Annotated in this window: 61 protein-coding genes (2 of these 61 cut by a window edge); 19 read left to right on the forward strand and 42 right to left on the reverse strand. The window is 70.7% G+C overall.

The genetic code is table 11. The annotated features are described in order from the left end of the window. The 6 genes from ACSNN8_RS09940 to ACSNN8_RS09965 all read right to left on the reverse strand — a co-directional run. Nucleotides 1-1,119: the 5' portion of a methyl-accepting chemotaxis protein gene (locus ACSNN8_RS09940; protein ID WP_436648354.1), read on the reverse strand. It extends 387 nt beyond the left edge of the window; the window shows 1,119 of its 1,506 coding nt (coding positions 1-1,119); the start codon lies at nucleotides 1,117-1,119; its stop codon lies off the left edge, out of view. A gap of 184 nt (nucleotides 1,120-1,303) precedes the next feature. Continuing rightward, complete coding sequence (csrA, locus tag ACSNN8_RS09945) at nucleotides 1,304-1,546, reverse strand: carbon storage regulator CsrA (protein ID WP_436648355.1); 243 nt, start codon at nucleotides 1,544-1,546, stop codon at nucleotides 1,304-1,306. A gap of 82 nt (nucleotides 1,547-1,628) precedes the next feature. Next, complete coding sequence (gene fliW, locus ACSNN8_RS09950; RefSeq protein WP_436648356.1) at nucleotides 1,629-2,027, reverse strand: flagellar assembly protein FliW; 399 nt, start codon at nucleotides 2,025-2,027, stop codon at nucleotides 1,629-1,631. Between the two features lie 41 nt (nucleotides 2,028-2,068). Beyond that, on the reverse strand, nucleotides 2,069-2,920 hold the full coding sequence (locus tag ACSNN8_RS09955; protein ID WP_436648357.1) for a flagellin: 852 nt from the start codon (nucleotides 2,918-2,920) through the stop codon (nucleotides 2,069-2,071). Between the two features lie 58 nt (nucleotides 2,921-2,978). After that, nucleotides 2,979-4,388, reverse strand: coding sequence for a flagellar hook-associated protein FlgK (gene flgK, locus ACSNN8_RS09960; protein ID WP_436648358.1), 1,410 nt, complete (start codon nucleotides 4,386-4,388; stop codon nucleotides 2,979-2,981). Then, nucleotides 4,388-4,873: a flagellar protein FlgN gene (locus ACSNN8_RS09965; RefSeq protein WP_436648359.1), complete on the reverse strand. Its 486-nt coding sequence runs from the start codon at nucleotides 4,871-4,873 to the stop codon at nucleotides 4,388-4,390. The genes flgK and ACSNN8_RS09965 overlap by 1 nt, the downstream gene beginning before the upstream one ends. A gap of 270 nt (nucleotides 4,874-5,143) precedes the next feature. On the opposite strand from ACSNN8_RS09965, the gene ACSNN8_RS09970 reads away from it, so the two are divergent. From ACSNN8_RS09970 to ACSNN8_RS10035, 14 genes are all read left to right on the forward strand, one after another. Continuing rightward, nucleotides 5,144-6,421, forward strand: a complete 1,278-nt coding sequence (locus tag ACSNN8_RS09970; RefSeq protein WP_436648360.1) for a flagellin — start codon at nucleotides 5,144-5,146, stop codon at nucleotides 6,419-6,421. A gap of 117 nt (nucleotides 6,422-6,538) precedes the next feature. Further along, on the forward strand, nucleotides 6,539-7,951 hold the full coding sequence (gene fliD / locus ACSNN8_RS09975; RefSeq protein WP_436648361.1) for a flagellar filament capping protein FliD: 1,413 nt from the start codon (nucleotides 6,539-6,541) through the stop codon (nucleotides 7,949-7,951). Between the two features lie 48 nt (nucleotides 7,952-7,999). Then, entirely contained in the window at nucleotides 8,000-8,380 is a 381-nt protein-coding gene (fliS, locus tag ACSNN8_RS09980) for a flagellar export chaperone FliS (RefSeq protein ID WP_436648362.1), read from the forward strand. A gap of 17 nt (nucleotides 8,381-8,397) precedes the next feature. Further along, entirely contained in the window at nucleotides 8,398-8,721 is a 324-nt protein-coding gene (locus tag ACSNN8_RS09985; RefSeq protein WP_436648363.1) for a hypothetical protein, read from the forward strand. A 179-nt stretch (nucleotides 8,722-8,900) separates the two neighbouring features. Next, on the forward strand, nucleotides 8,901-9,248 hold the full coding sequence (locus tag ACSNN8_RS09990; protein WP_436648364.1) for a flagellar basal body rod protein FlgB: 348 nt from the start codon (nucleotides 8,901-8,903) through the stop codon (nucleotides 9,246-9,248). A gap of 2 nt (nucleotides 9,249-9,250) precedes the next feature. Continuing rightward, a complete protein-coding gene (locus ACSNN8_RS09995) occupies nucleotides 9,251-9,643 on the forward strand; it encodes a flagellar basal body rod protein FlgC (RefSeq protein ID WP_436648365.1) in 393 nt (130 codons plus the stop codon). A gap of 8 nt (nucleotides 9,644-9,651) precedes the next feature. Beyond that, a complete protein-coding gene (fliE, locus tag ACSNN8_RS10000) occupies nucleotides 9,652-9,996 on the forward strand; it encodes a flagellar hook-basal body complex protein FliE (RefSeq protein ID WP_436648366.1) in 345 nt (114 codons plus the stop codon). A 1-nt stretch (nucleotide 9,997) separates the two neighbouring features. Continuing rightward, entirely contained in the window at nucleotides 9,998-11,626 is a 1,629-nt protein-coding gene (gene fliF, locus ACSNN8_RS10005) for a flagellar basal-body MS-ring/collar protein FliF (RefSeq protein ID WP_436648367.1), read from the forward strand. Between the two features lie 78 nt (nucleotides 11,627-11,704). Next, entirely contained in the window at nucleotides 11,705-12,730 is a 1,026-nt protein-coding gene (gene fliG / locus ACSNN8_RS10010; RefSeq protein WP_436648368.1) for a flagellar motor switch protein FliG, read from the forward strand. Next, nucleotides 12,714-13,394 (forward strand): FliH/SctL family protein, encoded by a 681-nt coding sequence (locus tag ACSNN8_RS10015; protein ID WP_436648369.1) that lies wholly within the window; start codon nucleotides 12,714-12,716, stop codon nucleotides 13,392-13,394. Before fliG ends, ACSNN8_RS10015 begins: the two co-directional genes overlap by 17 nt. 25 nt (nucleotides 13,395-13,419) lie before the next feature. Continuing rightward, nucleotides 13,420-14,727 (forward strand): FliI/YscN family ATPase, encoded by a 1,308-nt coding sequence (locus tag ACSNN8_RS10020; RefSeq protein ID WP_436648370.1) that lies wholly within the window; start codon nucleotides 13,420-13,422, stop codon nucleotides 14,725-14,727. Nucleotides 14,728-14,823: 96 nt separating this feature from the next. Further along, complete coding sequence (locus tag ACSNN8_RS10025; protein ID WP_436648371.1) at nucleotides 14,824-15,270, forward strand: cell envelope biogenesis protein TolA; 447 nt, start codon at nucleotides 14,824-14,826, stop codon at nucleotides 15,268-15,270. Next, nucleotides 15,267-16,274: a transglycosylase SLT domain-containing protein gene (locus tag ACSNN8_RS10030; protein WP_436648372.1), complete on the forward strand. Its 1,008-nt coding sequence runs from the start codon at nucleotides 15,267-15,269 to the stop codon at nucleotides 16,272-16,274. The genes ACSNN8_RS10025 and ACSNN8_RS10030 overlap by 4 nt, the downstream gene beginning before the upstream one ends. Nucleotides 16,275-16,299: 25 nt before the next feature. After that, a complete protein-coding gene (locus ACSNN8_RS10035; RefSeq protein ID WP_436648373.1) occupies nucleotides 16,300-18,309 on the forward strand; it encodes a flagellar hook-length control protein FliK in 2,010 nt (669 codons plus the stop codon). A 607-nt stretch (nucleotides 18,310-18,916) separates the two neighbouring features. Here the strand turns inward: ACSNN8_RS10035 and ACSNN8_RS10040 are convergent. From ACSNN8_RS10040 to ACSNN8_RS10160, 25 genes are all read right to left on the reverse strand, one after another. After that, a complete protein-coding gene (locus tag ACSNN8_RS10040) occupies nucleotides 18,917-19,156 on the reverse strand; it encodes a hypothetical protein (protein ID WP_436648374.1) in 240 nt (79 codons plus the stop codon). Next, the gene (locus ACSNN8_RS10045) at nucleotides 19,153-21,012 is read right to left on the reverse strand and encodes a hypothetical protein (protein WP_436648375.1); all 1,860 of its coding nucleotides are present in this window, start codon (nucleotides 21,010-21,012) and stop codon (nucleotides 19,153-19,155) included. Before ACSNN8_RS10045 ends, ACSNN8_RS10040 begins: the two co-directional genes overlap by 4 nt. Next, nucleotides 20,990-23,044 (reverse strand): flagellar biosynthesis protein FlhA, encoded by a 2,055-nt coding sequence (flhA, locus tag ACSNN8_RS10050; RefSeq protein WP_436648376.1) that lies wholly within the window; start codon nucleotides 23,042-23,044, stop codon nucleotides 20,990-20,992. Before flhA ends, ACSNN8_RS10045 begins: the two co-directional genes overlap by 23 nt. Before the next feature lie 167 nt (nucleotides 23,045-23,211). Continuing rightward, on the reverse strand, nucleotides 23,212-24,303 hold the full coding sequence (locus ACSNN8_RS10055; protein ID WP_436648377.1) for an EscU/YscU/HrcU family type III secretion system export apparatus switch protein: 1,092 nt from the start codon (nucleotides 24,301-24,303) through the stop codon (nucleotides 23,212-23,214). Between the two features lie 8 nt (nucleotides 24,304-24,311). Beyond that, a complete protein-coding gene (locus ACSNN8_RS10060) occupies nucleotides 24,312-25,076 on the reverse strand; it encodes a flagellar biosynthetic protein FliR (protein WP_436648378.1) in 765 nt (254 codons plus the stop codon). Beyond that, entirely contained in the window at nucleotides 25,073-25,927 is an 855-nt protein-coding gene (gene fliP, locus ACSNN8_RS10065) for a flagellar type III secretion system pore protein FliP (RefSeq protein ID WP_436648379.1), read from the reverse strand. The genes ACSNN8_RS10060 and fliP overlap by 4 nt, the downstream gene beginning before the upstream one ends. Then, nucleotides 25,924-26,364 (reverse strand): flagellar biosynthetic protein FliO, encoded by a 441-nt coding sequence (locus tag ACSNN8_RS10070; protein WP_436648380.1) that lies wholly within the window; start codon nucleotides 26,362-26,364, stop codon nucleotides 25,924-25,926. The genes fliP and ACSNN8_RS10070 overlap by 4 nt, the downstream gene beginning before the upstream one ends. Nucleotides 26,365-26,369: 5 nt before the next feature. After that, nucleotides 26,370-27,128, reverse strand: a complete 759-nt coding sequence (fliN, locus tag ACSNN8_RS10075) for a flagellar motor switch protein FliN (RefSeq protein WP_436648381.1) — start codon at nucleotides 27,126-27,128, stop codon at nucleotides 26,370-26,372. After that, nucleotides 27,125-28,072, reverse strand: coding sequence for a flagellar motor switch protein FliM (locus tag ACSNN8_RS10080; protein WP_436648382.1), 948 nt, complete (start codon nucleotides 28,070-28,072; stop codon nucleotides 27,125-27,127). Before ACSNN8_RS10080 ends, fliN begins: the two co-directional genes overlap by 4 nt. 123 nt (nucleotides 28,073-28,195) lie before the next feature. Further along, a complete protein-coding gene (locus ACSNN8_RS10085) occupies nucleotides 28,196-28,657 on the reverse strand; it encodes a flagellar basal body-associated FliL family protein (RefSeq protein WP_436648383.1) in 462 nt (153 codons plus the stop codon). 12 nt (nucleotides 28,658-28,669) lie between these two features. Continuing rightward, on the reverse strand, nucleotides 28,670-29,698 hold the full coding sequence (locus ACSNN8_RS10090; RefSeq protein ID WP_436648384.1) for a flagellar motor protein MotB: 1,029 nt from the start codon (nucleotides 29,696-29,698) through the stop codon (nucleotides 28,670-28,672). 3 nt (nucleotides 29,699-29,701) lie between these two features. After that, nucleotides 29,702-30,493 carry a flagellar motor protein gene (locus tag ACSNN8_RS10095; RefSeq protein ID WP_436648385.1) on the reverse strand — a complete coding sequence of 264 codons (792 nt, stop codon included), beginning with the start codon at nucleotides 30,491-30,493 and terminating at the stop codon, nucleotides 29,702-29,704. Beyond that, nucleotides 30,493-30,780: a flagellar FlbD family protein gene (locus tag ACSNN8_RS10100; protein ID WP_436648386.1), complete on the reverse strand. Its 288-nt coding sequence runs from the start codon at nucleotides 30,778-30,780 to the stop codon at nucleotides 30,493-30,495. Before ACSNN8_RS10100 ends, ACSNN8_RS10095 begins: the two co-directional genes overlap by 1 nt. Nucleotides 30,781-30,976: 196 nt before the next feature. After that, nucleotides 30,977-32,272 (reverse strand): flagellar hook protein FlgE, encoded by a 1,296-nt coding sequence (locus tag ACSNN8_RS10105; RefSeq protein WP_436648388.1) that lies wholly within the window; start codon nucleotides 32,270-32,272, stop codon nucleotides 30,977-30,979. 26 nt (nucleotides 32,273-32,298) lie between these two features. Continuing rightward, the gene (locus tag ACSNN8_RS10110; protein WP_436648389.1) at nucleotides 32,299-32,748 is read right to left on the reverse strand and encodes a flagellar hook assembly protein FlgD; all 450 of its coding nucleotides are present in this window, start codon (nucleotides 32,746-32,748) and stop codon (nucleotides 32,299-32,301) included. 121 nt (nucleotides 32,749-32,869) lie between these two features. Continuing rightward, on the reverse strand, nucleotides 32,870-33,358 hold the full coding sequence (locus ACSNN8_RS10115; protein WP_436648390.1) for a hypothetical protein: 489 nt from the start codon (nucleotides 33,356-33,358) through the stop codon (nucleotides 32,870-32,872). Nucleotides 33,359-33,365: 7 nt separating this feature from the next. Continuing rightward, nucleotides 33,366-33,728, reverse strand: coding sequence for a response regulator (locus tag ACSNN8_RS10120; protein ID WP_436648391.1), 363 nt, complete (start codon nucleotides 33,726-33,728; stop codon nucleotides 33,366-33,368). Beyond that, complete coding sequence (locus ACSNN8_RS10125) at nucleotides 33,725-34,222, reverse strand: chemotaxis protein CheX (protein ID WP_436648392.1); 498 nt, start codon at nucleotides 34,220-34,222, stop codon at nucleotides 33,725-33,727. The genes ACSNN8_RS10120 and ACSNN8_RS10125 overlap by 4 nt, the downstream gene beginning before the upstream one ends. Then, the gene (locus ACSNN8_RS10130) at nucleotides 34,219-34,605 is read right to left on the reverse strand and encodes a response regulator (RefSeq protein WP_436648393.1); all 387 of its coding nucleotides are present in this window, start codon (nucleotides 34,603-34,605) and stop codon (nucleotides 34,219-34,221) included. The genes ACSNN8_RS10125 and ACSNN8_RS10130 overlap by 4 nt, the downstream gene beginning before the upstream one ends. Before the next feature lie 5 nt (nucleotides 34,606-34,610). Beyond that, nucleotides 34,611-35,456, reverse strand: a complete 846-nt coding sequence (locus ACSNN8_RS10135; RefSeq protein ID WP_436648394.1) for a CheR family methyltransferase — start codon at nucleotides 35,454-35,456, stop codon at nucleotides 34,611-34,613. Continuing rightward, nucleotides 35,453-36,646, reverse strand: coding sequence for a protein-glutamate methylesterase/protein-glutamine glutaminase (locus ACSNN8_RS10140; RefSeq protein WP_436648395.1), 1,194 nt, complete (start codon nucleotides 36,644-36,646; stop codon nucleotides 35,453-35,455). The genes ACSNN8_RS10135 and ACSNN8_RS10140 overlap by 4 nt, the downstream gene beginning before the upstream one ends. 13 nt (nucleotides 36,647-36,659) lie before the next feature. Beyond that, nucleotides 36,660-37,532 carry a hypothetical protein gene (locus ACSNN8_RS10145; RefSeq protein WP_436648396.1) on the reverse strand — a complete coding sequence of 291 codons (873 nt, stop codon included), beginning with the start codon at nucleotides 37,530-37,532 and terminating at the stop codon, nucleotides 36,660-36,662. Continuing rightward, a complete protein-coding gene (locus ACSNN8_RS10150; RefSeq protein WP_436648397.1) occupies nucleotides 37,532-37,969 on the reverse strand; it encodes a chemotaxis protein CheW in 438 nt (145 codons plus the stop codon). The genes ACSNN8_RS10145 and ACSNN8_RS10150 overlap by 1 nt, the downstream gene beginning before the upstream one ends. Beyond that, entirely contained in the window at nucleotides 37,969-40,344 is a 2,376-nt protein-coding gene (locus tag ACSNN8_RS10155) for a chemotaxis protein CheW (protein ID WP_436648398.1), read from the reverse strand. Before ACSNN8_RS10155 ends, ACSNN8_RS10150 begins: the two co-directional genes overlap by 1 nt. An 88-nt stretch (nucleotides 40,345-40,432) precedes the next feature. Continuing rightward, the gene (locus ACSNN8_RS10160) at nucleotides 40,433-41,131 is read right to left on the reverse strand and encodes a response regulator transcription factor (RefSeq protein WP_436648399.1); all 699 of its coding nucleotides are present in this window, start codon (nucleotides 41,129-41,131) and stop codon (nucleotides 40,433-40,435) included. A 385-nt stretch (nucleotides 41,132-41,516) separates the two neighbouring features. Here ACSNN8_RS10160 and ACSNN8_RS10165 point away from each other — a divergent pair, with 385 nt between their 5' ends. Then, nucleotides 41,517-42,032: a CAP domain-containing protein gene (locus tag ACSNN8_RS10165; protein ID WP_436648400.1), complete on the forward strand. Its 516-nt coding sequence runs from the start codon at nucleotides 41,517-41,519 to the stop codon at nucleotides 42,030-42,032. A 3-nt stretch (nucleotides 42,033-42,035) separates the two neighbouring features. On the opposite strand, the gene ACSNN8_RS10170 is transcribed toward ACSNN8_RS10165, so the two are convergent. Continuing rightward, the gene (locus ACSNN8_RS10170; protein ID WP_436648401.1) at nucleotides 42,036-43,079 is read right to left on the reverse strand and encodes a UDP-N-acetylmuramate dehydrogenase; all 1,044 of its coding nucleotides are present in this window, start codon (nucleotides 43,077-43,079) and stop codon (nucleotides 42,036-42,038) included. 68 nt (nucleotides 43,080-43,147) lie between these two features. On the opposite strand from ACSNN8_RS10170, the gene ACSNN8_RS10175 reads away from it, so the two are divergent. From ACSNN8_RS10175 to ACSNN8_RS10185, 3 genes are all read left to right on the forward strand, one after another. Next, nucleotides 43,148-43,906 carry a maleylpyruvate isomerase family mycothiol-dependent enzyme gene (locus tag ACSNN8_RS10175; protein WP_436648402.1) on the forward strand — a complete coding sequence of 253 codons (759 nt, stop codon included), beginning with the start codon at nucleotides 43,148-43,150 and terminating at the stop codon, nucleotides 43,904-43,906. A 111-nt stretch (nucleotides 43,907-44,017) separates the two neighbouring features. Beyond that, entirely contained in the window at nucleotides 44,018-45,442 is a 1,425-nt protein-coding gene (locus ACSNN8_RS10180; protein ID WP_436648403.1) for a GH1 family beta-glucosidase, read from the forward strand. A gap of 5 nt (nucleotides 45,443-45,447) precedes the next feature. Beyond that, nucleotides 45,448-46,458 carry a LacI family DNA-binding transcriptional regulator gene (locus tag ACSNN8_RS10185; RefSeq protein ID WP_436648404.1) on the forward strand — a complete coding sequence of 337 codons (1,011 nt, stop codon included), beginning with the start codon at nucleotides 45,448-45,450 and terminating at the stop codon, nucleotides 46,456-46,458. A 145-nt stretch (nucleotides 46,459-46,603) separates the two neighbouring features. Here ACSNN8_RS10185 and ACSNN8_RS10190 read toward each other — a convergent pair whose 3' ends face one another. The 3 genes from ACSNN8_RS10190 to ACSNN8_RS10200 all read right to left on the reverse strand — a co-directional run bounded on the left by ACSNN8_RS10190 (nucleotide 46,604) and on the right by ACSNN8_RS10200 (nucleotide 48,582). Further along, complete coding sequence (locus tag ACSNN8_RS10190) at nucleotides 46,604-47,398, reverse strand: EI24 domain-containing protein (protein ID WP_436648405.1); 795 nt, start codon at nucleotides 47,396-47,398, stop codon at nucleotides 46,604-46,606. Between the two features lie 10 nt (nucleotides 47,399-47,408). Then, nucleotides 47,409-47,846 carry a hypothetical protein gene (locus ACSNN8_RS10195; RefSeq protein WP_436648406.1) on the reverse strand — a complete coding sequence of 146 codons (438 nt, stop codon included), beginning with the start codon at nucleotides 47,844-47,846 and terminating at the stop codon, nucleotides 47,409-47,411. 214 nt (nucleotides 47,847-48,060) lie between these two features. Beyond that, nucleotides 48,061-48,582 (reverse strand): hypothetical protein, encoded by a 522-nt coding sequence (locus ACSNN8_RS10200; protein WP_436648407.1) that lies wholly within the window; start codon nucleotides 48,580-48,582, stop codon nucleotides 48,061-48,063. A 176-nt stretch (nucleotides 48,583-48,758) separates the two neighbouring features. Here ACSNN8_RS10200 and ACSNN8_RS10205 point away from each other — a divergent pair, with 176 nt between their 5' ends. Beyond that, entirely contained in the window at nucleotides 48,759-49,799 is a 1,041-nt protein-coding gene (locus ACSNN8_RS10205; RefSeq protein ID WP_436648408.1) for a hypothetical protein, read from the forward strand. Nucleotides 49,800-49,817: 18 nt separating this feature from the next. Here ACSNN8_RS10205 and ACSNN8_RS10210 read toward each other — a convergent pair whose 3' ends face one another. From ACSNN8_RS10210 to ygfZ, 7 genes are all read right to left on the reverse strand, one after another. Further along, complete coding sequence (locus ACSNN8_RS10210; protein WP_436648409.1) at nucleotides 49,818-50,708, reverse strand: alpha/beta fold hydrolase; 891 nt, start codon at nucleotides 50,706-50,708, stop codon at nucleotides 49,818-49,820. Beyond that, nucleotides 50,705-51,019: a DUF2516 family protein gene (locus ACSNN8_RS10215; protein ID WP_436648410.1), complete on the reverse strand. Its 315-nt coding sequence runs from the start codon at nucleotides 51,017-51,019 to the stop codon at nucleotides 50,705-50,707. Before ACSNN8_RS10215 ends, ACSNN8_RS10210 begins: the two co-directional genes overlap by 4 nt. 66 nt (nucleotides 51,020-51,085) lie before the next feature. Then, nucleotides 51,086-51,556 carry a hypothetical protein gene (locus tag ACSNN8_RS10220; protein ID WP_436648411.1) on the reverse strand — a complete coding sequence of 157 codons (471 nt, stop codon included), beginning with the start codon at nucleotides 51,554-51,556 and terminating at the stop codon, nucleotides 51,086-51,088. Further along, nucleotides 51,553-51,957 (reverse strand): helix-turn-helix domain-containing protein, encoded by a 405-nt coding sequence (locus ACSNN8_RS10225; protein ID WP_436648412.1) that lies wholly within the window; start codon nucleotides 51,955-51,957, stop codon nucleotides 51,553-51,555. The genes ACSNN8_RS10220 and ACSNN8_RS10225 overlap by 4 nt, the downstream gene beginning before the upstream one ends. A gap of 69 nt (nucleotides 51,958-52,026) precedes the next feature. Beyond that, nucleotides 52,027-52,935: an asparaginase gene (locus ACSNN8_RS10230; protein WP_436648413.1), complete on the reverse strand. Its 909-nt coding sequence runs from the start codon at nucleotides 52,933-52,935 to the stop codon at nucleotides 52,027-52,029. After that, entirely contained in the window at nucleotides 52,932-53,765 is an 834-nt protein-coding gene (locus tag ACSNN8_RS10235; RefSeq protein WP_436648414.1) for a 3-keto-5-aminohexanoate cleavage protein, read from the reverse strand. Before ACSNN8_RS10235 ends, ACSNN8_RS10230 begins: the two co-directional genes overlap by 4 nt. Before the next feature lie 10 nt (nucleotides 53,766-53,775). After that, nucleotides 53,776-54,212: the end of a CAF17-like 4Fe-4S cluster assembly/insertion protein YgfZ gene (ygfZ, locus tag ACSNN8_RS10240; RefSeq protein ID WP_436648415.1), read on the reverse strand. 604 nt of this gene lie beyond the right edge of the window; 437 of the gene's 1,041 nt are visible here — the last part of the coding sequence; its start codon lies beyond the right edge, outside the window; the stop codon is at nucleotides 53,776-53,778.

Genomic DNA, 54,212 nt, shown 5'->3' on the forward strand with positions numbered 1-54,212 from the left:
GAAGCCCTTGCCGGCCTCGCCGGCGCGGGCGGCCTCGATGGTCGCGTTCAGCGCGAGCAGGTTGGTCTGCTCGGCGATCGAGGTGATCAGCTTGATGACGTTGCCGATCTCGGCGGACGAGTCGCCGAGCTGACGGACCGTGTCGGTGGCGCGGGCCGCCTCGGACACGGCGATCGCCGCGATCTGGGCCGACTCGCTGGTGTTGCGGGAGATCTCACGGATTGCGAGGCCCATCTGCTCCGACCCGGCGGCGACCGACTGCACGTTGCGGGAGATCTCGTCGGCCTCGGCGGACGCCGTCGCGGACTGCTGGTCGGTCCGGTGCGCGGCCTCGGAGATCTGCCCGGCGACCGCCGACAGCTCCCCGGCCGCACCCGCCAGCGCGTCCGCGTCGCGGCCGATGGTCTGCAGCGAGCCGCGGATCGACTCGAGGGCGGTGTCCAGGCCGGCCGCCATCCGGCCCAGCTCGTCCCGGCTACGGATGCCGCTGCGCCCGGTCAGGTCGCCGCGTGCGAGGGCGTCGATGACGGCGCCCAGCGTGCGCACCGGCACCAGGATCGAGCGGGCCAGCGGGATCGCGAGCCCGATCAGCAGCGCCAGGCCCAGCAGCGCCACCACGATCGAGAGGGTACGGGTGCGGGTGACCGTGCTCGCCATGTCGGCCTGCTCGGTCGCGATGTCGGCGTTGACCCTGTCCAGGAGAGCGCCCAGCGCGTCGTCGGTGGCGTTGTTGCGTTCCGAGATCTCGTCCAGCCGGCCGCGCACCGACGCCGGGTTGCGGTCGGCGGCCGCCACGAAGCTGGTGATGAACGTTCCGAAGTCGACGAACTTCTGGCGGTCCGCGGCGAAGGCGCGGGCGAGGTCGTCAGGGAGGCCTGCGGCGACGACGGCGTCGGCCGCCTCGGTCGCCGACTGCACGTCGTCGCGTACGTCGCCGGAGACGTCCTGGCCGAGCGCCGACCGGTAGGCGTCCACCTTGAGCTCGCTCTGCCGGGTGTCCAGGTGGTTGAGCGCCGCGAGCCCGCTCTGCAGGTGGGCGACGTTCCAGCCCTGATCGGCCAGCTTGTTCTGCCCGGACAGCGAGATCGCGGCGAGCGTGGCGAGCATGACGGCGCCCACCAGCACGATCATAGCGAGCCGTTTGGCAATGCCCAGTTCTGCCAATCGCGACATCGATCCCCCTTGGCGCGCGTAGAAGCTGCAATGAACATTTTTCAGATCTTCCGGCCACGGGAGGGCGTTTTCGCCTTATCGGCCCAAAAAAGAACGCCCCGTCGCGTACGACGGGGCGTTCTCGAGGCTCTCAGTCCGATGTGGTCGGTGACTGCAGCATCCGGCTGACCGCCCGCACCTCGTCCTGTGTGGGCGAAGCGGCCTCCCGGTTGGATGCCTGCAGCTCCCGGTACACCTCCTCGCGATGCACCTGAACGTCACGCGGAGCCTGGATGCCCAGCCGGATCACGTCGCCGCGCGCCTCGAGCACGGTGATGACGACATCGTTGCCGATCATCACGCTCTCTCCGGAACGCCGGGTCAGTACGAGCATCGTCGGTGCCCTCCTCCATCCGTGGACGGACAGCATCGCGAGACGGGCGCGGTCGCCGGCCGGCGACCGCGCCGACGATCCGTCAGTAGGCCGGGTTCATGACCGCGCGGACGGGCAGGCCCGAACCGCTGAGAACCACCTGCATGGCGCGCATGCTGTCCCGGTCGACCACGATCGGGGCCATCAGGTTCGCCGTGGTCTCGTTGGTGCCGGCCGTGATGACGACCAGCAGCAGCAGACGGTCGGGGTCCTTGGTGTTGAGGGCGGCGAAGACGTCCTGCTCCAGCTCGGGCGCGTAGTCCGGGAAGAACGGCTCCGGCGGCGCCACGAGGAAGCGCAGGTCCGGGTCTTCGGTGGACGTGAACGCGTAGAGGAGGCCGTCTTCGTTGAGTCGCACCAGAACGAACTCCCGGTGTGCCGGGAACCCGGGCATGGGGACCGCCATCGTGATGGTCGGCAGGCCCAGCGACGGGTCGGTCATGGTGGCCTCAATCGGTCGAGACGCGGTGCGAGTAGTCATGGTCACCTCAGGAAATCGATGAGCGAGGGCTGGATCACCTTGGCCGAGGCGGCCAGGGCGGCCTGATAAGACGTCTGCTGAATCTGCAGTTCCATGATCGCCTTGGGCAGGTCGACGTCCTCGATTTCGGACAGCTGCGACGTCACGGACAGCAGGTGATCGTCAGCGGACTGCTTCATCTGCGTAATCCGATTATATCGGGCGCCAACGTCCGAAAGGGTGGACTTTAGTAAATCGTGGGCCGTATCGAGATTGCCCAGCGCCTTGTTCAGCGCATCGTCGTCATTGCCGCGAAGCGCCGTGGAAATGTCGCTCAGCACCTTGAAGAGCTGAGTGTCGCTGTCGTTCTTTCCGTACGCCTCGGCGCCGGTCGCGTCGATCCGGACCTTGGCGTTCGGCCCGACCGTACGGGTGGTCTGACCCTCGTTCCCGACGTACTTGCCGGTCTCGTCGAACGCCACCGCGCCCGGCGTGGTCCCGCCGAAGATCGGCCGGCTCAGGTACGACGTGTTGGCCTCGCCGATCATCGACTGCCGGATGTTGTCGATCTCCACGGCGATCGCCTCGCGGGCCGACGCGTTGTTGGCCGAGCTGAGGCCCTGCACGGTCAGATCCCGTACGCGGATGACCTGACTGGAGGCATCGGCGAGCTTGTCCTGGATGGCGCCCAGCCAGCCCAGCCCGTCGTCGGCGTTGCGCGAGAACTGCTGGGTCGCGCGCATCTCGCCGCGCAGCTGCAGCGAGGTGACCGTGCCGGTCGGGGAGTCCGACGGCCGGCTGAGCTGCTTGCCGCTGGAGATCTGTTCCTGCAGTTTCTGGCCGCGGGCCATGCTGCGGTTCAGGTCGCCCAGCATGCGGTGCCGCATGCTGGAATCGGTGACCCTGCTGGGAATCGTCATGCGTCACCGCTCCTCATCGGCCGACCAGACCGGTGCGGTTGATCAACTGATCGAGCATCGAGTCGATCGTGGTCAGCACGCGGGAGGCGGCCTCGTAACCCCGCTGGAAGGTCAGCAGGTTGGTCATCTCCTCGTCGAGGTTCACCCCGGACTCGGCCTCGCGCGACGTGTCGACCTGGTCGCGTACGGCGTCCTGGATCTCACTGCGCCGGGCCGCCGACTGCGAGGCGACGCCGAGCTGGCCGATCATCTGCTGGTACGTCGCGTCCGGGCCGTTCGCCGAGGTGCCGAGCGCGGCCAGGTCGTCGGCCTTGTCGTTGTCGATGGCAGCGACCGCGGGCGGCACGGCCTTGGGGTTGCCGGCCGAGAAGGCGACCTTGTCGGGATCGTCGATCGCGACCTTGAGGTCGCGCGCGGTCGTGCCCGAGAAGAACTCGGTGCCCCGGTCGCCGTTGATGTCGTAGCCCGAGGTGACCAGGCCGTTGACGCTCGTGGCCAGCGACTCCGCCACTTCGTCGAGCTGGCCCGCGATGCCCGGGATGATGGTGTTCATCGTGTCGAGCATCGAGCCCATCGTGCCGCCGGCGTTGGCCGCCGAGGTGGTGCCCGCCCAGCGCAGCTGCACCGGGGTGCCCTCGGTCCACGAGTCCAGATTGGGCGGTCCGGCGAGCTCCAGCTTGCGCGTGGAGAAGTCGCTGACCAGCGGGGAGCTGCCGACGTAGACGTTGATCGAGCCGTTGGTCTTGGGCTCCGTGGTCGCGCCGACGAGCTCGGACAGCTTCATGATCGCGACGTCGCGCTGGTCCTGGAGCTCGTTCGCCTCGAGGCCCGCGGCCTGCGCGACCACCACCTGGTTGTTCATGTGCGCGATGTTGTCGGCCAGCGTGTTCACCTGGTCCACGTACGCGCTCATCTCGTTGCGGTTCGCGCCGAACTGACTGCTGAGCGAGGCCCGCGTGTCGTTGAGCGTGAGGGCGACCGTACGGCTCTTCTCGAGCAGCGACGAGCGGGTCGACGGGTCCTGCCAGTTGTTGGCGACGTCGTTCCAGCCGTCCCACATGTCGTGCAGGCGCGCCTGCAGCGCGGTGTCGCTCGGCTCGGCCAGCACGCTTTCGATCTGGTTGTACGCCGCGGCCTGAGTGCTGAGGTACGACGAGTTCGCGTGCTCGGTGCGCCCGCGTTCCTCGAGGTACGCGTTGCGGCCGCGCTCGATGCCGGCCACGGTCACGCCGTTGCCGACCTGCGTGGTCGTCGCGTAGACGCCCGGGTTCAGGCTGCCCGTCTGCGACGCCATCCGTACGCGCTGCTTGGTGTACCCCTCGGTGTTCGCGTTCGCGATGTTCTGGCCCGTGATGTCCAGGCCGCGGCGCTGCGCATAGAGCGAGGTGAGCGCCGTGTTGATACCGCTGAAGGAGCTAGCCATCAGATCGCCTCATCCACCAGGCTGGAGCGGCGGATGCCGCCGGAAACGGTCTGGCCCTGCGGTCCGTACGTTTCCACAGTTTCCGCGAACGCGAGCATGGTTTCGCGGGCCGCGCGCTGACCGGCCGTGAGCAGGTCGCGGTTCACGTCCGCGAGCGCGCTGATCTCGGAGGTCAGCATGAGGAACGCCTTACGGTGCTGATGCAGCAGGTCGGACCAGGGCGCCGGCGAGGCGTCCGCGAGCTCGCCCAGCGAGGCCTCGGGGGCGAGGCCCAGCTCGACGGCCACGTCCTGGGCGTAGGCGGCGCGGATGACCTCGGTCTGCCGGATCTGCTCCAGCACCACCTCCACTTCCCGGGTGGCGTGGCTCAGCCAGCGGGAACGACCGGATGCGAGGAGCAGCTGCTCCTCCTCGAGCTTGAACAGCAGCATCTCCAGCAGCTCACGTGACCGCCACAGGACGCTGGCCAGGTCGGTCTGGCTCACCCCTGGTCCTCCGTCTCGCCTGAAGGTCGGGCACGCCCCCTCGACGAACCCGCTCATTCGGACACGTCGGCACGACCGCCCCGCCGCTGAGTATTAAGGCAGATTCGGGCTTCTTGTGAAGAGGACTCGGGTTTCTTCGGGTTCGCCGGAAAAGGGCGCGCAAATCTCGCAGACTGTTTCATGAACCGTCGGCACCGCGCCGATCGGACTGGCGTAACGCCACGGCCTCATGGATGGGCCGGATAGAGACCCCTCAAGGAGGAAGTACTCATGGGTCTTCGCATCAACCAGAACATCGCCGCGCAGAACGCCTACCGGAACCTGTCGGTCACCGACAGCCAGATGTCGAAGTCGCTGGAGAAGCTGTCCAGCGGTTTCCGCATCAACCGGGCAGCCGACGACGCGGCCGGCCTCTCGATCTCCGAGGGCCTGCGCTCGCAGGTCGGCGGCCTGAAGGTGGCCGTGCGCAACACGCAGGACGGCGTCTCCGTCGCGCAGACCGCTGAGGGTGCGCTCAACGAGACGACCGCGATCCTGCAGCGCATGCGTGATCTGTCGGTGCAGGCGGCCAACTCGGGCGCCACCGACTCGGCCGCTTCCGACGCCGCCAACAAGGAGCTGGGCCAGCTGAACGCCGAGCTCGACCGGATCGGCAAGAGCACCGCGTTCGGCAAGCAGAACCTGCTCGACGGCACGTTCGGCGCCACCAAGGCGAACGCCGGTTCCGCGATCGCGGCCGGCAGCAACGGCAAGGCGGCCGCGATCCCGGCCGGCGCCACGCTCGACCCCGCCGACCCCACCAACACCACGTTCAAGTTCACGCTGGACTCGGTGGGTGGCTCGTCCAAGGACGGCAACGGCAACAGCATCACCACCTCGTCGACCCCGCCCGGCACGCCGATCGAGGTCACGGTCAAGAAGCTCCCCGCCGGCGCCTCCGCGCAGGATCTGGCCAAGGCCGTGAACGACGGCTTGCAGTCGGCTCTCAAGGCGGCCGGCTTCCAGGGCAACGAGGTTTCCATGTCCGCCAAGGTGGACGCCCAGAACACCACCACCTACAAGATGTCCGGCTCCGGTGACTTCCACGTCGCCGCGGACACCGGTGGCGTGCTGACGCAGGCCGGCATCGACATCACCAAGGCGAACGCCGACACCGGTGGTAACACCGGTAAGTTCCAGGTCGGTGCCAACGCCAACCAGAAGATCGGCATCTCGATCGGTGCCGTGGACTCCCAGTCGCTCGGCACGGCGGCCATCGACCTCACCAAGGACCCGGACGCCGCGATCAAGGCGATCGACTCGGCCCTGTCGTCGGTCACGGACAGCCGGGCCACGCTCGGTGCCATCCAGAACCGCTTCGAGCACACCATCAACAACCTTAACGTCGCCGTCGAGAACCTGTCCGCGTCGGAGTCGCGCATCCGTGACACCGACATGGCCCAGGAGATGGTGTCCTTCACCCGCTCGCAGATCCTGACCCAGGCGGGCACCTCGATGCTGTCGCAGGCGAACCAGTCGGCGCAGAACGTTCTCTCGCTGCTGCGCTAACCGAACTGCCACCGCTTGGCACTGAAAAACACGCTCACGCGACCGAATAGGCAGGGGTAGCCGGCAGAACAGGCTGGCTGCCCCTGCTTCGTTCACCGCAAGGAAAGGCAGGTACCAGTGTCCAGTTCGGTTGACGGCCTGGTCAGTGGACTCCAGACCACGTCGATGATCCAGTCGCTCATGCAGGTCGAGGCCGCACCGCAGAACCGGCTGAAGACGAAGGCCAACACGGCGCAGAAGACCGTGGACGCCTACCAGTCGGTGAACTCCAAGATGACCGCGCTCAAGACGGCAGCCGACGCCGTGGGCCAGTTGAGCACGTGGCGCGGGATCAAGGCGACCTCGAGCTCGTCATCGGTCACCGCCACCGCGGTCACCGGCACGAACACGGCCACCGGCACCACCGTCTTCGACGTGAAGAGCCTGGCGAAGGGTCAGATCACCACGGCCAAGGTCCCGACCTCGGGCGACATCATGAGCGGCGGCTCGCTGACCATCGACCTCGGCCCGCTCGACGACGCCGACCCAGCCAAGCACAAGAGCACCACGCTTACCGTCACCGACAAGAGCGCGAAGGGCGTTGCGGACGCGATCAACGCCGCCAACCTGGGCGTCAAGGCGACCCTGATCACCACCGGCGGCAGCGACAACATCCTGCAACTCAGCGGCGCCAAGACGGGCACCGCTCAGGCCTTCACCATCGACGGGCTCGACCAGCTCAGCAACGGTGCTCCGCTGACCAACGTGGCGACCGCGACCGACGCCCGGCTCGAGATCGGCGGTGGTAACGCTGACGCCAACAACGACGGGTTCGCCGACGGCTACGTCATCACCAGCAACACCAACACCTTCACGAACCTGATGCCCGGCGTGACGCTGACCGTGTCGAAGCTCGAGGACGGCGTGACCGTCGGAGCCACCGCCGACGTCGATGGCATCGCGGACAAGTTCCAGGCCCTCGTCGACGCCGCGAACGACGCGCTGAGCGAGATCGGGAAGCAGACCGCCTACGACCCGGCCACGAAGAAGGCGTCGACGCTGACCGGCGACTTTGCGGTGCGGAACATGTCGCAGAAGATCCTCAGCACAATTAGCCAGGGCATCATTTACCCGAACCCGGACTACGACACGAAAAAGAAGCCGGAGGATCAGCCCGGGGTCAAGCCGACGCTCTCCGCCGGCTCCTACGCCCAGTTCGGCATAGGGCTCGACAAGTACGGCAAGCTCACCTTCGACGCCGAAAAGTTCAAGGCCTCGTACGCGGAAGACCCGGTCAAGATCCAGAAGATCGGCACCGAGATCGGCGGCGTCTTCGAGACAATGGGCGACGCCGAGTCGACGAATCTCAAGTCGACGATCACCGGCCGCAAGAGCGAGATCGACAACCTGAACGCCCAGATCAGCAACTGGGACGTCCGGCTCGCCGCCAAGAAGCTGGCGCTTCAGAAGACGTACTCCGACCTTGAGACCTCCCTGGGCAAGCTGAAGAACCAGTCGAACTGGCTCGCCGGCCAGCTCTCGGGCCTCTGATCACACCGACCCGAACCCGCCACCGGGCACTGACCGCTGAGGAGACCGATGACTGCCCCCAACCTTCGCAACCGCTACCTGCAGGACTCCATCCAGACCGCGTCGCCCGCCAAGCTGCTGACGATGCTGTACGACCGCCTGGTTGTCGACCTCATGCAGGGCGAGGAGGCGCTGCGGGCCGGTGAGCGCGAGCTGGCCCACGAGAAGCTCACCCACGCGCAGGAGATCATCATCGAGCTGCAGGTGAGCCTCGACGTCGAGGCCTGGTCGGGCGCGCCGGGCCTGGCGAACCTGTACGGCTACCTGCTCACCGAGCTGATCGGCGCGAACATCGCCCGGGACGCCGACCGGGTCGCCGTCTGCCGCGGCCTCGTCGAGCCGCTGCGCGACGCCTGGCGGGAGGCCGCCGCCGCGGCGGTCGCCCACTGACGGGAGGGTTGAACACCGTGAGCGGCGGCGACTGGCGCGACGCCTGGAACGAGGCCCTGGACGAGCTGGAGCTCGACGTGGCCACGATCGAGGCGATGCTCGCCGACGAGCACCGGCACGCCGAGACCCCGCCGGCCAGCCTCTGGAAGCCGCCGACCGAGCTGGGCGCGCTGCCGCTGGAGCTCAAGCCGAGGGCCGACGAGATCCTCACCCGCCAGCTCAAGGCGGCCGAGGAGATCGCGCGACGGATGACCGCGACCCGGCAGCAGATGACGATGACCACCAGGATCGAGACGGGCGAGGCGGTCAAGCGGCCCGTCTACGTCGACCGAGCCATGTGACCGACCACGAGACGTCCCGGGACCCCGCGTGGGGGCCCGGGACTTTTCGCGTGCAACCGGCTGGCAACCGTCTGACACTCAGCGGATCACGGCACGGGCCGAAATGCATGGTACGAGCGACGGAACGCTCACCGGAAAGCCACGGATCGGCACCTTGGGCACCCACACAAGGAGCTGCTGTGTTCGATGATGTCTCGTCATCTGCCCTGCGCGTCGCGGTCGGCGGCCTCGCAGCCCGGCAGAGCGCCATCGCGAACAATATCGCGAACATCGAAACCCCAGGCTATCGGGCTCGTAAGGTGGAGTTCGAGGAGGCGCTGCGCGGCGCCGTCGCCAAGGGCCTGTCACCGCTCGGGGTCGCTCCGCAGACCACGACGTCGCTGGAGCCGACCCGGCTGAACGGCAGCAACGTCAACCTCGACGAGGAGACGCTCTCCCACATCGACACCACGATGCGCTATCAGCTGACCCTGCGGGCGATGGACACCAAGTACTCGATGCTGCGCGACGCGATCAAGGGAGCCTGACGATGAGCACGTTCAACGCCATCGGCGTGGCCGGCAGCGGCGTCACCGTCTACCGCAAGTGGCTGGACGCCGTCTCCGACAACATCGCCAACATGAACAACGCCAGCCGTACGTCCGAGAACGCCTTCCAGGCCCGGTACGTCATCGCCCAGGAGGCGCAGGACGGCAACGGCGCCCAGGTCGGCGGCGTGGCCTTCGGCAGCGCCGAGGGTGTGCTGGTGCACGAGCCGGACAACCCGCTCGCCGACAGCCAGGGTTACGTGCGCAAGCCGGACATCGACCTGGGCAGCCAGATGGCCCAGATGATGATGGCGCAGCGCGCCTACCAGGCCAACCTCGCGGTCGTGGACCGCGCCAAGGACTCGTACACCGCTGCGATCAACCTCGGGAAGTGAGGTAGGCGATGACTTCTCCGATCAGCCCGATCGGCGGCTTCTCACCGGTCTCCGGGCTCGACGCGATCACCGGCGCCGGCGGCGCGGACGCCCTGACCGGCACCGACCGCGCCACCGCGGCCAAGGGCGAGCACGAGAGCTTCGCCAGCATGCTGTCGCGGGGTCTGGAAAGCGTCTCGGCCGCCCAGGGCAAGGCCGACGACCTCGCCGTCCAGGCCGCTCAGGGCACGCTGCAGGACCCGGCGCAGTACACGATGGCGGCCAACGAGGCGCAGCTCGGCTTGCAGCTCACGCTCGCCGTCCGCAACAAGGCCGTGGAAGCTTTCCAGGAAATCATGAGGATGCAGGCCTGACATGACCGACCGCCTTCCCGCTCCGGTTCGCCGCGTCACGGACACGTTCCGGTCCTTCACACCGGGACAGAAGGCCGTCACGATCGCGGCAGTTCTCGCCCTCGTCATCGGCGCGTACTTCTTCGCCACGTGGGCGTCGAAGCCGTCGTACTCGATTCTGTTCAACAACCTCTCGTCCAAGGACGCGAGCGCGATCGTCGAGTCGCTGAAGAAGGCAGGCACGCCGTACGAGCTGGCCAACGACGGCCAGACCGTGCTGGTGCCGCAGGACCAGGTCAACGAGCTGCGCCTGTCGCTGAGCAGCGAGGGGCTGCCCGGCGACGCCGGCACCGGCTACGCGCTGCTCGACCAGCAGGGCATCACCACCAGCGACTTCATGCAGCAGACGAACTACCAGCGGGCGCTCGAGGGCGAGCTGTCCAACACGATCAAGTCGATCGAGGGCGTCGAGGCGGCCACCGTGCACCTCGTGATCCCCAAGAAGGACGTCTTCGCGGACGAGCAGGACAAGCCGACCGCCTCGGTGCTGGTCCAGTCGAGCTCCACCCAGCCGCTGAGCAGCGACCAGGTGCAGGCCATCGTGCACCTGGTGGCCTCGAGCGTCGAGGGGCTGGACCCGACCCAGATCACGGTCGCGGGCGCGGACGGCAAGGTGCTCTCGACCGGTGGCGGTGCGGCGATCGGCACGGGCGGGGACAGCGGCACGGAGGCGCAGACCGTCGCGTTCCAGAACCGCATGAACCAGTCGATCCAGAACATGCTGGACAGCGTGGTGGGTCCGGGCAACTCGTCGGTGGTGACCACGGCGACGCTCGACTTCGACCAGACGTCGACGACCAGCAAGACGTACAACGCGGACCCGTCGGTGCCCGCGCTGTCGGAGCAGAACTCGCGGGAGGCCTACAACGGCGCCGAGAACTGCGCCGGCGGCGTCCTCGGGCCGGACAACATCGCCGGTCCCGGCTGCTCCACCGGAGGCGGCAGCAGCAGCGGCCCCGGGCAGTACGAGAACAGCAGCAGCGTCCGCAACAACGCCGTCAACGAGGTCCAGGAGCAGCGCAAGAGCGCGCCGGGCGGCATCAAGAAGCTCAACGTCGCCGTGCTGCTCAACAGCAACGCCGCGGGCTCCATCGACCCGGCCCAGGTGCAGCAGCTGGTCACCGCGGCCGCCGGCATCGACAGCACGCGCGGCGACACGATCGCGGTGTCGTCCATGCCGTTCGACCAGAGCGCCGCCAAGGCCGCCCAGGAGGCCCTCACCGCCTCCACCGCCGCGGCCCAGCAGGCCAAGCAGATGTCGCTGATCAAGACCGGCGTGCTCGGCGCGATCGTCCTGGCGCTGCTGTTCCTGGCCTGGCGGTTCACCCGCAAGAGCAAGAAGCGCCGGGGCCTGACCCCCGAGGAGCGCAAGCACCTCGAGGACATGCAGGCCGCCCTCGAGGCGCAGCGGCTCGCCGAGCTCAACCAGGCGATCCCCGCTCAGATGCTGGAGGCCGGGATGGCCGTGGACGACACGAACGTGCAGGCTCGCGAGGAACGCCAGCGGGAGATCGAGCAGATGGTCAAGGATCAACCTGAGGAGATGGCGGTGCTGTTGCGCGGCTGGCTGGCCGCCGATGTGACGCGCTGACCCACTGCTGCGGCGACCGGCTGAGGCCCGGTCGCCGCGGGTTGACTTTCTGCTGCTGACGGTCCGAGGGAGTACGCGTTGACCACACCCGCGCTCACCACCATGTCGATGACGGGCGTGCGCAAGGCCGCCATCATGCTCGTCCAGTTCGGCAAGGAGCAGTCCGCCCAGATCCTGGCGCAGATGTCGGAGAAAGAGGTCGAGATGATCTCGGCCGAGATCGCCCGGCTCGGCAAGCTCGAACCGACCCAGGTCGACGACGTCATGGACGAGTTCTACGCCATGGCCACGACCCGGTACGCGGGCTCCGGCGGCATGGACTACGCCCGTGAGCTGCTCGAGGCGTCGCTCGGCAAGGACCGGGCCGCGTTGATACTGGACCGCCTCGAAGCCTCGATGAACGACATCCCGTTCAACTTCCTCAGCCACGCCGACCCCCGCCAGCTGCTCTCCTACGTGCAGTACGAGCACCCGCAGACCATCGCGCTGGTGCTCGCGCACATCCCCTCGGCGCTCGCCTCGTCGATCCTGGCCGGCCTCCCGCTGGAGGTGCAGACCGAGGTCGCGCACCGCATCGCGGTCATGGACCGTACGTCTCCCGACGTGATCCGCCAGGTGGAGCAGGCCCTGCAGCGCAAGCTCTCGACCGTGCTGCAGCCCGACGAGCTCTCCACGGTCGGCGGTCTGCAGCCGCTGGTCGACATCATCAACCGCGCCGACCGCACCACCGAGCGGCTCATCCTGGAGGCCCTGGACGCCCGCAGCCCCGAGCTGGCCGAGGAGATCCGGCGCCGGATGTTCATGTTCGAGGACATCGTCAGCCTCGAGGACCGCGCGGTGCAGCTGGTGCTGCGTCAGGTGGAGCCCGCCGACCTGGCCACCGCGCTCAAGGGTGTGCCCGACACCGTACGGGACAAGGTCACCAAGAACCTCTCCGAGCGCGGCCGCGAGAACCTGCTCGAGGAGATCGACCTGCTCGGCCCGGTCAAGGTCAAGATGGTCGAGGAGGCCCAGGCCAAGATCGTTTCGGTGATCCGCTCGCTCGAGGACTCCGGCCAGATCGAGGTTCAGCGCGGTGGCGAGGCCGATGAGCTCATCGCCTGAGAACAGCAGGTCCGTGCTGCGCGGCTCGTCGGCCGAGTCGGCGACCACGGCCCGGTTCGCGGTCGACCTGCGCACCGGGCTGCCCGCCGACGGCGACTCGCTCGACCGCGCCAAGCAACAGGCCCGCACCGCCGGGTACGCCGAGGGCTGGGCGCAGGGTCAGCGCGAGGCGGCGGTCGCGGCGCAGAACGCGGCGGCGCGGGCCACGGCCGCCGAGCAGGCGCACGAGCAGCGGCGGGCGACCGCGCTGGTCCAGGCGGTCAACGCGCTCGGCCGGGCCGTCACCGAGCTCGAGAACCAGCTCATGCCGACCTTCGCCGAACTGCAGGACGTGCTGCTCGCGCACGCCTTCGAGCTGGCCGAGGCGATCGTGGGACGCACCCTCGACGACCCGCAGGGCCGCACCGTCGACGCGCTGCGCCGGGCCATGGCCGCCGCGCCCGAGACCGGCGCCCTGGTGGTCAGCCTGCACCCCGACGACTTCCACACGCTGGTCGGCGAGTCCGGCGAGGCGGATTTCGAGTACGAGGGGCGCAGGGTGCGCCTGCGCCCGGACCCCGCGCTGCGGCCGGGCGACGCGGTCGCGGAGACCGGCATGGCGACGGTGGACGCCACCATCGCCGCCGCCGTGGCCCGCGCCCGGGAGGCCCTGCGCCTGATGTAGCGCGGGGCGGAACGGAGAGCTCACGATGACGGATGTGGTGCGCCACCGAATGTCGGCGGCGATGCAGGCGGCCCGGCCGCTCATCCGCGGCAAGGTCGTCGGCGCGGTCGGCCTCCGGGTCACGGTCGCCGGCGTGGACGCCCGGGTCGGCGACCTGGTGCAGATGGGCGAGGGGCCGGAGGCGGTCTACGCCGAGGTGGCCGCCATCGACGACGGCAAGCTCTCCTGCCTGCCGCTCGGCCCGATCGCCGGGCTGGGCTCCGGCACCCCGGTCGTCAGCACGGGCGGGCCGCTGCGTGTCGCGGTCGGCCCCGACCTGCAGGGGCGGATCCTCGACGGGCTGGGCCGCCCGATGGACGGCGGGCCGCCGCTGCGCGGGCAGATGGTCAGCATCGACGCGGCGCCCCCGTCCGCCATGGAGCGGCAGCTCGTCGACAAGCCGATGTCCCTGGGCGTACGGGTCCTGGACACGCTCGTGCCGTGCGGACGCGGCCAGCGCATCGGCATCTTCGCCGGCTCCGGCGTCGGCAAGTCCACGCTGATGAGCATGATCACCCGCGGCACCTCGGCCCAGCTCAACGTCGTCGCGCTGGTCGGCGAGCGCGGCCGCGAGGTCCGCGAGTTCATCGAGCACGACCTGGGCGAGGAGGGGCTCGCGCGGTCGGTCGTGGTGATCGCGACCTCCGACACGCCGCCGCTGGTGCGCCTGCGGGCCGGCGCGGTGGCCACCAGGATCGCCGAGTACTACCGCGACGAGGGCGCGGACGTGCTGCTGATGATGGACAGCGTGACCCGTGCGGCCATGGCGCAGCGCGAGGTCGGCCTGTCCGTCGGCGAGCCGCCCGCCACCCGCGGCTATCCCCCGTCGGTGTTCGCGATGCTGGCCTCGCTGCTCGAGCGGGCCGGCCCGGGCGCGCGGGGCAGCATCACCGGCCTCTACACCGTGCTGGTCGAGGGCGACGACCACAACGAGCCGATCGCCGACGCGGCTCGCTCGATCCTCGACGGCCACATCGTGCTCGATCGCAAGCTGGCCACCGCCGGCCACTTCCCCAGCATCCAGGCGCTCGACTCGATCTCCCGTGTGGCCAACAAGATCACCACTCCGGAGCAGCGCGCCGACGCCACCGAGCTGCGCCGGCTGATGGCCGCCCACCGCGAGGTGCGCGAGCTGGTCGAGATCGGCGCGTACGTCGCCGGCACCAACCCGGACGCCGACCGGGCCACGGCGATCTGGCCGCACATCAACGCGTTCCTGCGCCAGGGCCTGGACGAGCGGGTCACGGCCGAGCAGGCCTGGGCCCAGCTGCACGCCCTGATCCAGGCCTCGTAGGTCAGTTGCGAGTCGGGTGCAGGACCTCAGCGAATCGGGACCCGGGCCGACCGGATAGGTGGAGGCCCGCCCGCCGCCGCGCTAGGAGGCAGAACGTTGAACCGGTTTTTCCGACTCTCGCCCGTGCTGCGCGCCCGCAAGGCCCAGGAGGACGCGGCCAAGGGCGCCGTGATCCAGTCCCGCGCCGAGATCCGGGACGCCCAGGCCCTGGTGCGCCGCAAACAGCTCGACCTCGTCGGCGCGGAGGCGCCCACGGAGGGCTCCGCCCGGGCCATGGTGGCCTCGCTGGTCGCCCGCCAGTCGCTGGCCGGCGCGCTGATGAGCGCCCAGCGCATGGTGGAGGACGCCGAGCAGGTCGAGCGCGACCGGATGGCCGTGCTCGCCGACGCCGCCAAGCGCCGCCGCGCGGTCGAGATGATGGCCGAGCGCCACGCCGAGATGGTGCGCGCCAACGACCTGCGCCGGGACCAGGCCAACCTGGACGAGCTCGCCATGACCAGCAAGGCGCGCAACGCCGCCCGCGGCGCCGGGAGCGCTGAATGATCGGTGTCACCGGGGTGCTCAACCGCATTCAGGAGCTGCAGAACCAGCTCGGCCTCACTCCGGTCAACCCGGCGCCGGGCGCCACCGGCACGGTCACCACCGGCGCCACCGCCGGGACGCGTACGCCGACGTTCGCCTCGGCGCTGGCGAACGCCACCGGCCAGGGCGGCGCCCTGCGGCTGAACAGCCAGGCGACCGGCCAGGCCGTGGTCGACGCCGCGAAGAAGTACCTCGGCACCCCGTACGTCTTCGGCAGCACCGACCCGGACAAGGGCCTGGACTGCTCGTCGCTCGTGCAGCGGGCGTACGGCGACCTCGGCATCAAGCTGCCGCGCCTGTCGCACCAGCAGGCCAAGGCCGGCGAGCCGGTCGCCAACCTCGCGCAGGCCAGGCCCGGCGACATCCTGGCGTTCGACTCCCCCGTCGACCACGTCGCCATCTACCTCGGCGACAACAAGATGATCGCGGCGCCCAAGCCCGGCGACCACGTCAAGATCCAGAGTGTGTACGAGAAGCCGACGCACATCCGCCGCGTCGTGCCCGACGTCTCCGCGGTCGCCGCGCCGAACGCCGCCGCGGCCGTGCGCCCCGCCAGCCTGCAAGGCACCGGGTCGCTCGCCGGGGTCCCGTACGCCGACCTGTTCGTCAAGGCCGGCAACCGCTACGGCGTCTCCCCGAAGCTGCTCGCCGCGGTCGCCAAGGTCGAGTCCGGGTACGACCCGAGCGCCGTCAGCAAGGCCGGCGCCCAAGGCCTCATGCAGCTCATGCCGTCGACCGCCCGCGGCCTCGGCGTGCGCGACTCCTTCGACCCCGAGCAGGCGATCAACGGCGGCGCCAAGCTGCTGGCCCGCAACCTGCGCGAGTTCAAGTCCCTGCCGCTCGCCCTGGCCGCGTACAACGCGGGCGGCGGAGCGGTGCACAAGTACGGCGGCATCCCGCCGTACTCGGAGACCCAGGCGTACGTCCCGAAGGTCCAGAAGGCCCTCGCCGCGCTCGGCGGCTGACCCCGACGATCCCCAGGAGAGCCGCATGAAGAGCCCGAATTCCGTCAGCGGCGCCGACCGTGCCTCGGTGACCGACATCGGCCGTCGCCCCGCCAAGCGGGGCGAGGGTGGGGAGGAGTTCGGGTCCGCGCTCTCGGCCGAGCTCGATCGCCCCCGCAAGGACGAGCGGGACGACACCGGCCGAACCGCCGCCGACCGCCGCGCCGACGCCGCCGACCGCCGCGCCGACGCCGCCGGCCAGCGCGCCGCCGACCTGGTCGCCGGGCGTAGCGCTCTGCAGCGGGAGGCGGCCGACCGGGCCGCGTCTCAGGCCGCCTCGCGGGCTACGGATCGCGCCGCTGATCGGGCCGCCGCCGACCGGGTCGCCACTGACCGGGCCGCCGCCGAGCGGGCCACTGACCGGGGCCGCGCCGCAGCCGACCGGGCCGCAATTGACCGAGGCCGCGTCGCAGCCGACAGGGCCGCCGCTGACCGGGGCCGGGCCGCGGACGACCGAGCCGCCGGCCGTGCCGATGACCGCTCCGGCCCAGGCCGGGCAGACGATCGCGCAGCCGCGAACCGCGACGCGGGCCGGGCCGGCTCCGACCGGGCTGGCACCGACGGCGACCGCGTACGCACCGAGCGGCCCACCGACCGTACCGGCGCGGTCCGCGACTCCTCCGACGACGGCGACCGCACCGACCAGGCCGCCGAAGCCGACGTGCCGGCCACCGAAGCCCAGCCCGCAGCCGCCGCCCAGCCCGGAACGGACGCCGCCGCTCTGGCCGCCGCCGCCCAGCCCGGACCCATCGCCCCGACCGCCGACGCCGCTCCGGCTCAGTCGCCCGGCCAGGCAGCCGGCGGCGTCTCGCTCGCCGGCGGGCAGACGGCACCCGCCATTTCCGCCACCCAGCCCAACACCGGCGCGACGACTCCGGGCGCCGTCCCGCCCGCGCTCGCCGGTCAGATCGGGGCAGCCACCGCCGGCCCGGCCGCCGACGCCGCTTCGGCCACCGCCTCCCTCACGCCGGCCACCACCTCCGACGTACCCATGGCCGGACCACGACCGGCAGGCCTCACTCCGCCCGCGGACGCCGCTACGGCGACGCCCGGCGCCACGGCTCCCACCGCCGCCGGCCCCGATGCCGCCGCCCTTGGCGCTACTGCCCCGGGCGCTGCCGGGCCTGGTGCTGCCGCTGCTGCAACCCAAGGCGCTACAACCCCAGGCGCTGCCGGAGCCGATGCGGCCGCTCCCGGTCCTGCCGGGCCTGGCACTGCCGCCGCTGGTGCTGCCGGGCTCGGTACCACTGGGCCCGACGCCGGCGCCCCTGGTGCCGCCGCGCCCGGCGCTGCCGCTTCCGATGGCGCCGCTGCCGGTGCCGCAGCCGCCGATGCCACGGCCGCCCCGCCCGCCGCCACGCAGACCGGCGCTCTTCCCGACCAGGCCGCGCCCGACGCGAATCCCGCCACCGCGAACCCGATCAACCCCGCCGCCGCTCCGGGCATCGCCCCCGACGGCACGGCAACCGCGGGCGCGCTGGGCCAGGCCGGCCTGGCCGGCGTCACGGGCCCGCAGGCCACCGCTCCCACCGCTCCCGCCGCCGGCACTCCGCCGCCGACGCCGAGCCTGCCGAACCCGCCGCCCGCCAACCAGCTGGCCATGCGGATCGTGCCGCTGCGCCTGGACGCCGACGGCGTACACCGCCTGACCGTCCACCTGCACCCCGTCGACCTCGGCCCGGTTCAGGTGGTGGCCGAGATCCGCAACGGCGACATCAATGTGCAGCTGACCGGCAGCACCGACGCCGGCAACGACGCGCTCCGCAACGCCCTCGACGACCTGCGCCGCGAGCTGACCGAGGCCGGCTTCCGCAACACGTCCCTGGACCTGCGCCAGGGCAACGCCCAACAGGAACAGGCCCGCCAGCAGTTCGCCGCGGCCGGCTTCCCCGGAGGCCCCCGCCGCGACGCCGGCCCCGCGGCCCCGGCCGAGGCCCCCACCCCGACCCTCCGCCCGGCCGCTCCGGGAAGCAGCCGTCTGGACATCCACGCCTAGGCAGCCGCCCTGCACGACGGCGAACAACGGCCACCTGATCACAAGGATCAGGTGGCCGTCGGCGTGGCGACTGCGGCCCCGAGCATGGACGAATGCAGCCCGCACGTCAGAATTCGGCCGAAGAGGAGCGTCCGTCACTGGAACGGCCGCTTGAATACGCATCCGCGCGCCGCCGTGGCTCGGGTGTCAGCGCAACAGCGGATGCGGGACCGGCCCGACCGCCGCCCGTAACGGCCGCCTCGGTCGACCGCCTGAGCGGCCACCACCGACGGCTGCGCCCGCACGCCCGGTACTGGCTTACGAATGATCGCCGTCCGGCGCGGCACACCTCGCCGCGATCGCGTGTGTTCCGTCGACCGCCTCTGCTCCCTCACCGAGGACCCGAACTTTACGCTGCCGACCGGCGCCCGATCGGCTCATCCACAGGCACCGGCCCGGGACCCGGCGAAGGCACGAGGGCTGTGGACAACGAAAACGCGGGCCGCCCGCGAGGAGTAAGGTCTGGGCCCGCCCCCAGGCGGGAGGGGTGGGCCGAGTGGGGAAAAGCATCGGGGGTGGGCGCGCAAGGCGACCACCCCCGAAGGAAACCTGCCGGCAGGCCGGCTTCCTATGCCTGGTGCACGTCGTTGACGGGGGTCGGTGTCACCGGGGTGCCTTCCGGCTTCCCCTCCGGCCGGCCGTAACCCGCGGTGACGAAGCGCAACCCTGCGAGCAGCAGGGCCGCGATCGGGACCGCGATCACGAACCGGATCAGTACCTCGGTGAGATCGACCTGGTCGAGGACGTAGCGGTACAGCGCCGGCGCGCTCATCAGGAGCGCGAACAGCAGGACCGACGGACGGATCACTGCCGCACCGAGCGGGTGACCCGGCGCGGGGCCGCGGCGACCGGCATGACGTCGGAGGCGATCCGCGCGCAGAGCATGGCGGCCCAGGCGTGCGGGGTGGCCGGCTTGCCGTCCAGCGAGTAGATCGGCAGGTCCAGCCCGAGCACCGAGGCCGGGTCGGCGGTGAGCTCGACGCTGTGCACGACCAGCGACTCGACGTCGCCGAGCGTACGCAGGTGGCGGGCCGTGTCGGCGGTCTTGCGGGTGGCGTCGACGACACCCCACAGCGCGGTCGCGCCGATCGCGTCGCACATCTCGTTGACCCACAGCGGGTCGGTGCCGCCCACCGGCGCCTCCAGCACCACGACCCAGGGCTCCTCGGCGCTGTGCAGCTTCTCGGCGCGGGCCTCGGCGGCGTCGGGCGTGGTGATCAGGCGGGACGAGTGCAGCCCGGTGCCGGCCGTCGACTGGGCGGCGAGCAGCAGGTGGTTCTCCGGCACGCCGATCTGCTCGAGCAGCTGGCGGCCGATGGTGACGCCCAGGTTGATGTCGCCGGCGAGCACCAGGATCTCGCCGGGGCCGTCGGGGATGGCCGGTGCGGCCGGGCGGGCGGCCAGGACGCTGAGCACACCGGCGTACGTGTCGCTGCCGGTGATCTGGCGGGCCATGCTCTCGGGCATGCCGACCGACATCAGGTTGCGCACCACCGGCTCGTTGTCGGCGACGGGCGGCGTGGGCGCGGCGGCCGGAGCGGGCTTGACGGGCGCGACCGCCTCGGGAGCGGCCGGCTCGGGCGCCGGCGGGTCGATCTCGATCTCGCTGGCCGCGAGCCCGCCGATGTGCTCGGCGAGGTTGGGAGCCGGCGACGTGGGCGCGGCAACAGGCGGAGCCACGGGCGCGGGAGCGGCAGCAGCGGCCGGCTGAGCGACGGGCGCGGGAGCAGCAGCAGCGGCCGGCGGAGTGACGGGCGCAGGAGCAACAGCAGCGGCCGGCGGAGCGACAGGTGCGGGAGCAGCAGCGGCCGGCGGAGCGACAGGTGCGGGAGTAGCTGCCGGCGAAGCAACGGGCGCAGGCGTCATCAAAGGCGTAGCAGCCGGAGTGATCAACGGCGCGGCAGGAGCAGCAGCCGGCGGAGGCGTCATCAAGGGAGCCGCAGGGGCAGCCGCCGCCGGGCTCACGGGCGCGGACACCGGCGCGATCGACGGAGCCGCAGGGGCCGGCATCGAGAACATCGGCCCGGCAGGCGACTGCGGCGCCACCGAGGGCGGCGGAGCAGGCACCCGGGGACCCGCGTTGACGGGCGCCTCGGTGGCGGCGGCCGGCCGGAACGGCCGTACGGTCGGGGTGTCCGCCGCCTTGGGACGCGACGCCAGCTTGTCGGTCGTCCCGGCGTCGAGCCCGGCCATCAGCTCCGCGAAGGCGGCCCCGGTGTCGCCGAGCGCGGCGTGGCGCCCCTCGTCGGCCCCGAAGTCGTTGTCGGGCACGGCGCGCGACGGCGTCTCGGCCGGGCGGGTCATGCCGAACGACGCCGGCGTCACCGACCGCGGCGACGACGTGCCGAACGGGCGCGCGGCGCCCCGGCCGGGCTCGTCCGGTGCGAGCATCCGGTCCTGCGACTCGGCCCGCTCGAGGAGCCGCTCCAGGCTGTGCTGACCGTTCTCGGCCGTCTTCGTGCGCTGTGGCATGTCGTTCCTGTCCTCGTTCGGGTCCGGCACTTCGACCGACAGCTCGTAATGCTGTTTCGCGAAGAACCCGCCGACTCCGCCGCTGCGGACCTTGTCGGCGGAGATGATCCGGACACGGGAGCCGTACTCATCACGTACCTGAGCCAGCAGTGGCTCGATGGCCGGCCCCTCAAGCAGCACCCGCGTAGGCACCGTTCACCACCCCTATCGTCTCGATCTGTGCTGTGGAACCAGAGATTTCGCCGTACGACAGCACCTGCACCCGGCGCGACCCGGCGCGCAGAAGTCGCATCAGTGGCAGCCGCAGCTGTGGCGAGCAGGCCAGTACGGGGGCCAGGCCCTGCTGTTCCGCGGTCTCGGTGAGCCGGGCAGCCTCGCTGACGATCGCCTCGGCACGCATGCCGTCGATCGCCATGAAGGCCCCCGTCTCGCTGGGCCGCAGAGATTCGAGCAGTTGCTGCTCGAGCATGGGGTCGAGCGTGATCACCGTGAGCCGGCCGGCGGTCGTGTACTGGGCCGCGATGGCGGGGCCCAGGGCCGCGCGGGCCGCCTCGACCAGGCTGTCCTGGTCGACGGAGATCTTCGCTCGCAGGGAGAGCGCCTCGAAGATGCGCACCAGGTCGCGGATCGGCACGCCCTCGTCGAGCAGCGCCTGCAGGACCTTCTGGATCTGGCCGAGGCTGAGGACCGCGGGGGTGAGCTCCTCGACGACCACCGGGTGGGTCCGCTTGACCATCTCGGTCAACGCGCGCACGTCCTCGCGGCCCAGCAGCCGGCTGGCGTTGCTGCGCACCACCTCGGCCAGGTGCGTGATGATCACGCTGGCCCGATCGACGACCGTCGCGCCGGAGAGCTCGGCCTGGTAGTGCAGCTCGGAGGGCACCCACTTGCCCGGCAGGCCGAAGACCGGCTCGACACCGGCCCGGCCGGGCAGCCCCTGCAGGCCGTCGCCGATCGCCAGCACCGTGCCGGGTGGCGCCTCGCCGGTGCCCGCGTCGACGCCGGAGATGCGGATGGCGTACGAGGACAGCGGCAGGTCGAGGTCGTCCCGGGTGCGCACCGGCGGCATGATCACGCCGAGTTCCATGGCCATCTTGCGGCGCAGCGCGCGCACCCGGTCGAGCAGGTCGCCGCTGCTGGCGTCGACGAGGTCGACCAGGTCGGGCGAGAGCGCCAGCTCGAGCGGGTCGACCCGCATCTCGCCGAGCAGCTGTTCGGGCGAGTCGGCCGGCGGCATGTCGACGGCCTCCGCGGAGGCGGCAGCGGCGGCCGCCTCGTCCTCCGGCACCGGCTCCTTGATGCGCTGCGCGGCCACCAGCACGGCGACGCCGACCACCAGGAAGGGCACCTTGGGCAGGCCGGGGATGACGCAGAGGGCGAGCGCCGCCCCGCCGGCGATGCGCATGGCGAGCTTGTTCTGGGTGAGCTGGGCGGTGACGGTCGAGCCCATGTCGCCCGAGGTCGCCGAGCGGGTCACGATCAGACCGGTGGCGACCGAGAGCAGCAGGGCGGGGATCTGCGAGACCAGGCCGTCGCCGATGCTCAGCAGGCTGTAGTGGTTCATCGCGTCGCCGGCCGCCATGCCCTGCTGGGCCACGCCGATCGCGAAGCCGCCGACCAGGTTGATCAGCGTGATGATGACGGCGGCGATGGCGTCGCCCTTGACGAACTTGGAGCCACCGTCCATCGCGCCGTAGAACTCCGCCTCGGCGGCCACCTCGGCGCGGCGGGTCTTGGCCTGGTCCTCGTCGATCAGGCCGGCGTTGAGGTCAGCGTCGATCGCCATCTGCTTGCCCGGCATCGCGTCGAGGGTGAAGCGGGCGCCGACCTCGGCGACCCGCTCGGCGCCCTTGGTGACCACGACCATCTGGACGATGACCAGGATCAGGAAGATCACCAGACCGATGACGAGGTTGCCACCGACCACGAAGCTGCCGAACGCGTGGATGACCTTGCCGGCGTCGCCGTCGCGCAGCACGAGCCGAGTCGCGCTGATGTTCAGCGCCAGCCGGAACAGCGTCGCGACCAGCAGCAGCGCCGGGAAGACGGCGAAGTCGAGAGGTTTCTGGACGAACATGCTGACCAGCAGGATCAGCAAGGCCGCGGTGATGTTGAGCGCGATCAGCGTGTCCAGCAGGAAGGTCGGCATGGGCACGACCATCATGAGGATGATGCCGATGACCCCGACGGGTACGGCAAGCCGGCTGATGTTGCGGTTCTTCACGGCACCTTCCAGGAGTGGATGTTGGAGCCATCCCTGCGCGGTCGTCGCCGTCCTGGCGTATCTCTGTTCGGCGTTCCGTCGCCTTCACTGAGCAGGGTGTGACTCACCCACGAGCCGATCTTCCCCCGTACGAGGGACCGATGTGAGGAAATCTCCCAACTTTTTCGTTATGCGGCTTCTGTGGCGGAGTTGGGGTTGCGGTGCAGGCCTGCCGCCGAGCCACGCGCCTTCAGGCTCATGACGAACGCCAGCACCTTGGCCACCGCGCCGAAGAACTCCGCGGGGATCTCGTGCCCCACCTCGACGCCGCCGTAGAGGGCCCGGGCCAGCGGCTTGTCCTCGACCATCGGCACCCGGTGCTCGGCGGCCAGCTCACGGATCTTGGTGGCGAGCGGCCCCTGGCCCTTGGCCACGACCCGCGGGGCGCCCTTCTGCGGCTCGTAGCGCAGCGCCACCGCCACGTGGGTGGGGTTGACCATGACCACGTCCGCGGTGGGCACGTCGGACATCTGCCGGTTGCGCGCCATCGCCATCTGCCGCGCCCGGATCTGCGCCTTGATCAGCGGGTCGCCCTCGGTGTTCTTGTACTCCTGCTTGACCTCTTCCTTGGTCATCCGCAGCTGCTTGTTGGTGCGGCGCCGGACGACGAAGTAGTCGGCCGCGGCCATCACGATGCCCGCGACCGAGGCGGCCCGGATCAGGTTGAGCGTCGCGTCCACGACGGTGCCCAGCAGCGCGGCCAGCGGCAGCTGCCCGGCGGTCATCAGCGCCGGGAAGACGTTCTTGGTGGTCGTGTAGAGCACGCCGGCCAGCACCGCGGTCTTGACCAGCGCCTTGGTGCCCTCCCACAGGGCCTGCGGGCCGAGCATGCGCTTGAGGCCGGGCCACGGGTTGAGCCTGCTGAACTTCGGGATGAACAGCTTGGTGGCGACCCGGATGCCGCCCTGCGCGCCCGCCGCCGCGATGCCGACCGCCATCATCGTGAGCGCCAGCGGCAGCACGGCCCAGAGCGTGCCCATCATGGCCTGTTTGAGCAGCGCCATCGCCTGGGCCGGCTGCGGATCGGCGACGACGTCGGGGATCTGGGCGACCAGCTTCTCGGCGTGCTCGAGCGCCGACTTCATGGTGCGCGGCAGCATGACGCTCGCGGCCAGCATGCCGAACCAGGCGCCGATGTCCTGGGTACGGCCGATCTGCCCTTCGCGCTTGGCCTTCTTGAGTTTCTGGGGTGTCGGCTGTTCGGTCTTCTCGCCCGACATGTCACCCCCTATCCGCCGCTGAGCTGGAGCACGGCCTTGACCGCGCGCTCCACGAGCGAGTCGACCACGCCGGGCAGCGCCATGATCGCGATACCGGAGATGAGCAGAACCATGAAGATCTTGGCTGGGAAGCCGAGCTGGAACGCGTTGAGCGCGGGAGCGACGCGGTTGAGCAGGCCGAACGCGACGTCGGTGAGGAACAGCACGGCGATCAGCGGGCCCGCGATCTGAATCGCGGCGAGGAACATGTCACCGAGCCCCTTGATGATGAGCTCGCTGAAGGTGTTCGAGGAGAAGGACCAGTTCAGCGGTACGGTCCGGAACGTCTGCAGGAAGCCGCGGAGCACCATCTCGTGGCCGTCGGTGGCGAACAGCAGGGTGACGGCGACCAGGTTGTAGAACCGGCCGAAGATCGAGCTCTGGTTCTGCGACAGCGGGTCGTACCCCATGGCCAGCGTGAAGCCGCCGAACAGGTCGATGAGGTCGCCGGCGGCCTGCAGCGCGGCGAACAGCAGCGCGGTGAGGAACCCCAGCCCGGCGCCGACGAACACCTGGATCAGGACGCTGAAGATGATGTCCGAGGTCTGCAGCGACGGCAGCGTGCCGCGCAGGTAGGGCGCCATCGGCAGGGTCAGGCCGACGGAGAGCAGCGCCTTGACCGTGCCGGGGATGAGCCGCGAGTTGAACGGCGGGCAGACCATCATCCAGGCGCCGGTCCGGGCCGCGCCGAGCAGCAGCGCGAGCAACTCGGCAGTCGGGACGGAGAAGTTCATCGGTACGAGGCCACCAGTGCCGTGAGGATCAACCCCCAGCCGTTGACCAGCACGAACAACAGAAGCTTGAAGGGTAAAGCAACTGTGACCGGTGGGAGCATCATCATGCCCAGGCTCATCAGCGACGCCGACACGACCATGTCGATGAGCAGGAACGGGATGAAGATGACGAAGCCGATGATGAACGCAGCGCGCAGCTCGGAGAGCACGAACGCCGGCACGAGGGTGGTGAGCTCGACGTCGTCGCGGTTGCGCGGGCGCTGTTCGCCGGAGAGCCGCACCATCAGCGCCACCTCGTCGTCGCGGGTGCTGCGCCACATGAACTCGCGCAGCGGCTTCACGCCGTCCCGGAACGCCTGCGACTGGGTCTTGTCACCGCGCAGGTAGGGCTGCACACCCTGCTCGTTCATGGCCGAGACGGTCGGGCCCATGATGAACAGGCTGATGAACAGCGCCAGGCCGGCGAGCACCTGGTTGGGCGGCATGCTGGTCAGGCCCAGCGCGTTGCGGGTGATGCCCAGGACCATGAAGATCTTGGTGAAGCACGTGCAGAGCAGCAGCATCGCCGGCGCGACCGACAGCACGGTCAGGCCGAGCATGATGATCAGCGACGTGGCCGGGCGGCTGCCGTCCGGGTTGGTGCCGTTGATGTTGACGTTGATGTTGGGGCGGCCGGGACGCGCCGGCGGGCTCGGCGGCGCGGGCGCCCGCTCGGGCAGGGCGACCACGGACGCGGGCGCGCGCTCCGTCACCGCAGGCGAGCGGCCGGGCTCGGCGGCCGCCGGTCCGGGCAGCAGCACGAGCGCGAAGCCCAGGCTCGCCAGCAGGGTGAGAAGCGCGCGCTTGATCATCGGTGGCTGGTCCGATCGCGGAGGAACTCCATGGCCGACCTCCAGGTGCGCGGCGACAGCAGCGACCCGTCGAGCCGGCCGCTGCCGATTGCCGCGGCGTGCCGCCCCGGCAGCTCAGCGGGCCCGTTTGCCAGCTCCGCCGCGAGCTCGGGGTCGAGTTCCAGGTGGTCGCGGTGCTCGGCCGGGTGGTGCTCGAACAGCTCGGCCTCGGCCTCGCCCAGCAGGCTCACCTGCTGATCGGTGACCCCGAGGACCATCGCCCGGTCGGCTACCTTGACCACGGCCACCGCGGCGCCGCGGGTCAGCTGCTGGTGCTTGAGCACGACCAGCGCCCCGTGCCCGCGCCCCAGCGGGCGGCGCACGAGCCTCGCCAGGCCCCACATCATGCCCAGGACGACCAGCAGCGTGAAGCCGATCCGCAGGACGAGCTCGAACAAGGCCGTTACTCCCGTTCGGTGCCCGGAGCGACGATCTCGGTGACCCGGATGCCGAAGTTCTCGTCGACGACCACGACCTCGCCCCGGGCGATCAGCCGGCCGTTCACCAGCAGATCGGCGGGGCTGCCCGCGGCCCGGTCGAGCTCCACGATCGCGCCCGGGGTCAGCGAGAGCAGTTCCCGCACGCTCATCCGGGTGCGGCCCAGCTCGGCCGACACCTCCATCTCGACGTCGTGCAGCATGTCCAGGCCGCCGCGCAGCTGCACCGCCGGCGCGGCGTCCCGGACGGCCACGTTGCCACCCACCGGCGCGCCCGCGGTGGGCCACGGGTTCAGGGCCAGCGCCAGCACGGCGCGGATCTCGTTGCCCTCGACCAGCGGCACCGCGACGGCATCGTCCTTGGCCGCGAGCGCGCTCAGCGCCACCTGCGGCTCCATCACGACGCCCGGGTCGAGCACGACCGGGCCGAACACGCGGGCCGCGGCCTCGAGCGCCGGGCGCACCGCGGCGGTCAGGTCCAGCTCGCCGAGCGGGCTCTCCTTGAGCGCGTCCGCGAGGTCCTGCCCGACCACCACGACCACCTCGCCGGCGGCCGCGCCGCTGAACCGGGCGGTGACCGCCTGACCCTCGGTCAGGGCGTCCGCGGTGGCGGCGATCGGCTCGGCGGCGACCAGGGGGCGGCTCGTGGGCAGGACGCCCAGCGCGGCGTCGGCCGCGTTGCGGGCGAGCGCCAGCTGCGGCGCGGTGATGGTGGGCGCGGTCATGGGCGGCCAGACTCCTTGGGCGATTCCTTGGGGGCCGGCACGACGAGACAGGCGAGCCGGGCACCCTGATTACCGGGAACTGCATGGGCGAAAACGGTCTCGTTGACCGTCACCTCGAGCGGCCGGCTGGTCGGATGTCCCAGCGGGACGACGTCTCCGGGCCGTAGGTCCACGATGTCATCGGTACGCATCCGGATGGGCTGGAATCGCACCGCGACGTCCAGCGGGGCCGCCGAGAGCCCGGCGGTGAGGTTGCGCAGCGCCATGTCCTTGGCGGCCCGCTCGGCGGCGCTGAGCACCACCGTCTCGGTGCGCGAGAGCACCGGCAGGATCGTGTTGAACGGCAGGCAGAAGGTGTGGCTGGTCTCCTCGGCGCCGATCTTCACGTCGAACGAGGCGATCACGCAGGCGTCGCCCGGCTGGTGGGCGCGCAGGAACTGCGCGTTGTACTCGATGTCCTTGAGCTTGGGGTGGATGTCGACGAGCGTCTCGAAGCCGTAGCGCAGCTCGCCGAGCATCCGCTCGAGCAGCCCGCGCAGCAGCGGCATCTCGACCTCGGTCAGCGGGCGCTCCGGCTGGGGACCGCCGGGACCGCCGAGCATGTGGTCGATGGCGGTCATCGACGCCGAGGTGGAGATCTCCATCAGCGCGGTGCCGGGGAGCGGGTCGAGCGCCACCACGGCGATCACCGTGGGGTTGTTGAGGGCCGCGACGTACTCGTCGTAGTTGAGCTGCTCGATCGAGGCGAGCGTGACGTTGCTGACCGCCCGCAGCCGCGTCGTGAGCAGCGTTCCGCAGCTGCGCGCGTACGTCTCGAAGGCGATCTGCAGCGTGCGGACGTGCTCGCGGGACAGCTTGATCGGCTTGCGGAAGTCGTACGGAGCCGGCCCTGAGCCCTGGCCGCGGCGGGAGATCCGGCCCGGGGTGCGTGCGGCGTTGGTCACGTCGTCCCCATCGGCTCGTTTCCGGAACGGCTGAGCGCGAGGGGCTTTTTTGTCCCGTTATTGCCAGTAGGGCGGGTTCACCGGAGTGAACCCGCCCTACGCGGCTAGTCTGAGCTATTGGCCTTACTGGGTGACGAACTGCGTGAAGTAGATGTCCATGACCATCTGCTTGCCTTCCTCGGTGTAGGCCTTCTCGATCTTCTTGAGCAGCTCCTCCTTGAGCGCCTCGCGGCCCTTCTCGGTGGAGAGCTCGGCGACCTTCTTGCCGGTGTACTCGTCGATCGCCAGCTCGAGCGCCTCGCTGGTGTCGACCTCCTCGGTGCCGGCGTCGGCCGTCTGCTGCAGCGAGAAGCCGAGCTTCAGGTAGTGGCCGTCGGCCAGGTTGATCGTCAGCGGCTCGTCGATCGCGGTGACCGCGCCCTTCTCGGGGGCCGCCGCCTCGGCGCTGTCGCCCTTCAGCATGAAGAACGCGCCGCCGCCGCCACCGCCGAGCAGCACGACTGCGGCAGCCACGACGATCATCAGCATCTTCTTGGACTTCTTCGGGGCGTCGGCCGCGGTGGTGGTCGTCTCGTCCTTGCTCATCGAAAGCTCCTCTCAGTCGTGCGTCGGGGTGTCGGTGTTCGGCTCGGTGCCGGACTCGCTGGTGTTATCGGTCGTCGTTCCGGCTGTTTGAGCCGCCTTGGCTGCAGCTGAGGTTTGACCCTGGTGCAGTTTGTTGTCGGAGCCGGCCGCGGACGGCAGCAGCGCCGCCTGATCGGCCGTGAGCGTCGTCAGGACGACGATGTCGACGCGCCGGTTCATGGTGATCGAGCGCGGGTCGGACGGGTTGATCAGAGGCTTGGTGTCGGAGAAACCGACGGCGCTCATGCGGTTCTTGGCCAGGCCGTGCCCGACCAGGTAGCGCACGGTGGTCGAGGCGCGAGCCGCGGAGAGCTCCCAGCCGCTGGGGTAGAAGGTGGTCCTGGCCTTGAGCTGGTTGGTGTTGCCGTCGACCTCGATGTTGTTCGGCAGCTTGACCAGCGTCGGGGCGATGGCGTCGAGGATCTTCCTGCCGCCGGCCTGCAAGTCGGCGCGGTTGCCGGCGAAGACCACCTCGTTGGTCACCACGGTGACCACCAGGCCGCGCCGGTCGATGGTGAACTTGACCGCGTCGAGCAGCTTCTCCTTGGCCAGGGCGTCGGAGATCTGGTTCTCGATCTTCTTGAGGTTCTGGGCCTCCTTGGTCGCCGCCTGGGCGTCCTTCGACGCCTCCTTGCGGGCCTCGGCGGCCATGGCGGCCTTGAGCGCCTCCTGCTCCTTGGCGGTCAGGCTGGAGGAGCCGGCCTTGCCGTCGCCCGGGTTGGCGCCCGGGTCGATCTGCACGATCTCGGCGCTGTTGCCCGAGCCGTCCATCGGGCCCTGCTGGCCCTGGAACGCGGCGCTCTGGGCGCCGAAGCCGGACGACAGACCGGCCGCCAGCTGGGCGAACTTCTTCATGTTGACGTCGCTCATGGAGTACAGGACCACGAACAGGACGAACAGCAGGGTGAGCATGTCGGCGTACGACACGAGCCAGCGCTCGTGGTTGACGTGCTCCTCGTGCTCCTCATGGCGCTGCTTGCGCTTGCCGCCGCCGGAACTCATGCGTTACGCCGCCTTCTTGGTGTTCGCGGCCGCCTCGGCCTTCTTGGCCTCGTCCGGAGGAAGGAGGCTGCGGAGCTTCTGGGCGACCAGACGCGGGTTCGAGCCGGCCTGGATCGCGAGGACACCGTCGACGACCAGCTCCATCTCCTCGGCCTCGACGGCGCTGAGGCGACCGAGACGGGCGGCGACCGGCAGCCAGATGACGTTGGCGCTGAGCACGCCCCAGAGGGTCGCGACGAACGCGGCGGAGATCGAGTGACCGAGCGTCTCGGGCTTGTTCAGGTTCTCGAGCACGTGCACGAGGCCCATGACCGTGCCGATGATGCCGATCGTCGGGGCGTAGCCGCCCATGTTCTCGAACAGCTTGGCGCTCGCCTTGTCGGCCTTCTTCTTGGCCGCGATCTCGGCGTGCAGGATGTCGTGCAGCTCGTCCGGGTCGGTGCCGTCGATCGCCAGCTGCAGGCCGCGCTTGAGGAACGGGTGCTCGACGGTCTTGACCGCGTCCTCGAGGGCCAGCAGACCCTCGCGGCGGGCCCGCTCGGCCAGCTTGACGATCTCGTCGACCAGCTGGGTGGGCGGGGTGACCTTGGCGAGGAACGCCTTCTGGAGGGTCTTGCCGGCGCCGGTCGCGTCCTTGAGCACGCCGCCGGCCATACCGGCCATGAACGCGCCGCCGAACACCAGCAGCATCGAGGGGATCAGGATGATGGAGGCAGGCGAGCCGCCCTCGAGGATCTGGACGGTGAAGATGATGATGAGGCCAACAACTACACCGACGATGGTTGAGATGTCCATCAGCGTCCATTCCGGTGCAGCGGGAGCACCTTAGCGTCGTTGTCGTCGTCGGACGACGTGGCGGAGGAGTGGGTGTCGACGGGCTCGGCCTCGAGGCGGCTTGCCTGGGCGATCAGCGAGGCGCGGTAGTGCCGCACTGAATCGATGAACTCGGGCACGGACTCGGCAATGACGTACTTGGTGCCGTCGACCAGCGTGATGACCGTGTCGGGCGTGCACTCGGCGCGCTCGATCAGGTCCGGGTTCAGGGCGAACACGGCACCGTTGATGCGGGTTACGAGGATCACTTGCATCCGTCCTTGGGTGGTGGTGTGGTCCTGACTGGCTGGCCGTCCGTGGCCTTCGCTAGGTGTTTCGGCCTGATCCCGGTTGCCGCTGATAGCCAACGGGTCGCACTACGGGTGCAGCCGGACCGCGAAACGCGGACGGCCGGGACGGGCGCGGGAACGCCTGTCCCGGCCGCGGCCGGCGTGCCGGGTGTTGCTAGCGCTTCATGCTGACGAGCTCCTGGAGCAGCTCGTCGGAGGTGGTGATGATGCGGGAGTTGGCCTGGAAGCCGCGCTGGGCCACGACCAGGTTGGTGAACTCCTGCGCCAGGTCGACGTTCGACATCTCCAGCGCGCCGCTGATGACCTGGCCGAGCCCGGCGCTGGTGGGCGTGCCCACCTGGGCCAGGCCGGAGTTGACCGTCGAACGCCACATCGAGTCGCCGGTCTTCTCGAGACCGTTGACGTTCTTGAAGGTGGCCAGCGCGACCTGGCCGAGCACCTTCTTCTGGCCGTTGCTGAAGGCGCCGATGATCTGCCCGGTGTCCGACACCGTGTAGGTGAGCGAGGCCAGCGTGCCGGCCGCGTTGCCGTTGGAGTCCGACACCCGCGCCTCGGTGAGGCCGTGGAACATGGTGAGGTCGTTGACGTCGACGACGATCTCGTCGCTCAGGTTGACGTCGATACCCCCGGAGGCCGCGGCGACACCGGAGAACGTCAGTGAGGCCTTGGTCGCAGGCGGCGTGACGACCGGCTTACCGTCCTTGAACTGGATCGTCGCGGTGATGGGCGGCGTGGGCCCGTCGTCACCGGACTTGGTGAGCGTCACCGTCCAGTCCTGGACATCGGCCTCCGGGTCCGCGGTGGTCCGGGTGAACTTCGCCGAGAGGCTGACCGGGTTGCCCGACTTGTCGAAGGCCTTGAACGGGATCTCGATGGCGGGGATGGTCGTCGGGTCGGTGACGCCCTCGGGCAGGTCGTTGGTCAGGTTGCCCTTCATCTCGACCGTGCTGGTCGCCACCGGCGAGATGCTCTTGCCCAGCGGCATCTTGATGTCACCGGGCTTCGCGGCCGGGTTGACCACGCCGTTCTCGTCGGCGGTCCAGCCCTGCACCGGCTCCCCGGTGGCCGTCGCCAGCATGCCGTTGGCGTCGAAGAAGAACGAGCCGGCCCGGGTGTAGAGCTCCTCGTTGCCCCGCCGGGTGATGAAGAAGCCGTCGCCCTGGATCATCATGTCGCCGGCCTTGCCGGTGGTCTGCGCCGAGCCCTGGCTGAAGTTCGAGGTGATTCCGGCGCTGCGGACACCGAGACCGACCTGCGCCGGGTTGGTGCCGGCCTGGCCGTTCTGCGGGGCGCCGGCCGCGCCGGTGATCTGGCTGAGCGTGTCCTGGAACTGCACCGAGCTGGCCTTGAAGCCGACGGTGTTCACGTTGGCGATGTTGTTGCCCGTGACATCCATCATCTGCTGATGTGCGTGCAGACCGCTGATGCCCGAGTAGAGGGAGCGCAGCATGAAGGGGTTCCTTTTCTCCTCGAGGGTTACGGCTTGGCAGTCGCGCCGGGCGCGTCCGGCTTGATCTCCTGGACTTCCGTGACCTTGGACAGCGGCACCTCCGCGCCGCCGATCCGCAGCATCGGCTCGCTGTCGCCGTTGAGCTTCGCCGCCGAGATGACCCCGTTGAGCTTCGCGCCGTCCGGGGTCATGTATTCGACGGTCTTGCCGACCAGCGAGCTGGCGGTGATCAACTGCTGGCCCTTGAGCATGTCGGCGATGCCTTCGAGCTTCTCGACCTGGGTGAACTGGGCGGTCTGCGCCAGGAACTGGGTCGAGTCGGCCGGCTTGCTGGGGTCCTGGTACTTCAGCTGCGCCACCAGCAGCTTGAGGAAGGTGTCCCGGTCGCCGAGGGTCTTGCTCTTCTCCGGCGTGGAGGCGCCGGCGGCAGCGGCCGCGGCACTCGCGCCGGAAAGTCCGGAGGTCGGCAGGGTCATGACGTACTCCCGTCCGTAAGCAGGCTCGTACTCAGGTTCGGCCGGATCCTGCAATTGCTTAGCAACCAAAAAGGCAACGGGCCCGCCACCGTGGCGGGCCCGCTGCCTTCCGTGCGTGCGATCAGGGTGCGAGAGAGAGGCTGAACTTCCCCTTGCCGTACCGGTTGACCTCGACCAGCAGGTCGACCCGGCGGCCGAGCGCCATCAGGTGGGCCCGGGCGTCCGCGGGCAGCGGCTCGCCGGGGTAGACCACCTGGTGGAGCTTGACGTGCGGGCTGCCCTCGCGGTTGAGCAGGCTGGTCAGCACGTTGCACAGCTCGCCCACGTTCTCGGCGAGGTTCGGGTAGAGCTGCTTGTCGTCGATGCTGTCCTCGGCAGCACCGGCGGGTAGCAGGCCCAGAGCCGCGCCGGCGTTGGCCGCCAGCGACAGGCTCATCCCGAGAACGGCGTAGACCTTCTGGGCGGAGTCGACGAAAATCGCGATCGTGGACGTGGGCACCTCGTCTGCGCTGAGGGGCTCACCGGGGCTGACGGTCACTTCACGGCCGAGCAGGTCCTCGAAGAGGTTGCGGACGGCCAGAGTGCCAGGAAGAACCGAGACGTCGGACATGTCTTAATCATCCCAAAATAGAAGCGAAGACCTCATCGAAACGTTCAGCCGAGAAGGGCTTCACGATGAAAAAGGAAGCGCCGGCCGCTTCCGCCTGATCCTTCATCTCCGGCGTGCTCTCGGACGTCACGAATCCGAACTTGACGTCGTTGCCCGCCGCGCGGAGGCTCCGCAGGGCCTCGATGCCCGTCATCTCCGGCATGTTCCAGTCGGAGAGCACGAGGTCCGGCTTCTCCGACTGGGTCATCTCGAAGCACTCGCGCCCGTTGGTGGCCTCGATCAGGTCGTGGTCCCCGAACCCCGCCTGCCGCAGGGTGCGGATCACGATCTGCCGCATCACCCGGCTGTCGTCAGCGATGAGAATCTTCATTCCGCGCCCTCCTTGTTGGCGTTGGTGCTGTTGCTGTGGCACTGCCACATGGAAATCGACACCGGCTCGCCGTCCCAGAGCCCGTAGACCCCGCTGATCCGTTCCGCGTTGGGGTAGCGCGCCGTCGCTTCGGGAGCGAGCACCACCTGCGGCAGCGACAGGAGCGCGCCGGGCGGCAGCATCGCCTTGACGTTTCCGCCGACGATGTTGGCGAGCTCGCCGAGCACGTCGGACATGTCCTCCTCGGTCACCTCGTCCGCCTCCATGGCCAGAAAGGCCGCGGCGGCCCGGCGGGCGGCCAGCGTGGAGGACGCGTAGACGACGTGCCCGGTCCAGGAACCGGTGATGGAGACGGAGGAGTGCACCTCGGAGGGCTGGTTCTCGTCGTAGGTCGGGATCAGGGGGCTGACGCCCTCCGGATCCAGATACGACTCCCACACCTGCTCCACCATCTCGGCGAGGTCGTTCTCGTCGACCTCGACTTCGACGCTCATGAGTTCGCTCCGGTCGGGACGAGGCCCAGCAGGGCCAGCTTTTCGATCATGGCGCCCTCGGTGAAGGGCTTGATCACGTATTCGTGCGCGCCGGCGGCGAGCGCACGGACGATCTGGCTCTGTTCGCTCTCGGTGGTGACCATGACCAGCGTCATCTCACGCAGGCGCGGATCGGCCCGCACGTGCGTGACGAACTCGAGCCCGTTCATGTTCGGCATGTTCCAGTCGATGAGGGCCAGCTCCGGCACCTCCGGCATGGCGGTCACCAGATCGAGCGCCTCCTTGCCGTCGCCCGCCTCCACCGCCTCGAAGTTGAGCTTGGTGACGATGCGCCTGAGGATCATGCGCATCGCGCGGGAATCGTCGATCACCATGGCGCGCATCGGCGTCACCCCCTTCTCACGGCGCCCGCGGGCACCCCGGTACGGACTCGGTAGGCGGAGGTGCGGCCGGCGGCCACCCGCTCGTAGTTGTCGTCGATGCCGATCGTGGTCTCCGCCGCGCCGAGGAACAGCCAGCCGTCCGGGCGCAGCAGCTTGGCGACGTTCTGCAGCACGGACCGCTTGGTCGCGACGTCGAAATAGATCAGCACGTTGCGCAGGAAGATCACGTCGAACGGCTGCATCGCGGGCAGCGGCGCGGTGAGGTTCATGAGCCGGAACGACACGTTGCGGCGCAGCGCCGGGGTGATCCGCCAGTGCGCGCCGGCCCGCTCGAAGTACTGCACCAGCTGCGCGGCGGGCAGCCCACGGTTGACCTCGACCTGGCTGTACTCCGCCGTCTCGGCCCGCTTGACCATCTCGGTCGAGATGTCGGTGCCCATGATCTCGTAGCTCCAGCCCGCGGGCAGGTTCTCCTGCAGCGTGATGGCCAGGCTGTACGCCTCCTGGCCGCTGGAGCTGGCCGCCGACCACACCCGGACCTTGCGGGTCGCCGTGCGCGCCTTGACCAGCTCGGGCAGCACGACGTCGGTCAGGGCCGCGAACGGCTCCCGGTCGCGGAACCAGGACGTCTCGTTGGTGGTGAGCGCGTCGATGATCTTGCGCTGCTTGGCCGGGTCGGGCCGGCGCTGCAGGTCGGCGAGGAACTCGTTCACGTTGGCCGCGCCGACCGCCCGGGCCACCGGGATGAGCCGCGCCTCGACCAGGTACTCCTTGCCGGGGGCCAGCACGATCGACGCCTCGCGCCGCACGAGCTGGGAGACGAAGGAGAACTCGGACTGCGAGAGCGTCATCGGGTCACCGCCGCGGAACGGTTGGTCTTGATGCGCGCCACCAGGTGGCCGGCGATGCGGTCGAGCGGCAGCACCTCGTCCGCCAGCCCCGCGCCGACCACGGCGCCCGGCATGCCCCACACCACCGAGGTGGCCTCGTCCTGTGCCAGCACCTCGGCGCCCGCCTCTCGCAGCACCTTCGCGCCACCTCGTCCGTCGTGTCCCATTCCGGTCAGCACCGCGGCATAGGCCGAGGGGCCGTACAGCGCCGCCACCGACCGGAACATCACGTCCACGGCCGGGCGGCACGAGTTCTCCGGCGGCGCGCCGCTGAGCTGCGTCAGCGTGGTCGTGCCCCGGCGGTGCAGCACCAGGTGCTGGTCCCCCGGCGCGATGTACGCCGTGCCCGGCGCCAGCTCCATGCCGTCGGTCGCCTCGACCACGCGCAGCGGCGTGCTGCGGTCGAGCCGCTCGGCGAACATGCGGGTGAAGACCGGCGGCATGTGCTGGGTGATCACGATGGGCACCGGGAAGTCCGCGGGCAGCCCCTGGAGCACCTTGGTCAGGGCGTCGGGCCCGCCGGTCGACGAGCCGATCGCGAGGATCTCGATCCGCCCCCCGGGCGCCGTCTTGCGCGGAGCAGCCCGGCCCGCGGCCGGCCCGGACGGCGCGGCGCCGGGGCGGGCGGCGCCGGCCGGCGACACTCCCGCCGGCGCCGGAGCCGCGCCCGGGCGGGTGCCCGGCCGGGTCGGGGCCGCCGCGGCGCCGGGACGAGCCGGCGGCCCGGAGGGCGCGGCGCCCGGACGGCGGCGCCCGGCCAACGCGTGGATCTTGGGGACCAGCTCGGTGCGCACCGCCTTGATCGACTCGTCGATCGACCCGACGTTGCTGGGCTTCGTGACGTAGTCGGTCGCGCCCGCGGCGAGCGCCTCCAGCGTGGCGGTCGCACCCGCCGCCGACAGCGTGCTGAACATGATCACCGGGGTGTGCTTGTGCCGCTTGCGCAGCTCGCGGACCGCCGTGATGCCGTCCATCTGGGGCATCTCGATGTCCATCGTGATCACGTCGGGCTTGAGCTGGTCGATCTTGGCCTGGGCCAGCAGCCCGTTGGACGCCGTGCCGACGACCTCGATGTTCTCCGCGCCTCCCAGGGCGTCGACGATCAGCCGGCGGACGACCACCGAGTCGTCCACGACGAGGACCGTTATCACCGCGCCACCTTTCTCACCCGAGCCACGCCGGGCCGAGTGCCGCAACCACGGGGGCGAGCAGCCGATGGGCGGTCGAGGTGTCGAGCAGATCCCGCACCACCAGCGCCTGCACCGCGCCGCTGAGCATGTTCCAGACACCGCCGGCCCGGTCGGCCAGCGGAATGGCGGCCGAGTCGACGGCCTGCACCAACAGCATCTGCGCCGCGGCGGCCGTGCGGACCCGATCCGACAGATAGGCCGCCCAGGACGCCGAATGCACGGCCGGCGACCAGCCCCCGGCGTTGCGGCGCGCGTCCTCGGCGGAGGCGAGCAGGCGGCTCAGGTCGTTGGGCCGCAGGTGCCGCAGCCGGTCGAGCAGAGCCGAGACCGTGTAGTGGTGCGGGCCCAGGTCGATCGGGGCGCCGGGCGGCAGCTTGCGCATGGCGGCGACCCATCCCGCGCCCAGCCGGCGGCGGGTGTCCGCGTCGAGCACCTCCCGCAGGTAGCTCGCCACGGCCGCGTCGCAGATCAGCGCGGTCGCGGCCGCCGCCACCTCGGACTGCTGCGCGTCCCGGCCCGTACCGGTCCAGGTCCACGCCATGACGTCGTAGCGCACGCAGGTGAGCAGCGCGTCGACCGTCCCGATCGGCGCCCGCTCGACCAGCGCCAGGCTGCTCGCGGGGTCCTGGCTGGACATGCCCTTGAGCGACGGCATCCGGCGGGCGGCGCTCTCCACCTCGACCCAGAGCGGACCGCGGACGCCCTCGTCCGGCAGACGCCCGGCGAGCACCGGCAGGTCCGCCGCCTGCAGCCGCAGGCCGCGCAGCATCACCTCGGCCGTGGCTGCCCCGCCGGTGAGGCGGGTCAGGTCGAACCCGAGCACCGGGGCGCTGACGAGGCTGTACATCAGATGGTGGCGCGGGTCGTGTCGACGGCCGCGTTCACGTCGAGGGCCAGCATCAGCCGCCCGTCCAGCTTGAACGTGCCCACGACCAGCTCCCGGGTGGGGCCGCTGAGCGTGTCCGGCGGCGGCTCGAACGTGTCGTCGTCGAGGTCGACCACCTCGCCGATGCGGTCCACGACGAGGCTCACCGGCTCGCCGTCGCCGCGCAGGATCACGTTCATCACCGGCCCCTCGAGCGCCTTGCGGACCAGACCCAGCTGTACGCGCAGGTCCACCGCCGCGATCACCTGGCCGCGCAGGTTGAACAGCCCGCCGATGGCCGGAGGCGCCAGCGGCACCGGGGTGTACTCGTTGTACGAGAGCACCTCCTGCACCGTGTGCACCTCCACCCCGAAGAGCTGGTCGGCCACCTCGAACGTCGCGAACTGCCGGCTCGCCATCAGAAGGCCTCCACCAGCAGGTCGTCGTTCTCGAGGTCGGTGTAGAAGTTGGGGTCGGCGGCGAGGATCGCCCGGCGCACGTCGAGCAGCTCGGTGACCCGCTGCTGGATGACCGCGGTGCCGACCAGGCCGTCCTCCTCGGCGTCCCGGCGGGCGGTGGTGGCCGAGTTCTCGGCGATGTCCACGATCCGGTCCACCACCAGCGCGACGCTCTTGGTCCCCTCGCTGTAGACGACGACGGAGACGGTGTTGCCCTCCGGCTCCTCGCCGTACGCGCCGAGCAGGTGCGACAGCCGCACCAACGGAAGGATCTGCCCGCGGTACTGCACCACCTCGCGGGAGCCCGCATGCTCGATGCGGTCGCGTGGGAACTCCTCGAGCCGGGTGACCGTGTCCAGCGGGATCGCGACCCGCCGCTCACCCACCGCGGTCACCAGCAGCCGCTCGCCCGTGCCACCCGTCTTCGCCGCCCGGGCCGAGGCCTCGAGGTTCTGCCGCTCGGCGTCGGCGGTCAGGTGGCTGCGCCGGGCCAGCGACGACACGTCGAGGATCAGCCCCACCTTGCCGTCGCCCAGGATGGTCGCGCCCGCGTACAGCCCGATGTCCTTGAACCGGCTGTTGAGCGCCTTGACCACGACCTCCTCGGTGTTCAGCACCCGATCGACGACCAGGCCGAACCGCCGGCCGTCGGCCTGCAGCACCATGATGTAGACGCCCTGGTCGCCGCCGACCTCGAGGCCGAGCGCGCGGTCCAGCCGCACCAGCGGCAGCAGCTTGCCCCGCAGGCGGTAGACGGGCGCCCCGGAGGCGTACTCGATCCGGGTCGACTGCCCGTCGATGAACACCAGCTCCAGCACCGCGACCTGCGGCACGACGTACCGCTGGTCTCCGCAGTCGACCGTGAGCGCCTGGATGATCGCGAGCGTCAGCGGGATCGTCAGCCGCCAGACCGTGCCCTCGCCGGGTGTCGAGTCGACGCTGACCGCGCCGCCGATGCTCTCGATGTTGGTCTTGACGACGTCCATGCCGACGCCGCGGCCGGAGACGTTGGTGACCTTGGCAGCGGTGGAGAAGCCCGGCTGGAAGACCATTGCCATGATGTCGCGGCGGTCCATGTGCGGGATCTGGTCGGGGCGCAGCAGGCCGTTCTCGACCGCCTTCTGCGCGATCCGCTCCACGTTGAGGCCGGCGCCGTCGTCGGCGACCTCGACCGCCACGTGGCCGCCCTCGTGATAGGCGCGCAGCGTCAGCGTGCCCTCGGGGCCCTTGCCGGCCGCCACCCGCTGGTCCGGTTCCTCGATGCCGTGGTCGACCGCGTTGCGCACCAGGTGGGTGAGCGGGTCCTTGACCGCCTCCAGCAGGCTCCGGTCGAGCTCGGTCTCCTTGCCCTGCATGACCAGCTGGACCTGCTTGCCCAGGCCGTTGCTCAGGTCCCGGACGACTCGGGGGAGCTTCGACCAGATGTGCTCGATGGGCTGCATCCGGGTCTTCATGATGCCCTCTTGCAGCTCACTGGTGATCATGCCGAGCCGCTGGGCGCTGCGTACGAGGGTGGCGTCGCCGGTCTCCATCACGCCGCGGACCAGCTGGTTGCGGGCCAGGACCAGCTCGCCGACCATGTTGAGCAGTGTGTCGAGCAGGTCGACGTCGACCCGGATCGCGCTGTCGGCGATGCTGCGCTTGGGCGCCTGCGCCTGCAGGGCCTCGCTGACCGCGGCCGGCTGCGCCTTGCCCTCGTCGAGCAGGATCGTGCCGAGTTTGCGCTCGTCGCCCTCGATCTGCTGCTGCAGCGCCGAGCCGACGTCCTGGGGCTGGGCGGCGCCGCTCTCGACGAGGATCTCGCCGATCGGCTTGCGCTGGTTGTCGACCGGCTCGGGCGCCGGGCGTACGGGAGTCTCCTCGAGGGGCTGTGGAACCTCCGCCGCCTCGGTCTCCTCGGTGGCCTCGGCCGCCGCAGGTGCCGGCGCAGCCTCGGCCGGAGCCGCCTCGCCGGCGTTCATCTGCGCGTTCACCTGCGCGATGATGCTGTCGATGTCGACATCGCCCTCGGCCTGGGTCTCCTCGATGGAGGCGAGGATCGAGCGGACGCCGTCGATGGTGGCGAGCAGGGTGGTGATCGTCGTCGGGGTCACCGGCATGACACCGTCGCGCAGCTTCGACAGCAGCGACTCGCCCGCGTGCGCCAGCTTCTCCAGGCGGCTGAACGCCAGGAAGCCGCTGGTGCCCTTGATGGTGTGGATCGCCCGGAAGATGCGCGAGATCAGATCGCGGGAGTTCGGGTCCTGCTCCAGCTCCACCAGGTCGCGGTCGATCTGGTCCAGGTTCTCGTGGCTCTCCATGAGGAATTCGCCAACGATCTCACCAAGGTCTTCCACGCTTGTTACCTCCTGCTCGCCGTCCCAAGGCCCTCATCGACGCCTCTGTGCGTCACCTGAGAGCACCCGAACCACTACCGATGGGAAATCAGGACTCTCCGCCGGGGCGGCGATAGCGGTAGCCGAAACCGCGGACGGACTCGATAGGTGACTCTTCGGGATCGGACCAGCCGAGCTTGCGGCGCAACCGCAGCACCGCGAACTTGACCCGCTCCTGACCGATGCCGGTCGGGTCGTCCCACGCCTGGGTCAGCAGCTGGTTCGGGCTCAGCACCGCACCGGCGTGCCGCACCAGCGCGTTGAGCAGCCGGAACTCGGTGGGCGTCAGGCGCTTCTCGTCGCCCTTGACGTACACCCGCCGCTTGGTCGGGTCGAGGTGCACGAGCCCGTCGTCGTACACCTGGCTGGCCCAGTTGTTCTGCCCGCTCGAGGAGCGCCGCAGCAGCGCCTCGACGCGGGCGAGCAGCTCGTTGTTGGCGAACGGCTTGGTGAGGTAGTCGTCCGCGCCGCCGCGCAGCCCGCGCACCTTCTCGGCCTCCTGGCCGTGCGCGGTCAGCACCAGCACCGGCACGTCGGAGACGTCGCGCAGCCGCTCCAGCACCTGCCAGCCGTCCATCTCGGGCAGGCCGACGTCGAGCACCACCAGGTCGGGGTGCTCGGCGTACGCCTCCTTGAGACCGGTACGGCCGTCGCCGGCGTGCGCCACCTCGTAGCCCGCGCGGCTGAACAGCATGCGCAGCGCCAGAGCGATGTCCGGATCGTCCTCGACGACGAGTAGGCGACTCATCCTGTGCTCACCCTGCCCCACCCCTCGCTCGCGCTCGTGTCCGGACACGGCCGCCCGCCCGCGGCGCCGAGGGCGCCCGGTGCAGGTCGAGGTCGTGTGCTCGGCGCCGGCGACCGCCGGCGAAACCAACCGCGCAAAGCTCACGTTAGCGTGATGTCACGGTCTATTTACGGACAGTGACAGATTAGCGGGCTATTCGCCCTCGGGGGCGCGGTCCGCACGGATCGCTGGAAGCGCGCTTGCGGCCGGTTCGCGGCCATCCCCCCAGCCTGACAGCTTCTCGTACCGCTATTCCGGTTTTCGGCAAATAAGGGACGTACGGTCCGGAAAAGGATGCGATATCCCTGGTGGGCGACTCGGCCCGCTCAGGGAAGAGGAGGCAACCGTGCTCCACCAGGTGGTGCGCCGTCTCGTGCTGCTCGTGGCCACCCCGGCCGCACTGCTGACCGTGGCCGTGCCCGCGCACGCGACCGTGCCCGTGCCGCCGAAGCCCGCGGCCGCCACCGCGGTCGCTCCGCGGGTGCTGATGTCCCAGGTCGTCACGATGACCAACCGGCAGCGGTGGGTCAACGGCTGCCGGCGGCTGCTCATCGTCGACCACGACCTGACGGTGGCGTCGGTGCGGCAGAGCGTCTACATGGCCCGGACCGGCCGGTTCAGCCACGTGTGGAGCGACGGGACCACGTTCGTCCGCCGGTCGCACCTGGCCGGCTACGCGCAGCCGTCCGGCGAGAACATCGCGTGGGGATACCGCACCGCCACCGAAGTGATCCAGGCATGGATGGCCAGCCCGCGGCACCGCGCCAACATGCTCAACTGCGGCGCCAAGTCGATCGGCACGGGCGTCGTCTACGCCGCCAACGGCGTGCCGTACTACACCCAGGTCTTCGGCTGGGAGTAGGCCCTACAGCGCGCAGTTGACCAGCACGGGCTCCGGGTGCAGCTCGACGCCGAAGCGCTCGCGCACCCCGTCGCGCACGGTGCGGGCCAGGTCGAGCAGCGCACCGGTGGTGCCCGTGCCCCGGTTGGTCAGCGCCAGCGTGTGCTTGCTCGAGATGGCCACCCCGGCGCCGGCGAAGCCCTTGGGGAAACCGGCCCGCTCGATCAGCCAGGCCGCCGGGATTTTCACCGTGCCGTCGTCGCCGGGCCAGTGCGGCGCGTCCAGCCCCAGCCGGGCCCACTCCGCGGCGCTGACCACGGGGTTGGTGAAGAACGACCCGACCGACCAGGTGTCGCGGTCCTCGGCGTCGAGCACCATTCCCTTCTGCTCGCGCAGCTTGAGCACGGTGTCGCGGGCCTGCTGCAACGGCACCCGGTCGCCCACCTCGACGCCCAGGTTGCGCGCCAGCTCGGCGTACCGGATCGGGGCGGACTCGCCGGAACGGGCCAGCCCGAAGTCGACCTCCAGCACCACGTAGCGGTCGTTGTGCTTGAAGACGCTCGCGCGGTAGGCGAAGCCACACTCGGCCGGGGTCATCGCGCGGACCGTGTCCTGCTCGCGGTCGTAGGCGTGCACCGCGACGATCGTGTGCGCGACCTCCTGCCCGTACGCGCCGACGTTCTGGATCGGGGTGGCGCCCGTGGAGCCGGGGATGCCGCTGAGGCACTCGATGCCCGACAGGTCCCGTTCCACCGCGTACGCCACCAGGCCGTCCCACGGCTCCCCCGCGGCGACCCGCAGCACGACGCCGCCGTCCTGCTCACCCACCTGGCGGATCCCCCGGGTGCGCAGCAGCACGACCGTACCGTCGAAGCCTTGATCCCCGATCACGACGTTGCTGCCACCCGCGAGGATGAACACCGGACGGCGATCCCGCGTGGCATTACGCACGGTAGCCACCACTTGGTCCGTTTCGGAGGCGACCGTCAAGATGCCGGCGGGGCCGCCGAGGCGTAGCGTCGTGTACGCCGACAGGTCGGTTTGCGATGCGGCGGTAACGTCAGGCACGGCAACAACCCTAGGCTCAACGGTTCGGGCATCTCACCGGCGGTCCGGTGGATCGGGAGAGAATCGCGATGAACAGGCTGCACGCGACGAAGGACTTCTGGCTCGCGGCGCTGCGGGCCGACAGCCCCGCGCTGCAGGACGCCGTGGCGCAGGCCGGCCCGGACGCCGTCGTGTCCGCCTGCCCCGACTGGACGGTCGCCGACCTGGTCGAGCACCTCACCGAGGTGCTGCACCAGGTGCGCGAGCACGCGCCACGCGGCGTCACCACCCGGCCCGCGAAACGCGAGGTGCCGCCCCGCCCCGAGTGGCAGGCCGCGCTCGACGGCCTGCGCCGCGAACTGACCGGCACGATCGAGACGCTCGAGGCGCTGGAGGCCGACTTCCCGGCGTGGAACTTCGCGCCGCAGGCCAAGACCGCCTCGTTCTGGCACCGGCGGATGGCCCACGAGATCTCCGTGCACCGCTGGGACGCCGAGGCCGCGGCCGGGCGCGCCACCCCGATCGAGAGCAAGCTGGCCGCCGACGGCATCAGCGAGGTGCTCGACACCTGGCTGCCCGCGGGCCGCCGGCTCGGCCCGACCGACCTGCACGGCGTCGTCCACCTGGTGGCCACCGACGTCGCCCACGAGTGGTTCATCCGGCTGCGCGGCATGGGCGTCGCGCTGCTCGACACCATGACGATCCTCGACACCGACGATCACCACGCGCGGGCCCAGGCGACCGGCACGGCCAGCGATCTGCTGCTCTCGCTCTGGGGCCGGCAGCGCGCCGAGAGCGTGGTCGTCACCGGCGACCCTCGCCTGTTCACGGCCCTGCGGACCGGCTGAGAACTCCGGTCGCGGCGCTTACATTCGACTTACTGGGTTAACCGGGAGCGGTTCCGCCCCTATGATTAACCGGTTAAGTTCGGATTTCGCGAAGCTCTGTGAGGGGAACGCATGACGGCAACCGTCACGTCCACGTCGGCGCAGCCGGCCCTCGCCGCGATCACCTTCCCCGACGACTTCATCTGGGGCGCCGCCACGGCGTCGTACCAGATCGAGGGCGCGGCGCGGGAGGACGGTCGCGGCCCGTCGATCTGGGACACCTTCAGCCGCACGCCGGGACGTGTGTACGCCGGGCACACCGGCGACGTCGCCTGCGACCACTACCACCGCTACGTCGAGGACGTGGCGCTGATGGCGGACCTCGGCCTGGCGTCGTACCGGTTCTCGGTCGCCTGGCCGCGGATCCAGCCCGACGGCACCGGCCCGGTCAACGTCAAGGGCCTGGACTTCTACGACCGGCTCACCGACGAGTTGCTCGGCAAGGGCATCGACCCGGTCGTCACGCTCTACCACTGGGACCTGCCGCAGACGCTCGAGGACCTGGGCGGCTGGGCCAACCGGCTGACCGCCGAGGCCTTCGCCGAGTACGCGCAGATCGTCCACGCCCGGCTCGGCGACCGCGTCAAGACGTGGACCACGCTGAACGAGCCCTGGTGCTCGGCCTACCTCGGGTACGGCAGCGGCGTGCACGCGCCCGGCAAGCAGGACCCGGCCGCCGTCTTCGCCGCGGTGCACCACCTGCTGCTCGGGCACGGCCTGGCGGCCCGCGCGCTGCGCTCGGCCGGCGCGCAGAGCATCAGCATCACGCTCAACCCGAACGTGGCGCTGCCGGTCGACCCGACCAGCGCGGGCGACCAGGAGGCCGTCAGGATCATCGACGGGCTGTCCAACCGGCTGTTCCTCGACCCGCTGTTCAAGGGCCAGTACCCGGCGGACATGCTCGAGCACATGTCCCGGTTCACCGACCTGTCGTACATCGCCGACGGCGACCTCGCGACGATCAACGCCCCGATCGACGTGCTGGGGATCAACTTCTACCAGCCCGCGTACGTCTCGGCGAAGCCCGGCGCTCCGGCCTCGCCCGAGCAGCCCGGCAGCGAAGGCATCGCCTTCCACGCGCCCGACGGCCCGGTCACCGACATGAACTGGCGCATCGAGCCGTCCGCGCTGACCGGCCTGCTCAAGCGGATCAACGACGACTACCCCGGCGTGCCGCTGCTGATCACCGAGAACGGCGCCGCGTACCCCGAGGTCCCGTCCGCCGACGGCGAGGTCCACGACGCCCGGCGGGTCGACTACCTCGACGGCCACCTGCGGGCCTGCCATGATGCCTTGGCGGCCGGCGTCGATCTGCGGGGTTACTTCGTCTGGTCGCTCATGGACAATTTCGAGTGGGCCGAGGGGTACCGCAAGCGGTTCGGTGTCGTGCACGTCGACTACACGACCCAGAAGCGGACGCTGAAGGACAGCGCGAAGTGGTACCGGGAGGTGATCCGGCGCAACGGCATCGCCGCGCCGGGCTCTGACGAGGGGTGAGCTTTTTGGTGACGCGGGAGCGGCCGACCTTGGAGGCAGTGGCGCGCCGCGCCGGGGTGTCCCGGGCGACCGTCTCCCGCGTCGTCAACGGCTCCACGTCGGTGGCCGCCTCCATCCGTGAGGCGGTCACCCGCGCCGTCGACGAGCTGGGCTACGTGCCCAACCAGGCCGCGCGCAGCCTGGTCACCCAGCGCACCGAGTCGATCGCGCTGATCCTGCCCGAGACCGCGAACCGCGTGTTCTCGGACGACCTGTTCTTCCCCGCCATCATCCGCGGCGTCGGCGTCGAGCTCGAGGCGGCCGACAAGCAGCTCGTGCTCATGATGGCCGGGTCCGCCAAGAGCCACGACCGGGTCGAGCGGTACGCCGTGGCCGGCCACGTGGACGGCGTCATGTTCGCCTCCATGCACGGCGCCGACCCGCTGCCCGGCACGCTGGTGCGGCTCGGCATCCCGGTGATCTGCAGTGGACGCCCGATCGGCGAGGCCGACGTGCCCTACGTGGACGTCGACCACTTCGGCGGGGTGTGCGCGGCCGTACGCCACCTGGTCACCGCCGGCCGCCGCCGGATAGCCACGATCGCCGGCCCGCAGGACATGGTCGCCGGCATCGACCGGCTGGCCGGCTACCGCGCCACGCTCGAGGAGGCCGGCCTCGCCCAGCACGTCGCGATCGGCGACTTCACCCGCGAGTCCGGCATCCGGGCGATGCGGACGCTGCTGGCCGACGACCCGGCGCTGGACGCGGTGTTCGTGGCCTCCGACATGATGGCCCACGGCGCCCTGCTCGCCCTCAAGGACGCCGGCCGCCGCGTTCCCGCCGACGTCGCGGTGATCGGCTTCGACGACTTCGAGATCAGCCGCTACAGCGACCCGCCGCTGACCACGGTCCGCCAGCCCATCGCCGACATGGGCCGCACGATGGCCCGCCAGCTGCTGGGCCTCATCAACGGCGCCGACGCCCTGCCCGACGCCGTCGTGCTGCCGACCGAGCTGGTGGTCCGCGAGTCCGCCTGAGCCCGCTCCCTAACCGGCCGGCCTGATGGTCTGCGAATCCGCCTGAGCCTGCTGCCTTACCGGCCGGCCCGGTGGTCTGCGGATCCGCCCGAGCCTGCTGCCTACCGGCCGCCTGGTGGTCTGCGAATCCGCCTGTGCCTGCTGCCTACCGGCGGGCCTGGTGCTCGGCGAGCCGGCCCGGCGCGGCCTGGATCGAGTGGCCCAGCGTCTGCCGGGCGAGCAGGGTGGCGCCCGCGATCGCGGCCGGCATCAGCAGGATCGCGCCGAGCGGGATCAGGAAGCAGCAGAAGACGGCCACCCCGAAGCCCAGCGCGATCGGCCGGTGCGCCTTCAGCACGGCCCGGCGCTGCCGCAACCGCTGCCCGCGCCGCTGGAACGGCACGCCCGTGAGCTCGACGGCGAGCAGCCATCCACCGACGGCGCCGCCCAGCACCGGCACGACCGTCTGCCCCACCACCGGCACGAAGCCCAGCAGGAACAGCGGGATGCCGACGAGCACGGACAGCCCGATCATCCGCAGCGAGTCCACGAGGCTGCGCCGCAGCGACGGCCAGAACCCGGTGTCGACGGCATCCGGTACCCCGCCGAACCGGTCCTCCACCAGCTCCGAGATGCGCTCGTAGAACGGGTCGCCGATGAGCAGCGTGACGGCCGTGAACGTCAGCACGCCGAGCAGCACCGCCACCCCGAGCAGCCCGAACCCCGCGAAGATCCGTACGACGTCCCGGACGCCCTCGGCCCACCCGTCGGCGAACCACGTGACCGTGGCGGACAGCTCCGGCAGGTAGTCGACGAGGAAGAACAGCGCCGTGCCGTAGAGCACGCCCGCGATCAGCGCCGGCAGCAGGCCGAGCCCGAGCAGCCTGGGATTGCGCAGCACGATGCCGAGGCCCCGGCCGAGCAGGCCCGCGCCGGTGAGGAACTGCCGTACAGGGGTCACGCCGGGCAGCCTAGAGCACCCCGCGTGAGGCCGTCGCGAGGTCGAGCACGGCGCTGTCGCCGCATCCCGAAACAAGAATGTCGTCGTGGGCATAGTCGTTCACGCCGAGCTGCACGTCGAAACCGGCGAGCGCGAGTATGTCGGCCAAGGTCTGTCCCATGCGCGTCGTCATGGCGTGGTTGAACTCCACCACCGGATCGCCGGCCGCCGCTTGGCGGTACTTCTCGACGACGGCCTGCTCCAGGTCTCGCGATGGCCGCCAGCGCACCCACAGCGTTGGTTCACTTCTGGGCGAGTCGTCGATCTGCACCTCGACGCCGGGGTGGGTGTCGAACGGCCCGACCATGGCCGGACCGAAACCGGCCAGTTCGAGCACGGCACGCACCTTCCCGGCGAGAGCCACCACGTCGGTGTTGTCGTCGCGCTGCCGATCCTTGTCGTCAGTCACAGATACCCCTCAAGAGCTCGGTAGACAGCTCCTCCACGCCGTTCCGGACAGGGCGATTGTCGTGGAAAAGCTTGTCAGGAGCCGCCTCGGCATGGTTCTCCGCGGTCGTCGGCGTTCCTTGGCCGAGCAGGGTCTCCGACAGCCCTTGATGAAGTTGCAGAGCCTCGCCGCGGTATCGGCGATGCTCACCACCAGCATCCGGTCGTTGTACGGGTCAGCGACGGTCGCGGGCGAAGCCGCGGGCGCCGGCGAAACCGCGCCACATGTGCCACCGGGAGGTCGCCCGCTGCACGGAGGAGCCCTCGGGTGCGGCGGTCGGCGTCTCGCTGCTCCCCTCCGGCTCGGAGGACGGCGGCTCCCAGCTCGGCGGCGGGACGATCTCCGTGGGCGTCGGCACCGGCGGCATGGTGAGCGGCGGCAGCGACAGCGTCGAGGTCGCCGTGGGGACGGGCGACAGCGTGACCACCGGCGTCGTCCCGGCGGGCAGCGGGGACGTGGGCAGCACGGACGACGACGGGGCGGGGACCCCGGACGTCGTCGGGACGGGGACTCCGGAGGACGGTGGCCGGCCGGGCCGGGCCGAGAAGCGGACGGCGGCGACCGGCTCCTTGGTCACGGCGCCGGCGGGCGCAGCGCCCAGGCCGCCCTCGCCGCCGGGGACGCCCACTGCAGCGGGGCGCTCGGCGGGAGTGGCGAGGTTCCAGCCGACGGAGACGGCGACGGGAAGGCCGAGCACCACGAGTCCGACAAAGACTGATTTGGGGGATAGCCGCACGTCCTAGTCAACGCTCCAACAACCGCGGAAGGTTACGGCTCACCTGGCAGAACGGGGTTGATCAATGCGGGGTGCGGCCGGTACTGTCCGCTGGCTCCCCTCTGTCGGGAGGGGGAGGCATCACCCACGGGGGACAGATGAATCTCGCTTACCGTCGCGGCCTGCCCGCCCTCTTCGCTGCCGCGCTGGCCGCCGGCGTCGTGGGCGCCGGCACTCCCGCGCTCGCCGCGGGCACGGCGCCGACCGGCACGTTCACGCTCGACACCACCACGCTCTGGACCGGTCAGCAGGTCAAGCTCACGCAGACCGCGCTCGCCGACGACGACACCCTGCCCGAGGCCATCAGCCGGGTCATCACCTGGGGCGACGGCACCAGCACGACCGCGGCGGCCGGCGAGGATTCCTGGACCCACACGTACGCCGCTGCCGGTTCCTTCCCGGTGTCCGTGGCGCTCAACGACGGCACGGTGGCCGGCACCGGCACCATCGCGTCGCCGAACGTCGCGGTCACCACCGCGCCGGGCACCCTGGCGTGGCAGAAGAGCACCGTCTACACCGCACCGGACCCGGACGGCGGCAGCTACCTGACCGAGGCGATCTTCACCCCGTCGAAGCTGCCCGCGTCGGCCGACCAGGCCTGGACGACCTGGGGCGACGGCGAGTTCACGCTGCTCGCCGAGGGAGCCGAGTCGACCACGGTGCCGCACTACTTCGGCAAGGGGACCTGGCGGCCCAAGGTCCAGCTCGAGAACGAGCACGGCAAGGCGACGGCGCGCGACGCGAACCCGCTGACGGTCGCGTACGACGTCACGGCGCCCACGTCGGCGCTGACCTACCCGGCCAACCCGAACCGGTCGAGCTCGTGGAAGGCGATCCGCGGCACCGGGCGCGACAGCCAGTCGGGCCCGGACGTGGCGCAGGTCGCCGCGTTCAAGTACAACGCCAGCAGCGACTACTACTTCAACTTCTACACGAAGAAGTGGGTCCGGATCACCAACCCGGACGCGGACCTGCCGGACGAGGCCTACGGTCTGTCCACGGTCAACTCGGCGGGCGTCTGGTCGGTGCCGATCTCGGGGCTGTCGAAGGGCTTCAAGCTCGAGGCCTGGTACTGGGTGTTCGACAAGGTCGGCAACCCCAGCAAGGGCAAGTGGGCCACGGTCACGATGACCAGCTGACCGCCGCGGGCCGGGGGGCTACGAAGAGGCGTTGAGGAACGCGGAGACGCGCTCGCGCAGCTCGCCCCGGTTGGTCCACAGGACGGCCGGGCGGTCGTACACGTGCAGCTCGGCGCCCGGCAGCAGCGAGGCGAGCCGCTCGGCCCACGCGACCGGGTGCACCTCGTCGCCGAGACAGCCCAGCACCAGCGCCCGCCCGCGGAAGGACCGCAGCGCCGCCTCGTCGGGGACCGCGGGCTCGTGCCAGAGCGTGGTCAGCTCGGCGGCCAGGCCGTCGCGCTGCAGCTGCTCGACCCGCTGGCGCAGGTAGGCCCAGCCGGTGGGCGTGTTGCGCACCGACGGGGGCAGCTCGGCCTCCACGGCGGCCGCGATCGACGCCGCCTCGCCCGACTCGACCGCGGCCAGCAGGCGCTCGACGCGCGCCTCGGCGGCCGCGGGCCGGGTGCCGTCGAGCGGCGCGGGCAGATAGCAGACCACCCGCTCGAACCGGCCGGGCGTCTCGGCGAGCAGCCGGCACAGCGCCGCGGCGCCCATGCTGACGCCCAGCGCCCGCGTCGCGCCCGCCAGGTCGGCGATGCCGCGCAGGTCGTCGGCGAGGTTGCCGAAACTCCACGGGCCGACCGGCGCGTCGGAGCGGCCGTGACCGCGGAAGTGGAAGAAGACCCGGCGCCCGGAGACCGCGCTGCCCAGCGGGCGCGTGCCGCTGATGTCACCGCCGAGCCCGTGCGCGAACACCGTGACCGGCGTGCCCACCCCGGTGATCAACTGCTCCAGGCGTACGCCGGAAGGGGTGGAGACGACCTCGGTCGGAGGGCCGGGCAGGGTCGGGCGGCCCGAGCGCGGTCCGGTCGGGTCGGGCCGGTGCAGACGGGGCCCGCCGTCGGGTGGCGGCGGGCCGAACCGCCTCACCAGAAGCCTTTGCCGTCCGAGAGGTCCTTGAGGCCGGGGCGGACGTCGAGCAGGTAGATGAGCGCCGCGGCGATGCCGATCAGGCTGAAGATGCCGACCGGGCCGCTGATCAGCAGCGTCAGCACGATGCAGATGGCGAGGATCGCCGCCCAAGCGCCCTTGGGCAGCGTGCCGATGGCCTGGAATCCGTCACCCCGCTGGGTCAAGCAGTGGATCAACGCGACGGCCTGGACGACCAGCGAGACGATGAGCAGGAGCAGGTTGAGGTAACCGACGACGTCGGCGTAGAAGAGCGGCGCGGAGGAGGCCATGAGGGGAAGTCTATGCCGCGGGGCCCAGCCGATGCCGGGCCCCGCTGATCATGTCGTGCCTGGTCGTCACTTCGAGGCGGCGCGCTTCCGGGGCTTCGGGGCCGCGGCCGGCTTCTCCGCGGCGGGAGCGGCGGGGGCGGGGGCCTCGATGGCGGCGGCGGGCTCCTCGGTGGTCTCGATGTCGGCGTTGACCACGTCGGCGGCCTCGATGACGCCGGAGCCGACCACGCGCTCGCCGCGGGCCACCAGGGCGGTGTACGCCGCGAGCGCGCGGTCCTGCGCGATCTGGGCGAACGTGGTGGCGACGCTGGCGGCGTTGCCCCGCAGCGCGGCGAAGTCGGTGGTGGAGGCCTTGTCACGCAGCTCGGCGGCCTTGGAGCCGGCCTGCAGGTTGTAGGTGCGCAGCGAGGCCGCGGCGCGCTCGCTCAGGTCGTTGACCACGGCGGGCAGCTTGCGCAGCTGCTCGACGGCGAGGTCACCGGCGCCGGCGGCGGCGTAGAGCGGGGCGGGGATGCGGGTCTTGGTCTGGTCGGTCATTTCTGCTCCTCGTCGGTGGGAGTGGTCTCGGATGCGGCGGCCTCCTCGGCGGGCCGGCGCGCGTTCTCGTTGCGGAACGTCTCGTAGATCTGCGACAGCGACTGCTTCTGGGCGATCGTCAGCTCGGGGTCCACGGCGATCGCGGCCAGCACGCCGGGCTGGCCGTCGCTGTCGAGCAGACCGGCGCGCAGGTACATCGCGGGCGTCGACACCCGCAGCGCGCTGGCGATCTGCTGGAGCACCTCGGCGCTGGGCTTGCGCAGACCACGCTCGATCTGGCTGAGGTACGGGTTGCTCACGCCCGCCTTGTCGGCGAGCTGGCGCAGCGAGATCCTGGCGGTCTGCCGGAGGTCACGGATGAAACCGCCGATGTCCTCGGGCAGATCCTTGGGTGCGGCCATGCGTTCGAAGGTAGCCCGGAGTGCTAGCTATTGCAAGCATAGTGCTAACTCCAGCTAGCGTGAGGCGGGTCACCGTACGGGCCGGACCTCGCCCACCCGCTCGCCCCCACCCAGGATCGGCTCCTCGATCGCGGGCACCTCCACGCCGAGCCGCCGCAGCTCGTCGAGCAGCACCGGGGTGCGCGCCCGCATCGCCCCGTCGTCCACCTTGAGCGCGACCGCTCCCCGCCCCGGCACGGCGACCGCCACCACGCCCTCGGCGCCGCCCTTGGCGAGCAGGCCCGGCACCGCCGCCATCAGCACCGAGTCGTCCGCCCCGGTGCCGGCCACCAGCTCGGGGTGGGCGCGCATCGCGTCCGCCACCCGGCGCTCGAAGGTGCCCGGCTCCGCCTCGACCAGCCGGGTGAAGGCGCGGGCCAGCGCGGTCAGCGACAGCGCGAGCACCGGCGCGCCGCAGCCGTCCACGCCGGTCGCGGCGATGCGCTCGCCGGCCAGGTCGGACACCGCCTCGGTGATCGCCGTCTGCAGGGGGTGCTTCGCGTCCCGGTACGTCTCGAGCGGCCAGCCGTTGGCCACGCACGTCGCGAGCATGCCGGCGTGCTTGCCCGAGCAGTTCATCAGCACCCGCTCGGGGCCGCCGCCCGCGCGCAGCCACTCGTCGCGGACCGGCTCCGCGAGCGGCAGCGACGCGGGGCAGCGCAGCGCGCTCTCGTCCAGCCCGGCCGCGGCCAGGATCTCGCGGACCCGGCGCACGTGGAACGGCTCGCCGAAGTGGCTGCCGCTGATCAGCGCCAGGTCGGTCTCCTCGCGCGGGAGCAGGCCGGCGCGCAGCATGCCCACGGTCTGCAGCGGCTTGTTCGCCGAGCGCGGGAAGATCGGGCTGGTCACGTCGCCCCGGCTGCCCCCGGGCAGGACGGCGACCGAACCGTGGTGCACGCTCTCGACAAACCCGGAGCGCACCACCTCCGCGATGATCATCGGACCGGCACCCCCAGCAGCTTGCGCGCCTCGGTGGCGGTCAGCGGTGGGCGCTGGGCGAGCTGGGCGAACCCGGCGGCGCGGGCCACGAGCTGCATGTTCGACTCGACCGGGCGCCCCTTGGCGTACGTGATGGTGTCCTCCATGCCGACGCGCAGGTGCCCACCCGCGCTCAGCGACGCGAGCATCACGGGGATCGTGCCGCGCCCGATGCCGGTGGCCGAGAACGTCGTGCCCGCCGGCAGGTCGCGGATCGCCTGTTCGCACGCGACCAGCGCGGCGGTCGTGGCCGGCATCCCGCCCGGCACGCCCATCACGAGGTCGACGTGCACGTGCCCGCCGAACGGCAGCCCGTGCTTGCCGAGCAGCCGCTGCAGCGTGGTGAGCTGGCCCAGGTCGAAGATCTCGTACTCCGGCACGATGCCCCTGTCCTGCATGCGGCCGTGCAGCTCGACGATGAACTCCCAGCGGTTGAGGAAGACGTCGTCGCCGAAGTTGACCGTGCCCATCGTGCAGGAGGCCATCTCGGGGCCGGCGTCGAGCACGGCCAGCCGGTCGGACTCGGGGTCGGTGACCGCGCCGCCCGAGGAGAGCTGCACGATCAGCCCGGTCGACTCGCGCAGCGCCGCCACGGTCGCGCGCAGCCGCCCCTGGTCGAGGGTCGGCGCGGCCGCCTCGTCACGGATGTGGACGTGGATGATGGCAGCGCCCAGCGCTTCGCACTCCTTGGCGGTGGCCACGAGTTCGTCGAGCGTGACGGGCAGCGCAGGCACGTCGGCCTTGCTGCTCTCGGCGCCGGTCGGAGCAACGGTGATCACGGTCCCGGTCATGGAACCGACCTTAGTGCGGGTCGACCGCCACCACGGACTCGCCCACCCGCAGCTCGTCGCCGTCGGCCACGTTGCGCTTGAGCACGGCCAGCGCGACGAGGCCCAGCTCATGGTGGCGCACGGCGGTGCCGACGAAACCGACCTCGCGGCCGTCGCGGGTCACCGGGGTGCCCTTGGCCGGGGGCTGGTCGGTGGCCACGCCGTCGAAGTGCAGCAGCGCGAGGCGGCGCGGCGGGCGGCCGAGGTGGTGCACCCGGGCCACCGTCTCCTGGCCGCGGTAACAGCCCTTGTCGAGGTGCACGGCCGCGGCCATGAAGTCGGCCTCGGCCGGGATCGTGCGGTGGTCGGTCTCCCAGCCCAGCCGCGGGATGCGGTGCTCGACGCGGATCGCCTCGTAGGCCCAGAGCCCGGCGAGCGGAACACCCAGCTTCTCGATCACCGCCGTGC

The organism is Actinoplanes sp. URMC 104, from assembly GCF_051386375.1.
GTDB lineage: Bacteria > Actinomycetota > Actinomycetes > Mycobacteriales > Micromonosporaceae > Actinoplanes.

Excerpts from the sequence above, each read along its gene's own strand:
- ACSNN8_RS10055 (WP_436648377.1), bottom strand. The coding sequence starts at position 24,303 with ATGTCGGGCGAGAAGACCGAACAGCCGACACCCCAGAAACTCAAGAAG.
- flgK (WP_436648358.1), bottom strand. The coding sequence starts at position 4,388 with ATGGCTAGCTCCTTCAGCGGTATCAACACGGCGCTCACCTCGCTCTAT.
- ACSNN8_RS10230 (WP_436648413.1), bottom strand. The coding sequence starts at position 52,935 with ATGATCATCGCGGAGGTGGTGCGCTCCGGGTTTGTCGAGAGCGTGCAC.
- ACSNN8_RS10060 (WP_436648378.1), bottom strand. The coding sequence starts at position 25,076 with ATGAACTTCTCCGTCCCGACTGCCGAGTTGCTCGCGCTGCTGCTCGGC.
- fliS (WP_436648362.1), top strand. The coding sequence starts at position 8,000 with ATGACTGCCCCCAACCTTCGCAACCGCTACCTGCAGGACTCCATCCAG.
- fliW (WP_436648356.1), bottom strand. The coding sequence starts at position 2,027 with ATGACCGACCCGTCGCTGGGCCTGCCGACCATCACGATGGCGGTCCCC.
- ACSNN8_RS10120 (WP_436648391.1), bottom strand. The coding sequence starts at position 33,728 with ATGAAGATTCTCATCGCTGACGACAGCCGGGTGATGCGGCAGATCGTG.
- fliN (WP_436648381.1), bottom strand. The coding sequence starts at position 27,128 with ATGACCGCGCCCACCATCACCGCGCCGCAGCTGGCGCTCGCCCGCAAC.
- ACSNN8_RS10180 (WP_436648403.1), top strand. The coding sequence starts at position 44,018 with ATGACGGCAACCGTCACGTCCACGTCGGCGCAGCCGGCCCTCGCCGCG.
- ACSNN8_RS10095 (WP_436648385.1), bottom strand. The coding sequence starts at position 30,493 with ATGGACATCTCAACCATCGTCGGTGTAGTTGTTGGCCTCATCATCATC.
- ACSNN8_RS10215 (WP_436648410.1), bottom strand. The coding sequence starts at position 51,019 with ATGGCCTCCTCCGCGCCGCTCTTCTACGCCGACGTCGTCGGTTACCTC.
- csrA (WP_436648355.1), bottom strand. The coding sequence starts at position 1,546 with ATGCTCGTACTGACCCGGCGTTCCGGAGAGAGCGTGATGATCGGCAAC.
- ACSNN8_RS10030 (WP_436648372.1), top strand. The coding sequence starts at position 15,267 with ATGATCGGTGTCACCGGGGTGCTCAACCGCATTCAGGAGCTGCAGAAC.
- ACSNN8_RS10085 (WP_436648383.1), bottom strand. The coding sequence starts at position 28,657 with ATGAGCAAGGACGAGACGACCACCACCGCGGCCGACGCCCCGAAGAAG.
- ACSNN8_RS10105 (WP_436648388.1), bottom strand. The coding sequence starts at position 32,272 with ATGCTGCGCTCCCTCTACTCGGGCATCAGCGGTCTGCACGCACATCAG.
- ACSNN8_RS09970 (WP_436648360.1), top strand. The coding sequence starts at position 5,144 with ATGGGTCTTCGCATCAACCAGAACATCGCCGCGCAGAACGCCTACCGG.
- fliF (WP_436648367.1), top strand. The coding sequence starts at position 9,998 with ATGACCGACCGCCTTCCCGCTCCGGTTCGCCGCGTCACGGACACGTTC.
- ACSNN8_RS10150 (WP_436648397.1), bottom strand. The coding sequence starts at position 37,969 with ATGGCGAGCCGGCAGTTCGCGACGTTCGAGGTGGCCGACCAGCTCTTC.
- ACSNN8_RS10220 (WP_436648411.1), bottom strand. The coding sequence starts at position 51,556 with ATGACCGACCAGACCAAGACCCGCATCCCCGCCCCGCTCTACGCCGCC.
- ACSNN8_RS10020 (WP_436648370.1), top strand. The coding sequence starts at position 13,420 with ATGACGGATGTGGTGCGCCACCGAATGTCGGCGGCGATGCAGGCGGCC.
- ACSNN8_RS10035 (WP_436648373.1), top strand. The coding sequence starts at position 16,300 with ATGAAGAGCCCGAATTCCGTCAGCGGCGCCGACCGTGCCTCGGTGACC.
- ACSNN8_RS10135 (WP_436648394.1), bottom strand. The coding sequence starts at position 35,456 with ATGACGCTCTCGCAGTCCGAGTTCTCCTTCGTCTCCCAGCTCGTGCGG.
- ACSNN8_RS10235 (WP_436648414.1), bottom strand. The coding sequence starts at position 53,765 with ATGACCGGGACCGTGATCACCGTTGCTCCGACCGGCGCCGAGAGCAGC.
- ACSNN8_RS10090 (WP_436648384.1), bottom strand. The coding sequence starts at position 29,698 with ATGAGTTCCGGCGGCGGCAAGCGCAAGCAGCGCCATGAGGAGCACGAG.
- ACSNN8_RS10110 (WP_436648389.1), bottom strand. The coding sequence starts at position 32,748 with ATGACCCTGCCGACCTCCGGACTTTCCGGCGCGAGTGCCGCGGCCGCT.
- fliP (WP_436648379.1), bottom strand. The coding sequence starts at position 25,927 with ATGATCAAGCGCGCGCTTCTCACCCTGCTGGCGAGCCTGGGCTTCGCG.
- ACSNN8_RS09955 (WP_436648357.1), bottom strand. The coding sequence starts at position 2,920 with ATGCTGGGCGACCTGAACCGCAGCATGGCCCGCGGCCAGAAACTGCAG.
- ACSNN8_RS10205 (WP_436648408.1), top strand. The coding sequence starts at position 48,759 with ATGAATCTCGCTTACCGTCGCGGCCTGCCCGCCCTCTTCGCTGCCGCG.
- fliE (WP_436648366.1), top strand. The coding sequence starts at position 9,652 with ATGACTTCTCCGATCAGCCCGATCGGCGGCTTCTCACCGGTCTCCGGG.
- ACSNN8_RS10145 (WP_436648396.1), bottom strand. The coding sequence starts at position 37,532 with ATGTACAGCCTCGTCAGCGCCCCGGTGCTCGGGTTCGACCTGACCCGC.
- ACSNN8_RS10175 (WP_436648402.1), top strand. The coding sequence starts at position 43,148 with ATGAACAGGCTGCACGCGACGAAGGACTTCTGGCTCGCGGCGCTGCGG.
- ACSNN8_RS10160 (WP_436648399.1), bottom strand. The coding sequence starts at position 41,131 with ATGAGTCGCCTACTCGTCGTCGAGGACGATCCGGACATCGCTCTGGCG.
- ACSNN8_RS10125 (WP_436648392.1), bottom strand. The coding sequence starts at position 34,222 with ATGAGCGTCGAAGTCGAGGTCGACGAGAACGACCTCGCCGAGATGGTG.
- ACSNN8_RS10015 (WP_436648369.1), top strand. The coding sequence starts at position 12,714 with ATGAGCTCATCGCCTGAGAACAGCAGGTCCGTGCTGCGCGGCTCGTCG.
- ACSNN8_RS10225 (WP_436648412.1), bottom strand. The coding sequence starts at position 51,957 with ATGGCCGCACCCAAGGATCTGCCCGAGGACATCGGCGGTTTCATCCGT.
- ACSNN8_RS10130 (WP_436648393.1), bottom strand. The coding sequence starts at position 34,605 with ATGCGCGCCATGGTGATCGACGATTCCCGCGCGATGCGCATGATCCTC.
- ACSNN8_RS09995 (WP_436648365.1), top strand. The coding sequence starts at position 9,251 with ATGAGCACGTTCAACGCCATCGGCGTGGCCGGCAGCGGCGTCACCGTC.
- ACSNN8_RS10115 (WP_436648390.1), bottom strand. The coding sequence starts at position 33,358 with ATGTCCGACGTCTCGGTTCTTCCTGGCACTCTGGCCGTCCGCAACCTC.